Below are 57,671 nucleotides of genomic sequence, written 5' to 3' on the forward strand. Positions count from 1 at the left end.
ATTATGGTGGCGTCTGCCTCAATGCCCTATGCCGAGCGTATGCATGAAAATGCCTTCCATTATGTACTGCGGCATGGTATTTCAATTGCGGTGGCGCTAATTGCCGCCTATACCGTGTATAAAGTTCCCTTAAACCTCTGGTTCAATAACACCTTCTTTTTATGGATTATTACCATTGCCTTGCTGATTGCGGTACTGGTGGTCGGTACCGAAGTCAATGGTTCCAAACGCTGGATTCGGGTGGCCGGGTTTACCTTGCAGGCTTCAGAAGTGGCCAAGGTGATGATGGCGATTTTTACCGCCGACTACGTGGTACGTCGCGCCGAAGAAGTGCGTAATAATATTAAAGGTCTGGTGAGGCTGGCGGTAATTATGGCAGCGACTGTGGGTCTGATTATGGCAGAACCGGATTTGGGTGCGACCGTGGTGATTGCGCTGACCATGCTTGGCGTGTTCTTCCTGGCCGGTGCACCGCTGATTCAGTTCGGGATTGCCTTGGGTGCGATGCTGGGTGCGTTTACCTTCTTGGTGGTGTTTGAACCCTATCGTTTTGAACGTTTAATGTCTTTCTCTAACCCGTGGAATGATCCGCTCGGGGCCGGTTATCAGCTGTCAAATGCCTTAATGGCTTTTGGCCGTGGTGAATGGGCCGGGGTGGGTTTGGGGCATAGTATCCAGAAAATGTCCTATCTGCCGGAAGCGCATACCGACTTTATGCTGGCCGTTTTAGGCGAAGAATTTGGCTTTTTTGGCATTCTGGTGGTGCTGAGCCTGTCTTTCACCATGCTGGTCTGCTGTATTCGCATTGGTCATCGTGCCTTGCGTAATCAGTACTTGCGTGCCGGTTATCTGGCCTATGGCATCAGCATCATCTTCCTGTTACAGATTCTGGTGAATGCCGGCATGAATATGGGCATGTTGCCGACCAAAGGATTGACCCTGCCATTTATCAGTTATGGGGGTTCATCGCTAATTATGTGTGCGGTGATGGTCAGTCTGATTTTAAAGATTGAAAGTACTACCCAGCAAACCAATCCAAGCCGTGAGGAATCAAGCTTCTAGATTGCTCTGCTGAAATGGATCTGGCTGAGCATGGTGCAACACCGTGCTTGGCATTTCTGTTTTACAGTTCAGACATTTGACAAAGCTACCTTTGGCTTTGGACAGCGGAATTAAAGGAATAAAAAATAAGGAAAAATAATTGCGCTGCTGCTTCAGTTCATAACTGGTGCGGGTACGACAGACCGGACAGACAAACTGGTTTTTCTCCAGCACTTTGGTTTTTGGACCAATCCCAAAAATAAAAAACATAGTAATCCCATTTTACAGTTATTTTTTTCTAGATTAGCGCAAATTGTGTAGTTATGCGTAGCTGCCCTGTAGCTGAGTTGTATGTGGAATGGCCTCAATTGACCACTGGGCAATGGCCTGCTGCAGCATACGTGCCGGGGTGTCTAAAACTACCGGGGGTTGGTGCAAAGCCGTGAGCGCCTTTTGTAATAGCAGAGGAGCCTGATTTAAATCCAGCGGCTGGGCCAGGTTCTGCTTGGAGAGTTTTTGCCCCTGATCATTCATGGCCAGCGGCAAATGCAGATAGCGCAGTTCCGGATAGCCCAGCACCCGCCCAAGCCAGATCTGTCGTTCGGTATTGTCCAAGAGGTCTGCGCCGCGGACGACATCGGTAATGCCTTGCAGATAGTCATCGACCACCACGGCCAGCTGATAGTTAATAATCCCGTCACGGCGTTTTAAGACAAAATCACCCAGATCTTGTTGCAGGTTGGAGCAATGTCGGCCCTGCAAGCGGTCTTCAAAGCAAATGTCTATATCGGTCACTTTCAGGCGGATGGCCTGCTGTGCAAAGGAGAGTTGCAGATTGCGGCAGGTGCCAGCATAAATATGATTGGAACCGAGCATTTTACGCGTGCACTGACAGGCATAGACCCAGCCTTGCTCGGCGAGTTGCTCAAGAACGTCTTCGTAAATGGCCAAACGGTCTTTTTGAAACAGAATCTCGCCATCCGGCTCGAACTGAAAGGCATCTAGAGAACGCAGGATATGCGCTTCACTGCCGGGATAAATACGGGGAATGTCGGTGTCTTCAATACGGACCAGCCAGCGCCCATGCTGGGCCTTGGCGTCACAATAACTGGCCACCGCAGTAATGAGGGAACCAAAATGCAAAGGGCCGGTTGGCGATGGCGCAAACCGGCCCACGTAATTCTCTTCAGCTTTCCCTCCCTTTATCAAAGGGAGGGGCAGGGAGGGATTACGAATAGACATGCTTAACCGTTATTTTGCTTCTCTTTGATTTCTGCCAAAGTTTTGCAGTCAATACACAAAGTCGCAGTTGGACGCGCTTCTAAACGGCGTAAACCAATTTCGATTCCGCAGGTTTCACAGAAACCGTAGTCATCGTTTTTAATGGCTTCAATGGATTGTTCAATTTTACGGATCAGTTTGCGTTCACGGTCACGGGTACGTAACTCGATAGCAAACTCTTCTTCCTGAGTGGCGCGGTCGTTTACGTCAGGCAATGCAGTATTTTCATCTTGCATTGTGTTTAGCGTACGATCAACTTCAGACATCAGCTCGGCTTTCCAGGCCAAGAGAATCTGACGGAAGTGCTCAAGCTGGCCCTCAGACATATATTCTTCATTTTTTTTCGGCTGATAAGGCTCAATACCAAATAAGCTAGCAGTAGAACCACCTTCTGACGCCTTTGGCTTTGTCTTACGCACGCGCTTTGTAGATTTTTCCTCTACAACATCTGTTTGTTCGTCCAAGACTTGATTTTGGTTGTCATTCGCCATGTAGGGCATTCCTCATCATATACGTATTATCTATACGCAAAAAATATGGTGATATGCAAGTGTTTTTATCCACTCCCAAGGAGAAGATTATCCCTTCGGGGGTCGTCATCATATAGACTTTTTATGTATATTGATAGTCTTTGATGTTTGGATTTCGTCGTATCACGTTTTCCTTCGCAGCCATAACTTAAAGCAAAAAGATTAAAATGAAAAGTTAATAACCTGAAATTTCATTATTTATTTGACCGACTAAATTTTCAACACGATGTACCTGTGTGTCGAACTCGCCATTGTCCTTTAAATGCAAGACCCGATAGCCCGGTGCTTCCTGTCCCAGGGCAAAATCATCACTGTGCGGTTTAAACTGCACTGAAGTCGAAGGTGTTGAATAAAAAGGAATATTGTTCCAGATGTTCAGCGAATCCTGATGCACGTGACCAAATAAAACCGCTTTAATATTCTGATGCTTGGCCATCACTTCAGTCAGATCTGCGGTATTTTTCAGTTTGTGCTGATCGACCCAATGCGACTGCATGGCAAAAGGATGATGATGACAGGCCAGAATCACATGCTGGCTGGCATGTTCGGTTAACAGCTGGTCCAGTTGCGCGAGCTGGGAGGGTTCAATCCGGCCATCAATCTGATTCTTGACCGCACTGTTCAGCAGCATGATGGTCCAGCGACCCAAATGAATGGCATGTACCCGGTTTTGCTGCTGGTGAAACGGAAAATACTCCACCTCATCATGATTGCCCGGAATCTGATAAAACGGAATATTTAGGCGGTGCATAAATGCCAGATAGCGCGCATAGGTCGCCGGCACTGGCACCTGTGCCAGATCCCCGGTATGAACAATGGCATCCAGCTCAGGATAACGTTGCTGAATATCACGCATGATGCCATGAAAGCTGTGTTCCGGATTCATCTGCACAAATTTAAGGTCTTCCTGATCCATTAAATGTGTGTCTGAAATCTGGACGATGGTCCAGCTTTGTGTATTTTTGCTTATAAAAGTCATGCCTGGCCCCTTAGACATTCCTTATGGTTTAATTTGTTGTTGTAACCATTGCAGGGCGATGATCAGCGGCGCATTCCTGAGCCGACCATTGGCCAATAAGATGGGTAAGTGCTCATATTCAAAAATATGCAATTGAATATTTTCGCCTTCCTCACTGAGACCAAACACACCGCCTTGTTCCGGCAAATTTACTTTCGCACTATATAAATGAAAGATTTCCGCACAAGCCCCTGCAGAAGGATAGAAGGTAAACAGATGCTGCAGTTCTTCAACTTCGCAGCCTGATTCTTCTAGGGTTTCACGGCGAATGCAGCTTTCCGGTGATTCATCACCATCGAGTACGCCCGCAATGACTTCAAGTTGCCAGGGAGAATCCTGATCATCCATTGCCCCAATACGAAATTGTTCTATTAATGCAAATTTATGTTTTTTTTCATCATATAACAATACACCGGCTGCCTCCGGGCGTTGAATCAACTCCCGATGAATGACCGGTGTATAGTGGTTTTGATTAAACAGGCGATGGCTCAGACTGACTTTTTCAACCTGAATAAAGCCACGAAACAAGAATTCACGCTGTTGAATGCGCAGTTCATTTCGACCATAGGTCGCCTGTTTAAGTATTTCCATAAAACATCATACGGATGAAGAACATCAGTTTTCATCCTAACTGAGATTAAATGGAACACAAACTCTTTTTCGATAGTTTAGACGTCGTGGTACAATTTTTGACCAGTCTGCTGATAGGTCTCCTTCATGGCTTTGAGACCTTCCGCAACCTCTGTATCACTTTGCATGGCTTCTTTAGCAAGATTCTGATTTTGCGCATAATCTCTCACATTTTGGGTGATTTTCATGGAGCAGAATTTCGGTCCACACATCGAACAGAAGTGCGCTGATTTGTGTGCTTCTTTCGGCAAGGTTTCATCATGCATACTGCGCGCCGTATCCGGGTCCAGACTCAGGTTAAACTGATCTTCCCAGCGGAATTCAAAGCGGGCTTTGGACAGGGCATTGTCACGCGCCTGCGCACCCGGATGACCTTTGGCCAGATCGGCGGCATGTGCAGCAATCTTGTAGGTGATAATACCGTCTTTAACATCTTTCTTGTTCGGCAGACCTAAATGCTCTTTTGGCGTCACGTAGCACAGCATGGCCGTGCCATACCAGCCAATCATAGCGGCCCCAATGGCCGAGGTAATATGGTCATAGCCCGGTGCAATATCGGTGGTTAGCGGACCAAGGGTATAGAACGGCGCCTCTTTGCAGACTTCCAGTTGCAGATCCATATTTTCCTTGATCATATGCATTGGCACATGACCCGGGCCTTCAATCATCACCTGTACATCATGTTCCCATGCGCGATGCGTTAACTCGCCCAGGGTACGAAGTTCGCTGAATTGTGCTTCATCATTGGCATCCTGAATACAGCCCGGACGCAGGCCATCGCCCAGACTGAATGACACGTCATAGGCTTTCATGATTTCACAGATTTCATCGAAGTGGGTGTACAGGAAGTTTTCTTCATGATGCGCCAGACACCACTGCGCCATGATTGAACCGCCACGTGACACAATACCGGTGAGACGGTTGGCGGTCAGCGGTACATAACGCAGCAGTACCCCGGCATGAATGGTGAAGTAATCCACACCTTGTTCGGCCTGTTCAATCAGGGTGTCTTTAAAGATTTCCCAGGTCAGGTCTTCTGCCACGCCGTTGACTTTTTCCAGGGCCTGATAAATGGGCACGGTACCAATTGGCACGGGTGAGTTACGGATAATCCATTCGCGGGTTTCATGAATATTTTTCCCGGTCGATAAATCCATGATGGTGTCGGCGCCCCAGCGGGTGGCCCAGGTCATTTTTGCCACTTCTTCGGCAATGTCAGAACCCAGTGCCGAGTTACCAATATTGGCATTAATTTTCACCAGGAAATTACGGCCAATAATCATTGGCTCAATTTCAGGGTGGTTAATGTTGGCGGGAATAATGGCGCGGCCGGCAGCGACTTCCTGACGTACAAATTCCGGGGTAATTTCACGCAGGTTTTGTGCGCCAAAGTTTTGTCCCGGATGCTGGCGCATATCGACGCCTTGCTGTTGGCGCAGGTTTTCACGGATAGCGATGTATTCCATTTCCGGGGTAATAATGCCCTGTTTGGCATAATGCATTTGGGTCACGTTATGCCCGCGTTTGGCCCGACGCGGTTTCTGGATATGGGCAAAACGGATGTCGGCGGTGCGGATATCGCGCAGGCGTTCCTGACCGAATTTAGAACTGAGCTGATCCAGAATTTCAGTATCGTTACGCTCTTCAATCCAGCGTTCACGCACATTCGGTAAACCCTGGTTCAGATCAATATTGACTTCCGGGTCGGTGTAAACGCCAGAGGTGTCATAGACCATTACCGGCGGATTGTGTTCACCGCCTAAACTGGTTGGGGTTTCAGTCAGTTCAATCTGGCGCATCGGGACACGGATATCCTCACGTGAGCCCTGAATATAGACTTTGCTCGAAGCGGGTAAAATACGGGTGAGGTCTTTGGCATCTTGCTCGTGTTGAGCAGAAATGGCCTCAGAAGAAAGATTCGTTAATTGGTTCATACCATGATCCTTATGAAGAGCATCAACGAATCAAGCACGACCAAAACGAAACGGATTTATCCTGAATAATAAATCGAAACTTAAGGTTTAGTTGCGCTTGATTCCTACGCAGGTGTTAACCTGATCAGGTTCAACGGTACTTGTGCTTAATCATCTATACGGTTAGACAATTACACAATCTCAGCGAGGATTTACTCGCGCTCCGTCAAGCTGCTTAAATCTTAACAGGTTGGCTTAAAAAGGCCAGTGATAAAACTGCCAAATTGGTGGGTGGCTTAGTTATTCTGATAAGGCATACAGACCGCATCGCTAAAACAGTCACGGGTCGGACTTAAGCCGTTTAGCGGTAAATCCAGATAATGGGACAGCTGCTTTAGCGCCAGGGTGTTGGCACGTTCATTGTTTTGTTCTTGTGCGGTCAGGCTGACTGGAATACGGTTACGCCGTTCCTGTGGCGACATCTGTACAAAGCTGCGGAATTTACGCGCCTGATCTGCCAGTCGCGACTGCTCCAGCTTGGCCAGCTTTTCAATTTCATACCAGACACTGGGTTGAATCGCATATTCTGCTTCATAGCTGTCTGAAACCGGGGTATTTAAGGTGCCTTTAAACAGGAACATACGATAGACCTGATCCAGATAACGCGCATCGCGGATATAACTGCTGTCAGGATAGTTTTTGACATAATCTTCCCAGAACAGGGCGCGACGCACCACTTCCTGGGCATCAATGGTCAGGCCGCCATCACGAATCGGACGTTGCATATTCTGTTCGGCCAGATTTTCAATAAAAATCCGTTCGGCATCGGGCAGATAAGGCGCAAAAATACGAGCCAGGTACTGCGGATTACGCCGATAGACCAGTTGCCCTTCACCGGCATCATACAGGTCGACATAGGCCTGACCTTTGTGTTTCAGCAGATACTGGTCGCGTAAGGCAAACTGTTCGAAATGGCTTTGCTGAATGGTGGGATGCTGGGCCAGATCAAAGGCATACTGATCAAAAGCGGTCTGCTGCTGGGCGGTACGTTCGACTTTCAGAAAATTCTGGTACATCTGGGCAGACAGTTCCAGCAGATGCTGCTGGTCGGGGAAATCCATTAGTGGCAAACAGACTTTTAAATCCTGGTTAATCTGTTCCAGGGCAAAGGTGGTGCGCTGCTGGTTAATCTCGCGCATTTCCTGTTCAATGCCGCGGCAGATCGACTTTAAATCGACCGCCTGTTCAGCCACAGCCTGCTTCGGCTTCTGTTCAATGACCACAGGGGGTTCTGGCCTTTGACACGCGGTCAAAACCATTGCAGAACATAAACTGAGCAGTAAAGTACGCCAGCGGGGAGAAATAAGCTTCACGATAACCCAATTAAAAAAAGCAGCAAAAAACAACAAGTGCGGAATGTATGGCGCTATTGTAACCAGCTTCGGGCCGGCGAATTGTAGCGTTGTGCTGAAGTTTGGTTACATGGCTGTGAGTGCGCTCTTGGCTCAACTCAACTGGACAGCTTGCTGCTCGGGTTAAAGCGGTAAAATATAAAAAAATAATCAAAAACATACGAAAAAAATGCGATAAATCGCTACTATGGAGCAAATTGAGTCAATGCTTGACTGAGACATGGCCATTTTGGCGAGATGAGTTAAACGAATAAAATGAAGAAAAAAATATGTATATTGGGCCTGCTGTTGTTTAGCCCTTGGACGCAAGCCTTGGATCTGGTCGAGGCCTATGAGCGTGCCAAAGCCACCGATCCGAACTGGCAGGCCAATCTGCTGCAATATGAAGCCGATCAACTGAATTTAGGCATTGCCAAAGGCAATTTGCTGCCGACCGTGACTGTGTCTGGCAATATCACCCGGCGCAGTCAGGACGCCAATGCTGCGACAATTCCAGGTTTTCCAGTCAGCTCTGAAAGCCTGTCGCCTTCAGCAACCACCACCCGTCAGGTGAGTGTCACTGCACGCCAGCCTTTATTCCGCTGGGATGCCTGGGAAGGCCTAAAACAGGTCAAAACCTCACTCAGTCTCAGTGAAGTCACCTTAAGACTGCAAAAGCAGGAGCATATCTTAAATGTGGCCGAGGCCTACTTTAATGTGCTACGTCAGCAGTCTTTAACCACCGCCTATTTACAGGAAGAGCAGGCGCTGCTGGAACAGCTGAACATGATGAATGCCAAGCTGCGTGAAGGACTGGTTGCGCGCAGTGATGTCAGCGAAGCCGAGGCGCAATATCAAAATGCCAAGGCCAACCGGATTGCCACTCATGTTCAGCTGGTGCTGGCACAGGAACAACTGGCACAGCTGATCGGGCCATATCGTGAAAATCTGGCGGTACTGCGAGATGACTTTCAGTTCCAAAAGCCTTATCCGGCCAGTTTAGAAGCATGGACCGAGCTGGCACAAAGTCAGAACCTGTCCATTTTGCAGGCCCGCTTGCAGCAGCGTTATGCCGAAGACCAGAAACGGGTGGAGCAGGCCGCGCGTTATCCGCAAATTGAAGCGGTCGGTACTTATGGCTATAACAAGCAGACGCCACAAAGCCTGATTTCTCAGGATGGTCAGTTTGATCAGGTCGGCATTGAAATGAACTGGAATGTGTTTACCGGCGGCCGTACCCAGCGCAATATCCAGAAAGCAGCAGTGAATGTCGATAAAGCCGAAGCCGAGCTGGATGCGGCCATCCGTAAAGCCAATACCGATGTAAAAAGTGCCTATTTGCAGGTGGAAACCGATCAATCCAAGTTACAGGCACGACAGGCGGCCATGCAATCGGCGCAACTGGTATCGCGCGCCTCCCGTGCCCAATATCATGAAGGCCTAAAAACCATGGTCGATGTCCTGCTGGCCCAGCGTAATGCTTTTTCGGCCAAGCAGGACTATTTGAATGCCAAATATGATTATCTGATTAATGTGCTGCGCCTCCGGGCATCGGTGGGGCAACTCAGTGAAAAAGATCTGGCCGAGATGAACTTGTGGTTAATAGAAAAACCTTAAATTTCAATAAAATAAAATGATGTAATCGGGCACTTGTTTAAATTGTCATAAAAGCTTAATGTTTAATATGATTTAATAATCAATGATCAAATAAGTCCGTTATTATTGCATTGGAGTACATCTCTTGAGTCCAAATAATCCTGTGTTAAATCACCATATTTCTTCTCAATTTAATGAAGATCTACAGGATGTCAATACAAAATTCATGACCATGGGTGGCTTGGTAGAGCAGCAGGTGGCCAATGCGATTCATGCATTGCTGGACACAGATGCCGCGATGGCAATAGAGGTGCAATTTCAGGACAATGCAGTGAACCGTCTGGAAACTGAAATTGATGAAGCATTAACCCTGATTTTGGCACGCCGTCATCCCGCTGCAATTGACCTGCGCATGGTGATTGCCATGAGCAAGGCCAATACCGACCTGGAACGTATTGGCGATGAAGCGGCCAAAATTGCCCGGATTGCACAAAGCCTATGTGAAGAAGGGGGCTCGCCGCGCGGTTATATGGAGACCCGTCATATTGGTAACCAGGTGCGAGTCATGATTCATGATGCGCTGGATGCTTTTGCCCGTTTAGATGTCGATCAGGCTTTACGTGTACTGCTGGCCGATGCCGATATCGACCGTGAATACCAGTCGGCCACCCGGACCTTAATGACCTATATGATTGAAGATCCGCGTCATATTTCCCGTGTCATCAATGTAATGTGGGTACTGCGTTCCCTAGAGCGGATTGGTGACCATGCGCGTAATATTTCCGAGCAAGTGATTTATATGGTCAAAGGTCTGGATGTGCGTCATACCAGCATGGAAGAAATTGAACAGAAAGTTCAAGAACGCTAAGTTTGAATACCAGAAACAGCCTGAAATAATTTCAGGCTTTTTTTATGGATTACGCATAAAATGGATAAAAAAAATCCCAGATTTTGGGGGAAATCTGAGATCGAAATCGGGGATATTTATATCTATTATAAGAGATGCTTCCATCTCCTTGATTGTTATTATAGGAAGATGATGCGCGGAAATCTTTAAGCTTATTGTAGTCTAATGTTGAGTTTTATGAACAAATGTATCGGCCAGTTACAATACCAATCGGTTAAATAGGTTAATTTTAATCTAAATTATAAACCCCTGATTTTGGTGAAGTAAAACTTTATAGTTGTCCAGATATACCTGTCAATTCAATAAAAACCAATCACCTTAAGCTCACTATAAACAGGGAGCTTGCGGCTGGAAAACAACAGAGTTCATCTACTTTTTCTGTGCCAAGCCTGAAATGGGTGAATGAAGAGGAATTCATTTTTTATCGATGAAATTTTTTTGGATTAAAGGCTAAAAGCATCTTCCGAGATAAAACCCTATGTGCAGTGGTTGATCTTGGGTTTGGATAGAGTAAAAGAAAAGCTCCATTTCTGGAGCCTTTCAAATTTAAGCCTACGCGCTTCGCTTGTCTTACGTAATTTTTACAACCGTGCATAAAAAAATCCCCAAAAAATGGAGATTCTTTTTGCATGAAAGTCTACGCGGACTTCGCCCTTGTCTTGCGTAAAACTTAAAGCAGCGCTTTCTTTTTTACTCGAAGCACAGCTTCTCGTCTTGCGGCGTGGCGGAGCAGTATCGAGTATAAAAAAGGAGCCTCTTCAGACTCCTTTGAGACATTTGAAACTACGCGCTTCGCTTGTCTTACGTAATTTTTACAACCGTGCATAAAAAAGAATCCCCAAAAATGGAGATTCTTTTTGCATGAAAGCCTACGCGGACTTCGTCCTTGTCTTGCGTAAAACTTAAAGCAGCGCTTTAAGTTTTACTCAGGCTTTAGCCCTTCGGCTTTTTCTAAGGTTTCGTCATTATTGAAGAATTTTTCGCGCTGTTCTTCCAGAAACTTTTTCGCATCTGCTTCAAACACATTTAAACGCTTTTCATTGATCAGCGTGGTCTGATGTTTCAGCCATTCGTTCCAGGCCTGTTTAGATACGGTATCAAATAATTCCTGACCTTTGGCACCCGGGAACGGGGCAAAGTCCAAGCCTTCCATTTCTTGTTGATACTTACGGCAAAATACTTGTCGAGACATATCCATACTCCGAATTTAAGATTAAGCGTAAAGTTGCTCTAAACGGGCGTGGGCGCGTTCAATCGCAGCAGCGACTTGTGCCGGAGCAGTCCCCCCAATATGGTTACGTGCATTCACTGAAGCTTCCAGAGTCAAGGCTTTTTCAAATACATCGGCCTGAATCAGGTCAGAGAACTGCTGCAGCTGTTCCAGGGTCAGTTCAGACAGGTCTTTGCCTTCCTGTACGCCCAGTGCGACCGCTTTACCAACAATTTCATGGGCATCACGGAAAGCAACGCCATTTTTCACCAGGTAATCCGCAAGGTCGGTTGCAGTAGAGAAACCACGCAGCGCCGCTTCACGCATTTCTGCAATGTTAGGCACCAATGCCGGAATCATGTCAGCAAACGCCATCAGTGAACCACGTACAGTATCAATTGCATCAAACAGAGGCTCTTTGTCTTCCTGGTTGTCTTTGTTATAGGCCAGTGGTTGACCTTTCATCAGGGTCAACAGGCTCATTAAATCACCATAAACACGGCCGGTTTTACCGCGAACCAGTTCAGGGACATCCGGGTTTTTCTTTTGCGGCATGATTGATGAGCCGGTACAGAAACGGTCAGGAATATTCACAAATTTAAACTGGGCTGAGGTCCACAGAATCAGTTCTTCCGACATACGCGACAGGTGCATCATAATCAGCGATGCAGCGGCGTTAAATTCAATCCCGAAATCACGGTCTGATACAGCATCTAACGAGTTTTCAGATACAGCTTCAAAGCCCAACAATTCTGCGGTAAAAGCACGGTCAATTGGGTAAGTGGTACCTGCCAAAGCAGCAGAACCCAAAGGCATACGATTAACACGTTTGCGGCAGTCAATTAAACGCTCAGAGTCACGTACCAACATTTCGAACCATGCCATAAGGTGATGACCAAAAGTCACAGGCTGTGCGGTTTGCAAATGGGTAAAACCAGGCATAATTGTATGCGTGTTTTTGGCTGCCAAGCTCAAAATGCCGTGTTGTAATTTTTTTAATAATTCTAAAATGGCATCAATTTCGTCACGGACATACAAACGAATATCGGTTGCCACTTGGTCGTTACGGCTACGACCAGTGTGTAATTTTTTACCTGTAATGCCAATACGCTGAGTAAGGCGCGATTCGATGTTCATGTGGACATCTTCAAGGTCAATACGCCATTCAAATTGACCTGCTTCAATTTCAGCCTGAATGGTATTTAAACCTTGGATAATATCGTCACGCTCTTCAGTCGTAAGTACGCCTACTTTGGCAAGCATCGTTGCATGCGCAATTGAGCCAGCAATATCTTGTTTATAAAAGCGTTGGTCAAATTGAACAGATGCTGTAAATTCAGCAACAAAAGCATCAGTCGCTTCAGAGAAACGACCGCCCCACATACCCGAAGTTTGGGCTTGTGACGGATTTGAGGAATTAGAAGATGTGGTCATATCGGCTCAATAGAATAAAAAGCAATAATTTGAAAACGAGTATAACAAATTCGGAATCACTTGCCGAAGGGCAGGTGAGATCATCTTTTGCAGATACGGCTGATGAAAAAAATTACAGTTATTTTTTTACGAAAATAGGGCGTTGGCAACATCTAATTGAATTATTTATTGCCAGCAATGTATTGGCCATGGTGCTGGCACTGGCTGAAGCGCAAGGCTGGCAGGCATTAACCGGTTCACGACTGCTGCAATATGTGCTGTACATTAACTGGGTGTTACTGGCCTTTACTGCCTTTATTGAATATTTTCAAAGACGTTTGGGTCGGATGAGTCTGGGCTTTTCGCTCGGTTTTGGTTTTTTATTGCTACAGCTGATTGTACTGGTGACTACTTTAAGCCTGAATCTGCTGACGCATTTTGGCCAGAATTTTCATCTGCGTGACTTGACTGCAGCCGAGCTGGGGGGCGGGCTGGATTTGCATTTAAGTTATGGTATCTTGCTGGGAGCATTCTGTTTTCGCTATTTATATTTGCGCGAACAGAATTATCTGCGCGAGCAAAGTGCTCTAAAGGCCAAGGTGCATGCCTTGCAAGCGCGTATCCATCCGCATTTTTTATTCAACAGTTTAAATAATGTCATTAGCCTGATTGCGATTGATCCTGAAAAAGCCGAGCAGATGCTGCTCAATCTGTCACGTCTGTTTCGTGCCAGTTTACAGGAAGTCAAGCTGGTCAAGCTGCAGGAAGAAGTTGAATTATGCCAGCGTTATCTGGAGATTGAGCAGATTCGTCTGGGTGAACGCTTGCAGGTGGAATGGAAAATTGAACAGCCGCAACTGCTCAGTCAGGTACAAATTCCCTTATTAACTTTACAACCTTTACTGGAAAATAGTATTTTTCATGGTGTTGAAAAAATATCCAGACCGAGTACCATTAGCGTATTGGTAGAAATTTTGGAAAATCAAGTCAATATCGTCATTACAAACCCTTACGTAAACGCTAAAATGAATTTACGACAAGGACATGGTATTGCAATTCAAAATGTGCAACAGCGTCTACGCGCCTTTTATGGAAGAAAGGTGGTCTTTCAAACGTATGCAGGGGAGGGCATGTATACCACCGTGGTACAGTATCCATATAAATAAAAAAAAATTCACGTTAAGCTATAAAAATAAATGATTTAACGTAAAGGAGGGATAAATGGATGTTCTGATCTGTGATGATGAACCTCTTGCAACTGAGCGTTTGGCCCGCTTGGTGACTCAACTTGGACATCAGGTGGTGGCAACCGCCAGTCATGGTGAGCAGGCCATTGAGCTAGCAGATGAACATCAGCCAGATGTCGTGTTATTAGATATTCAGATGCCAGAAATGGATGGACTAAGCTGCGCCCAGCATTTGCGCGAGCTTGACCCCATGCCGGCAATTGTCTTTTGTACCGCCTATGATGAGCATGCACTTGATGCATTTAAATCGCAGGCAGAAGGGTATTTATTAAAACCGGTCATGCAACAGGAATTGCAGCAGGTTTTAGATCACTTAACCAAACTCACGCAAGCCCAGCTGAGTCACATAAAACAAAAAGAAAATATGGAAGAATTGAATATAAAACGCCACCAGATCACGGCGAAAACTTATCGTGGTGTTGAACTGGTGCCTGTAGAAAATATTTATTATTTTTTAGCAGATCAAAAATATGTCACCGTGCGCCATAAAAATGGCAGCGTGCTGATTGACGAAACCTTAAAAGACCTGGAGCATGAATTTGCCGATCAGTTTATTCGGATTCATCGCAATGCACTGGTCTCGATTCATTATCTTGAAGGACTGGAAGTGATTAATACCGGTCAATATCAGGTGCGTTGTCGTGAACTGGAAGAACGTCTGGCAGTAAGCCGTCGTCATTTACCGACCTTAAGAGAACGTATTCAGAAACTGTAAGCACCGGCTGAAATGGCTTTTTCGCCATCTCAGGGTGCAAATTGACTTGCATTTTCAAGCGATCAGGTTAAGTTTAAGGGAATCCTTTTATTTGCTTTCACTGACATGATGAACACCCTGAAAATTGCAACTCGACAAAGCCCGCTGGCATTATGGCAGGCGGAATACATTCGTGCGCGTTTAGAAGCCTTACATGCCGGTCTAAACGTGGAGTTGGTCACCTTTGTGACCCAGGGTGATAAAATTCTCGATACCCCCTTAGCCAAAATTGGGGGCAAGGGACTGTTTGTCAAAGAATTAGAAGCAGCTTTGCTAGATGGTCGTGCTGACCTTGCTGTGCATTCCATGAAAGATGTGCCAATGGCGCTACCAGAAGGCTTAAGCCTGGCGGTGATTTGCGAGCGTGAAGATCCGCTGGATGCCTTTGTGTCCAATACTTATGCCAGCTTTCAGGACTTGCCGCAGGGTGCCAAAGTCGGAACGTCCAGTTTGCGCCGTAAATGCCAGATTTTAAAAGCACGCCCTGACCTGGAGATTATTGATTTGCGCGGTAACGTTGGTACCCGTCTGTCCAAGCTGGATGCAGGTCAATATGATGCGATTATTCTGGCCAGTGCCGGCCTGAAGCGTTTGGGCCTCAGTGAGCGGATTCGTCATACGCTCGCGCCTGAAGTGAGTTTGCCGGCCGTGGGTCAGGGCGCTTTGGGGCTGGAATGCCGGACTAATGATCAGGCCGTACTCGAGCTGATTTTGCCGTTGATGGATGATGAAACCAATGTCTGTGTACGCGCAGAACGTGCGTTTAATGCTTATTTGGAAGGCGGTTGCCAGGTGCCGATTGCCGGTTATGCCACTTTAAAAGATGGTCAGCTGTCGATGGAAGGCCGGGTGGGCAGTGTCGATGGCCAGACCTTGTTAAGCGCACAGCTTAGTGCCGCACCCGAGCAGGCCGAACAGCTGGGTGAGCAACTGGCACAGAACTTGTTGGCACAAGGGGCAGGTGAGCTGCTAAAAGCCTTATATTAAGATGCTGTTTATTAATACCCGTCCGGCCGATCGTGCCTGTGCCTTGTCACAGGCTTTAAGGCAACAGGCCTGGTCGGTGATTGAGCTGCCTCTGCTGGAATTACAGGCCTGTCCCTGGTCCGATGCATTGGCACAGCTGTACCAGCAATTACCACAGGCGCAGCGGATTGTGGTGGTCAGCCCGACCGCAGTACACATCGGGATAGAGTATCTGGCGAAAAGCGGTATTCATCTCGATCAATTACAACATTTACAGTGGATTGCGGTTGGTGAAAAAACGGCGCAGGTACTGGCAGAATACGGAATTTCGAGCGCCGTGCCGGAGGTTGAAACCTCGGAAGGCATGCTGGAACTGCCTTTATTAAAATCCCTGGCGGCCGGTTCGTGTATTGCCTTCTGGCGCGGTGAAGGTGGACGTCAGTTTATGATGGACAGCCTGCAACAGGCCGGAATGCAGATTCTGAATTTTATTTTATATCAGCGTCAGTGTCCGGCCGCGTCGATTCAGCAGATGCCCGCGCTATTGCCACAACTGCAGCAGCACCGGGACTATTGGATGCTGATTAGCAGTGAGGCCAGCTGGTTAAACTGGTTGCGGCTGAGTCAAGCACAAAAAGAATTATTGAACCGGGGACGTTATCTGGTGCTGGGTGACCGCCTGGAAGCGCTGTTGATGGATTATCAACAACAGCATCACACCCGTTTTCAACTGATCAAGTTGACGAATTTAAAAACAGAAACAATACTGCAGCAGATTGAGCTTAAATCAGGACACGCATGAAGAAGCTACTTATTTTATTATTGATCATCGGCTTGGCCTGGATGTTAAAGCTGAGCTATGACGTATTTAAAATAACGGCGCAGCAGTCCGAATTGTCTCAGAGTATGCATCAGGCGGAAAAAAGCCGCGCCAATCTCAATGACCAGCTAGTGGCTTTGCAGCGCCAGAGTAGCAATCCTTCACCGTCAGCATCTTCAAGTGCGCCTGCAACTAATACTACAGTGCAGATCAGCCAGACCACGATCACGCCGCAGCAGATGCTTCAACAGCAGCTGGAACTGATCGAATTTGCCTTAAAGCAGGCGCAATATCCGTATGCACTGGAAAAGTTGGCAGTACTGGATGTTCAGCTGAATCAGTGGGCTTTGTCACCGGCCTTGGCCGAAAGCCTGCATCAAACCCTGAGCAAAGACCGGCAGCTGATCCAGCAATTTGCGGCACAGCGCAGTGCCCAGCAGCAGCAGGTCACTCAGGCTCTACAGCAGCTGGATCAGCTGTTGCGTCAGGAAATCCAGCAGCCACAACTGCAGCCGGCGCAAGAGGCCAATCCGGCCTTCTGGCATAAGTGGTTGAAACTGGAAGCCGTCGAGCAGCCAGCGACTGTACTTAGTCAGCGTCAATTGCTGTTAAAAGAAGCGCAGTTGCGTTTATTACTGGCACGTCAGTTATTAGGACAAGGCCAATATCTGAATTATCAGCAGGAGCTGACTGAAATTTTTCATCTGTTACAGCTGCTGCCGGATCGGGGGGCGCAGCAGTTAAGCGCTGAATTGGCGGAAATTCAGAGCCTGACCGTGATTCCTGTGCCGGTGCTGACCAGCCGCACCTTATTGGATGAATGATCATGAAGCAGATTGTTCTGGCCTATGTTTTGGTCACGTTAGTGCTGGTGGCCTTGCTCAGTGTATTCAGTTATGGCTATGGCGCGGGCTATGTTTACCTGTATTGGCGTGACTGGCAGCTACAGACCAATATCTGGGTGCTTTTAATTTTATTGATGCTGATCAGTCTGGTGGTGCAGCTGATCTGGGCGATGCTAAAGCGTTATTTAAGCCGTGAACAGCGTAAGCAGGCAGCGGTGTTTGATTTCCAGCATTTACATCCTTATGAGCAAATGGCAGTAATCTGGCTGCTGGATGCCGCGCGTGAGCAGGACGCCTTTATCCGTCAGGTATTTAACCAGTCTGGTTTATTAAAAGCCGTGATTCATTCACGCCTGTCGCTGATGCAGCAGGATTATCCGGTGGCCTTGCAGATGTTAAACCAGAGTAATGCCATGGCCTTTGAGCTGGCCGAGTTGCAGCGTATTGAAATTTATCTGGCGCAGCAGCAACCGGAAAAAGCCCTGACCCATCTGGAATTTTTAAATGGCCATCAACTGTCGCCGTGGCTCAAAGATGTCAAACAGGCCTATGAACAGCGCTTAACCGCACTGTGGGGGGAGTTTGCACTGCAATATCCGTGGTTATATTTGCGTGCGACTCAATATGGGCATTTAGGGTTGGACAGCAAGCAGTTATGGCTTGAGCAAATCTTGCAGCATTTTGAGCAGGCCACACCGGAAGCATTGCAGGATTTAAAACAGCGTTATTGCAATCTGTCCGGGCAGATATTTACCCAGCCGTATGCGATTAAAGTGCTGTGGTTAAAAGTGCTGGTACGCTTAAGCGATATGGGAGAGCAGCAGGATCATCTGGCGGTGCATTTACTGTCTGAACAGTTTCATCAGGATGTGTTCTATTTATGGTTCCAGCAGCAGCTGTTAAAACCGGTACCGGATTATCTCAAGATTGAAGATTATCTGAATCAGTGGGAACAGCAATATCCTGCTTTACCGGTATTGAGTTTTGCCAAATGGCATATATTGGAAGCTACCGGTCGTCATGACGATGCAGCACAGCTTCTAGATTTATATCCGGAACATATTTTAATGAACTATTTAAGAATTAAATCAGCATTAAAAGATCAACCACATTTACAGCAGCAGTTAAATCTGGTGTTTGAAAATAATAGTCATTTCATGAAAATTAAAATCTAGGTAAAGTCGCATGCAATTAACCGATTATCCAGTAATTCATCAACAAGTGGTGGCATGGGGCGATATGGATGCGCTTGGTCATGTCAATAATGTGATGTATTACCGCTATATTGAAAGTGCCCGCATTCATTATATGGATCAGATCAGAATGATGCAGCAATCCTTTTCGACGGTAGTGGCATCAAATCAGTGCAAATATATGCGTCCGGTATTTTATCCGGATACCTTAAAAATAGGTGTGCGGGTTGAGGAAATCCGAAATAGTGCTTTTCGCATGCATTATCTATTATGGAGCGAGCAGCAGCAGGCTGTAGTCGCGAGTGCAGAAGCCATCATGGTTTGTGTTAATTCTGAAAGTATGCAGAAAATGCCATTACCCGAGTCGATTCGGCAGCGTATTTTGGCTTTGGAAAATAGTGTGGGGCATTATCTGGATTAATTCTAATCCCGAATAAATAGATTATTTATCTCTGTTAATAATTGTTTTTCATTTCAAATAATGATTGAAACTTAATTCAGATAAAAATATGATGTATTAATGCAATTGAAGTAAATTAATATAAAAGCATACTTGTGGAGTAAATATGATGCCCGATATTAGTAATTTGTCTGTAGAACAATTAAAGCGCTTGCAGGAAGAAGCGGAAGCATTAATTGCATCGAAAAAGGACCAAGCAGTTGAAGATGCATATAATCAGATTTTGGCAATTGCTGAAAATGCGGGTTTAAGCATTGAACAGATTCTTGAGTTTGGTGCGTCTAAACGTAAAAAGAATGTACGTAAATCGGTAGAGCCGCGTTATCGTAATAAAGCCAATGCCAATGAAACCTGGACAGGTCGTGGTAAGCAACCGCGCTGGTTAGTGGCAGAACTGGAAAAAGGTGCCAAGCTTGAAGACTTCTTGATCTAAACTTCATCAGATTGTCATCTAAGCGCACTAGAGTGTCGAAACCAAGCAGAACTGCTTGGTTTTTTTATGTGTATCCGTTGGTGTTGTAAAAAAAGTGTGCATAATGTGTGCATGAAAATAACAATTTGTTCATGAATGCATTAGATAGGTTGGTCGTGGTGGAATGATAAAGAAACCGAGATACATCACGTGGTGGATTTTCGCCATCATTGCTTTTTTAATTTTTGTGTTATTACAGATTCCTGCAGCTTGGTTAATTTCAAAGTTTTATAAAAACAATCAGAGTTTACATAATGTCAGTGGTAACATCTGGCAGGGGCAGGCAGATTGGCACAAGGGACAGTTGCGTGGCAGCTTAAGCTGGAATACGCGTCCTTTAGACCTGTTATTGCTGAAAGTGGCAGCCGATGTTGAAATCCATAGTGGTCATACCGAATTAAAAGGCGTGATGGGTTACCGTTTTGGGACCTTCATGCTGAACGCTGTACATGGCCGTGTTGCGCCAGAAACTCTAAAAACCCTGGTCGACTGGCAATGGCCGACCAATCCGATTCAATTGCAAAATATCGATCTGAACTATAACAAGCAGCAAGGGTTTGCCCAGGCACAAGGCCAGCTGAACTGGGCCGGCGGGGAGCTGGTGTATCAGTTTGCCCAGCGTCAAGAGCGCATGACCGTGCCCACGCTGAAAGGCACGCTGTCGGATGAAAGCGGAAAACTGAAAATTGATGTGCGTGATGCACGTGACCAGAAAATGATAAACCTGAGTCTGGATCAGGAGATGATGCTGGATGTGCAGCTGACCCAGCGTTTATTGATGCATGTTCCTTCTTATGAAGGCAAGGCTGGTGCTGATACCTATGTAATCAGTACCCGCCAGCCGCTATTCAAGGGAGGCTTCTGATGCAGAAAATCTGGGAACAGCTGCAGACTCTCCAGCTGAAACAGGCCGATCGTGTCGCACCGTTATTGCTGGCGCTGCTGATTCTGTATTTATGCTGGAAGCTGGCCAGTCTGTTCTGGCTATTACTGGCGCCGCCTCAAGCGATGCAACTGGATCGGGTCGAACTGGGTTCGCAGCAGCTGCGTGTACCGAATATCAGCAGTTTTGCCTTGTTTCATGAAGCGAGCCAGCGTACGCAGGCCGAAGACAATCTGAACCTTCAATTACAAGGCGTGATGGTCGGTTATCCCAACCAGTTTTCTTCTGCCGTGCTCAAAGTCAATGAGGTGGCAGAGCGCTATCGCGTCGGCGATGTGATTGAAGGCAGTGGTTATCAGTTGGCTGAAGTGTACTGGGATCGGGTGATTTTGCGTCATAGCAGTGGCGCCACCCGTGAGATAGAGTTTAAAGGCATTGAAAACGGGCTGAATCAGCCGATTGTGCCGACACAAACCCCAGCTACGCCCAACAGAAATCCGGCACCGGCAACAACTGCGCAAAATGCGATTGGTCAGGCGGTGCAAAAGATTCAGCAAGACCGGGAACGCTATTTACAGGATATGGGTGTAAATAGTGGTAATGGTCAGGGTTATGAAATTACCGCACGGACACCGGCGGCACTCAGAAACAGATTGGGATTACAACCAGGCGACCGGATTTTATCCTTAAATGGTCAGACTGTCGGACAAGGGCAAAATGAAGCCCAATTGCTGGAACAGGCAAGACAGGACGGTCAGGTCAGACTGGAAGTTCAGCGTGGTGACCAGGTCATCACGGTACAACAAGATTTTAAGTGACGGATTTGTCACCTTATAGGGTTAGGAAACACGGTAGATTATGGCTTTATTAAATCATGAGCGTCCGCTTTGGGCATTGGTGGTCGGCGCACCTCTGGTGGCTATGGTAAGTACGGCGAGCTATGCACAAACCTGGAAAATTAATTTACGTGATGCTGACCTGACTGCATTTATTAATGAAGTGGCCGATATTACCGGCAAGAACTTCGCGGTTGATCCACGGGTGCGCGGCAATGTTACGGTCATTTCCAACAAGCCGTTGAACCGCAATGAAGTCTATGACCTGTTTCTGGGCGTGCTCAATGTTAATGGGGTAGTGGCTATTCCCTCGGGTAATACCATCAAGCTGGTGCCAGATAACAATGTCAAAAGCTCCGGAATTCCGTTTGATGCACGCCAGAATGCGCGCGGCGACCAGATTGTGACCCGGGTCATCTGGCTGGAAAATACCAATGCCAATGACATGATTCCGGCTTTACGGCCTTTAATGCCGCAATTTGCCCATCTGTCTGCGGTGGCCGGCACCAATGCCCTGATTGTTTCGGACCGGGCCAGCAATATCTATCAGCTGGAAAATATCATCCGTAATTTGGATGGCACCGGCCAAAATGATATTGAAGCCATTTCGCTACAGTCCAGTCAGGCCGAAGAAGTGATCGGGCTATTGGAGTCAATGAGTTCGACCGGTAATGCCAAAGATCTCAAAGGCTCGCGGGTGCGAATTGTGGCGGATAACCGGACCAATCGCATTATCATTAAAGGCGATACCGCCACCCGCAAGCGTATCCGCCAGATGATTGAAATGATGGATGTGCCGGCGGCTGACCGTCTCGGTGGCTTAAAAGTCTTTCGCTTAAAATATGCCAGTGCGCAAAGCCTGGCGGAAATTCTGCAAGGGCTAGTATCGGGGCAGGCGGTCAGCAGTTCATCTTCCAATACGAAAAACAGCAGTAATAATAGCGTTAGCAATCTGGTCAATAACAGCAGTAACAGCACATCCAGCAATAGCACGGGCAGTACCTCGCCAAGTATTACCCTGAATAACGGTTTTGATCAGCAGAGCCAGATCACCAGCTTTAATGGCAATGGCGTCAGTATTATTGCCGATAGTAGCCAGAACGCCCTGGTGGTCAAAGCCGATCCACAGCTGATGCGCGAAATTGAATCTGCGATTCAACAGTTGGATACACGCCGTCAGCAGGTGCTGATTGAAGCCGCGATTATAGAAGTAGAAGGAACAGATGCGGACCAGCTAGGTGTGCAATGGGCTTTGGGTGATATCAGCAGCGGAATTGGCTTAATTAACTTCGATAAGTTTGGTACTAGTCTGAGAAATATTGCCGCCGGTTATTTAACTGGAGGTGCAGCGGGTGCTGGTGGCGCGATTGGCGCGGGTACCTCACTGGTGCTGGGGGATTATCAAGAAGGTAGTGATGGTTCACGCCGTTTGTATGGTGCGCTGATTCAAGCTTTAAAAGAAACCACCAAATCCAATCTGCTATCGACCCCATCCATTGTCACCATGGACAATGAAGAAGCCTATATTGTGGTTGGTGAGAACGTGCCGTTTGTCACCGGTTCGGTCAGTACAGGAAATGGTACCGTCAATCCCTATACCACCATTGAACGTAAAGACGTCGGGGTTACCCTGAAAGTGGTGCCGCATATTGGCGAAAATGGCACAGTGCGTCTGGAAGTGGAACAGGAAGTCTCTGGGGTCAATCGAGATCGTGGACAAGCACAGGATTTGGTGACCAGCAAGCGTGCAATTAAAACTTCGATTCTGGCCGAACATGGGCAAACCATCGTACTCGGTGGCTTAATCTCGGATAATACTACGTATGGACGTCAGGCTGTTCCAGGTCTGGGAGCGATTCCAGGTATAGGACGCTTATTTCGCGCTGAAGGTAAGTCTAATCAGAAACGTAACTTATTGATCTTTATCCATCCAACGATTGTGGGGGATAAAAATGAAGTGCGTAAACTGACGCAGCAACGTTATGGTCAACTCTATAGCCTGCAATTGGCACTCGATTCAGACGGTAGTTTTGCCAAACTGCCGGAGCGGGTGGAAGATATCTATCAGCAGCGGGTGCCGGTGTCTAAAACTCCCCTAAATCAAACCCGTTATCAGCAGGTGCCATCCGCGACCCCTGCAGCACAGTCGGGGGCGGCTGTAGTAACCACACCCGTTGCGGTAGAGCCGGCGCTGCAGCGTCAGACCTTAAGCCCGCAAGTCAGCAAAACCACCAATACCACCACCACGACCACCTTAAGACCGCGCTCTTAACAGAGCGGACATGGAATCTGGTTTTGAGCATGTTATGATGGGCAAAAATTTAAAGAGAAGTTCGCTATGACTTGGAAATTACAAGCAATTACGGGTGAATTTACCGGGCAGGAAATTAGTGTTGATCGTGACATGCTGGTGGGGCGTCATCAGGAAGCTGATGTGGTGCTGCAGTCGGCTGAAGTATCACGCAAACATGCTGCGTTGTTACTGAAAGCTGAAGACCTGTGGGTACAAGACTTAAATTCATCCAATGGCACCTTTGTGAATGACCTGCGGATTGAGCAGGAAACTCCGTTGCATGAAGGTGATATTGTCCAGTTTGCCAGCTTTAAATTTTCAGTCCTGGCACCAGCCAAACCGGAACTGTTGGCAGATGAGCCGCTTGCGCCTGCAGGCACCGAAGTAGAACAGATTCCTGAGCTGGATGTGGTGGAAACCGCTACTGCAGCCGAGCCGACAGAAACTGTAGCAGTGAAAACGCCGGCACAGCAGATGAATGATCAGGGTATGCCTGAGCTGAAAGAGCGTGATGCATCGGTACAATTGACACGTGATGGCATGCCAACCAATGTCGGTGTACCAAAACCGGCCCCAATTCCTGAAGGGACCGATTTAAGCGCGGCCACCCCAGAGCCACAACCGGTACCGGTTGAGCAGCCTGTATCACGCGTTGAGCAGGAAAAAGAGCAGCAGAAAAATGCCTCTGTCGGCCTGATGACCATTATTGTGCTGGTGATCCTGGCAATTATTGCCTGGCTGTTGTTTAAATAAACCGCGACACAGCATACAATCGAGGCATGCTTTGGCATGCCTTTATTTTTTGAGAGGACCAAAATGTCTGTGGCCAAACTTGACACCCGTGAGCTGATTTTATTTGACCTGGACGGCACGCTGGTCGATTCAGCCACCGATCTGTATCGTGCCATGAATATGAGCCTGAATGCCTTGCAGCTGCCCATGGTCACCGAAGCACAGGTACGCACCTGGATTGGCAAAGGCACCTCGGTATTTTGTCACAGCACCTTGCTGCATTTAACCGGAGAGGTGCATCCCGATCAGCATCAGCAGCTGCTGGAAACTTTCCTAGGAATTTACAATGCCGATCCTTGTCTGGATACCCAGCCTTTTGCCGGAATTCTGGAGTTTCTGGAATGGGGCAAACAGCAGCAGAAAAAAATGATCTGTGTCACCAACAAGCCCGAGCTGCCATCACGCGCCATTTTAGATGCACTGGACATGAGCCATTATTTTGTTGATGTGATTGGTGGTGATCGGTTTAGCGAACGTAAACCGCATCCACGCCAGTTATTGCACTGTGTTGAGACCTTTGGGGTAGAAAAATCCCAAGTGTTGATGATTGGCGACTCTTCCAATGATGTGGAAGCCGCACGTCGTGCCGGTATTGATTGTATTGTGGTCAGCTATGGCTATAATCATGGCGAGAGTATTTATGATTGTCAGCCGCAGCAAGTAGTGGATAATCTGACAGAATTATTAGCTTCCTAATGTAAGAATAGATGTAAAAGGACACCGCAATGAGTGATTGTGTAGTTTTTCGATGGCGTCACTAAGTCAGCACCTACCAGCAACCTTCCTATGACCCCGCGAAAATGAAAGAGATTCAACATGACCACTCAAGCCCAATATCAACAACTGCAAGCTGCCGGCTATAACCTGATTCCTGTCTACCGTCAGCGTCTGGCCGATACCGAAACCCCATTGTCTGTGTTTGCGCGTTTAAAAGAGCATGAACAGGCCTATCTGTTTGAATCTGTCGAAGGCGGTGAAAACTGGGCGCGCTATTCGATTATTGGTCTGGGCGAGTCGACCGTATTTTCTTGCAATGAAGGGCAGTTGACCATTCAGCAGACCAATGGCGAACTGCTACAGCAGCCGTGTAGTGATCCTTTCCAGTTTATCCGTGATTTCCAGGCCCAGTTTAAAGTGCCAACACAGGCCGATTTACCGGCGTTGCCAAGCTTTACTGGTGGACTGGTCGGTTACTTTGGCTATGACGCGGTGCGTTATATCGAACCGCGCCTGAACAATATTCCAGATGCTGATCCGGTGGGCCTGCCGGATATCTGGATGATGCTGTCTAAAACCGTAATCGTATTTGACAACTTAAAAGATACCTTATTCCTGATTGTGCATGCCGATAGCAAGGATGCTGATGCCTATCAGAAAGCGCAGGCGCAACTGGATGCGCTGGAGCAGTTGCTGGCGACACCGGTGAACTTGCAGGCGCAAACCCATACGGCACCGCATTTTGAATCTTTAACCGGTCACGACAACTTTATTGCCTCGGTTGAGAAAGTCAAAGAATACATCCGTGCTGGTGATGTCATGCAAGTGGTGCCGGGGCATCGTATGGTGTCTGACTTTGATGGTGAGCCGTTACAGGTCTATCGCGCTTTACGTCACCTTAATCCATCACCATATCTGTTCCTGGTGCAAGGGCGCACCTTGGACAATGACACCCCATTCCATATTGTTGGGTCATCGCCGGAAATTCTGTCACGTCTGGAAAATGGTATTGCCACCGTGCGTCCACTCGCTGGCACACGTCCACGTGGTAAAACCAAAGAAGAAGATCTGGCCTTGGAAAAAGATTTACTTTCTGATGAAAAAGAGATTGCTGAGCATTTAATGCTGATTGACTTGGGTCGTAATGATGTTGGTCGCGTCTCAAAAATTGGCAAAGTGCAGGTGACTGATCAAATGGTGATCGAACGTTATTCGCATGTCATGCATATTGTGTCCAATGTGCAGGGTGAAGTGCGTGATGATGTTGATGCCTTGGATGTTTTTAAGGCAACTTTCCCGGCAGGCACACTTTCTGGGGCACCAAAAATCCGTGCCATGGAAATTATTGACGAAGTTGAGCCAGTAAAACGTGGAATTTTTGGTGGTGCTGTTGGTTATTTAGGCTGGCATGGCGAAATGGACATGTCGATTGCGATTCGGACCTGCGTTATTCGTGAAAATAAGGTCTATGTTCAGGCTGGCGCAGGCCTTGTTGCCGACTCAAATCCTGAATCTGAGTGGAATGAAACCCAAATAAAAGCTCGCGCAGTGATCAAAGCGGTTGAATTATCGTCAAACGGATTGATTTTGTGAGTTTTTGACGGTTTTTTTAAAAAAAACACTTGCACGGATTTCAAGTTTTGCTAAACTGCACACCGTTCCGATACGAAACGTACGAAACACTAAGAAACGCCGGCATAGCTCAGTTGGTAGAGCAACTGACTTGTAATCAGTAGGTCCACAGTTCGAATCCGTGTGCCGGCACCATCTTAGAGAATTCGAGATGTGAAGTAAAGAACGAGCACTGCAATAAGTGTGATATTGGTGGGATTCCCGAGCGGTCAAAGGGAGCAGACTGTAACTCTGCCGCGTAAGCTTCGAAGGTTCGAATCCTTCTCCCACCACCATTAACTTCGAATGAAGTGGTACATTACCAACAATGTGCGGGAGTAGCTCAGTTGGTAGAGCGGCAGCCTTCCAAGCTGCATGTCGCGAGTTCGATCCTCGTCTCCCGCTCCATCATCGAAGATGATCGCTCTTATAGCTCAGTGGTAGAGCACTCCCTTGGTAAGGGAGAGGTCTCGAGTTCAAATCTCGATAAGAGCTCCAGATACAGTTTAGCAACTTGGTTGCATGAGATTTAAAGAAAGCAGGCTATTTAGTCTGCTTTTTAAGTATTAGGTGTCTAGTTTTTTAGGCGATATGTCGAGGCTGGGTATTACTCAGATTGTGTTCGACGTAAACGAGGAAAATAAACATGGCTAAGGCTAAGTTTGAACGTAATAAGCCACACGTTAACGTGGGCACAATCGGTCACGTTGACCATGGTAAAACAACTTTAACAGCTGCAATTGCAACTGTATGTGCGAAGAAATTCGGTGGTGAAGCGAAAGATTACGCTGCAATCGACTCTGCTCCAGAAGAAAAAGCACGTGGTATTACAATTAACACTTCTCACGTAGAATACGATTCTCCAACTCGTCACTACGCTCACGTTGACTGCCCGGGTCACGCCGACTATGTTAAAAACATGATCACTGGTGCTGCTCAGATGGACGGTGCGATCCTTGTTTGTTCAGCGACTGATGGTCCAATGCCACAAACTCGTGAACACATCCTTCTTTCTCGTCAGGTAGGTGTACCTTACATCATCGTATTCTTAAACAAATGCGATATCGTAGACGACGAAGAGTTAATCGAATTAGTTGAAATGGAAGTTCGTGAACTTCTTTCTACTTACGACTTCCCAGGCGACGACACTCCAGTAATCCGTGGTTCTGCTCTTGCAGCACTTAACGGTGAATCAGGTCAATATGGCGAAGACGCTGTTGTTGCTCTTGTTGAAGCACTTGACTCTTACATTCCAGAGCCAGTACGTGCAATCGATCAAGCATTCTTGATGCCAATCGAAGACGTATTCTCTATTTCTGGTCGTGGTACAGTTGTAACTGGCCGTGTAGAAACTGGTATCGTTAAAGTTGGTGAAGAAGTTGAAATCGTGGGTATCAAAGATACAGCGAAAACAACTGTTACTGGCGTTGAAATGTTCCGTAAGCTTCTTGACGAAGGTCGTGCTGGCGAGAACTGTGGTGTTCTTCTACGTGGTACTAAGCGTGAAGAAGTTCAACGTGGTCAAGTACTTGCTAAACCAGGTTCAATCAAGCCGCACACTAAATTCGACGCAGAAGTATACGTACTTTCTAAAGACGAAGGTGGCCGTCACACTCCATTCTTAAATGGTTACCGTCCACAGTTCTACTTCCGTACTACGGACGTAACTGGTGCGATCCAGCTGAAAGAAGGCGTTGAAATGGTTATGCCAGGCGACAACGTTGAAATGTCAGTAGAATTAATCCACCCAATCGCAATGGACGCTGGTTTACGCTTCGCGATCCGTGAAGGTGGTCGTACTGTAGGTGCGGGTGTAGTTGCTAAAGTAACTGCATAATTATAAAATAAGTTTCACAAGCCGAAGTTTGCGGATTTCGGCTTGTTCTACAGGCCAGTAGTTCAATTGGTAGAGCGTCGGTCTCCAAAACCGAATGTTGGGGGTTCGAGTCCCTCCTGGCCTGCCATTTTTCAAAAAAAGCTTGATGCTGGCAAAACTGGTCATATAATAAGTCGCGAATCCTACGACGAGTACAAAAATGTCGAATGATAAATCGCGTGACGCATTAAGCGAAGCGCCAATTCCTCAAAGAAATAATCCTGCTGAAGTTGTAAATTCGGGTTCTCCATTAGACTACGTGTTGTGGATTATCGCCTTGATTTTATTCATTGCGGCAACCATGGTGAATCAGCATCTACCAGCGTACTGGGCACCGGCAAATGATATTTGGGTGCGCGTTGGGGTAATTTTGGCTTGTATCGTAGTGGCTTTAGGTTTATTATACGCCACCCATCAAGGCAAAGGCTTTGTTCGTTTATTGAAAGATTCACGAATCGAGCTGCGTCGAGTGACTTGGCCAACCAAGCAAGAGACAGTGACTACATCTTGGCACGTACTTGCAGTTGTAGTTGTAGCATCCATTTTATTGTGGTGTTTTGACTACGTTTTAGGTTGGGCAATTAAATTTATTATCGGGTAAGAGAGCTATGAAACGTTGGTACATTATTCATGCCTATTCTGGTTATGAAAAACAAGTGATGCGTTCGCTTAATGATCGAATCCAGCGTAGCGCTGTTGCCGATAGCTTTGGTGAAGTCCTGGTTCCTACCGAAGAAGTGGTAGAAATGAAGGATGGTAAGAAACGTAAATCTGAGCGTAAATTCTTTCCGGGCTATGTGCTAGTCGAAATGGAAATGAATGATGATACTTGGCACATTGTAAAAGAATGTCCAAAAGTATTAGGTTTTATTGGTGGTACACCGGAAAAACCTGCGCCAATTACGCAGCGTGAAGCTGATGCAATTCTTGCACGTGTACGCAATACTGGTGAAGCACCTCGTCCGAAGACGATGTTTGAACCAGGCGAAGAATTACTGGTAATTGACGGTCCATTCACCGACTTTAAAGGCGTGGTGGAAGAAGTCCTTTACGACAAGTCACGTTTAACGTTGACGATTAATGTATTCAATCGACCAACACAGGTTGAGCTGGAATTTCGCCAAGTCGAAAAATCAGTTTAATTCACTGCTGGTTGAAAACGCCCGATTTGTTATGGATCGGGCATTGTTGTTGTAACGGTATCGTTACTTAGAAATCATTGGGGAGCCTAGCGGCGTTTGTACCCAGAGGTAATTGAAAATGGCTAAGAAGATTGACGGCTATATCAAGCTGCAAGTTCCAGCTGGTAAAGCAAATCCATCTCCACCAATTGGTCCTGCACTGGGTCAACGTGGTGTTAACATCATGGCATTCTGTAAAGAATTCAATGCTGCGACACAAAAAGTTGAAGCTGGTCTTCCAATTCCAGTAGTGATCACTGTGTACAACGACAAGTCGTTCACATTCATCATGAAAACTCCACCTGCTGCTATTCTGCTTAAGAAAGCTGCTGGTATCCAGAAGGGTTCAGCTGTACCAAACAAAACTAAAGTTGGTAAGTTGACTCGTGCTCAGTTAGAAGAGATCGCGACTACGAAAGAACCAGACTTAACTGGTGCTGACTTAGACGCGCGTGTACGTACCATCGCTGGTTCTGCACGTTCTATGGGCTTGGAAGTGGAGCTATAAGACATGGCAAAGTTAACTAAACGTCAAAAAGCCATTGCTGCTGCTGTAGAAGCAAACAAAGTTTATACTTTGGAAGAAGCAGTACAAGTTCTTAACAGCCTTCCTGCAGCTAAATTCAAAGAATCTTTGGATGTATCTGTAAACCTAGGTGTTGACCCTCGTAAATCTGACCAGGTTGTTCGTGGCGCGACTACACTTCCTGCAGGTACAGGTAAAACTGTACGTGTAGCTGTGTTTGCTCAAGGCGCTGCTGCTGAAGCTGCTAAAGCTGAAGGCGCGGACGTAGTTGGTTTTGATGACCTGGCTGAAAGCATCCAAGCGGGTAACCTTGACTTTGACGTGGTAATTGCTGCTCCAGATGCAATGCGCGTTGTAGGTAAATTAGGTACAATCCTTGGTCCACGTGGCTTAATGCCAAACCCTAAAGTGGGTACGGTTACTCCTGACGTAGCAACTGCAGTTAAAAATGCAAAAGCTGGTCAAGCACGTTACCGTGTAGACAAAGCGGGTATCATCCACGCTGCGATCGGTCAAGTAGGTTTCACTGCTGAAGCTGTTCGTCAAAACGTTGAAGCTCTTGTAGCTGACCTGAAGAAAGCAAAACCTGCGACTTCTAAAGGTGTATACATCAAAAAGATCACTCTAAGCTCAACTATGGGTCCTGGTCTGACTGTTGATGTAAACAACGTTTCTAACTAAGTTTAACTTAGACAGAATTTTAAAGTCCTGAGTGAAATTTAAAGCACTGCTTTAAATTTCATGCAAGAGAGGGTATAAGCTTCACTCGAAGCATAGCTTCTCGTCTTGCGGATCGGCAAAGCGTTGCTTTGCTGATCGATCCTCAGGCGGACTTTGAATTGGTAAATGAGAATTTATCAGCGTCAAAGACCTCAGGCGAGGGGAGTTTTATGCTCTTCTCTTAAAATCCCAGCCTGCGTAGACGCGGTGGTGTGATTTATTCCTCCTCCGCGTGTGAGTTCAGTGATGAATTCACGAATTGGGAGTGTATCCCTTGTGGGTACATAAATCACCGTTAGGAGGTTTTACAATGGCTCTTCTTATCGAAGACAAAAAACAGATCGTAGCAGAAGTAAACGAAGTTGCTTCTCGCGCGTTCTCTGCTGTTGTTGCTGACTATCAAGGTTTAACCGTTGAGCAATTAACTGCTTTACGTGTTGAAGCGCGTAAGCTTGGTGTTACGACTCGTATCGTGCGTAATACTTTGGCTAAGCGTGCATTCGAAGGTACTCAATTCGATATCTTGAATGCAACTCTTGTTGGTCCAACAATCTTAGCTTTCTCGACTTCTGAAGACGACATGGGTGCAGCTGCACGCTTGTTCGAAGATTTCGCTAAAACAAACAAAGCATTTGAACTTAAAGCTGCTGCATTTGACGGCAAGGTTTATCAAGGTGCTGAAGTTAGCGTGATTGCAAATCTTCCGAACCAAGAAAAAGCGCTTACTATGCTTGCAAACGTTCTTCAAGCTCCTATTTCGAAATTGGGTCGCCTTATTACAGCACTCAAAGAGAAAAACGAGTCAGAAGCAGCTTAAGCTTAAATCAATTTACACACCATTCAATTTCCATTTGGAGTTATTCTCATGGCTTTAACTAACGAAGAAATTTTAAACGCAGTTGCTGAAAAAACTGTTCTTGAACTTGTTGAACTGATCTCTGCTTTCGAAGAGAAATTCAACGTATCTGCTGCTGCTGTTGCAGTTGCTGCTGCTCCAGGCGCTGGCGCTGCTGCTGCTGAAGAGCAAACTGAATTCAACGTTGAGTTGACTTCTTTCGGTGCAAACAAAGTTGCAGTAATTAAAGCAGTTCGTGAAGCGACTGGCCTTGGTCTTAAAGAAGCGAAAGACATGGTTGAAGGTGCTCCAGCAGTACTTAAAGAAGGCGTTTCTAAAGAAGAAGGCGAAGAGCTTAAGAAGAAACTTGAAGAAGCTGGTGCTACAGTTACACTTAAGTAATAGCTTAAGCGGAGTCGATTTTTTTATAATCGACTCCAAAAAATGGCTGATGGCTCTTGGGTCATCAGCCTTTTTGCGTTACAATAATCGGCTCGATTTTTGTTTGCATGATATAAATTTCATACAAATTAAAAATAAAGATAACAATCAAACGCTTACCAATATTTTTCAATGTTAAAAAATATTGTTAAGCGTTTTAATACCACTAAAAATTGCAGCATTTGTAAAGAGTGGTGGCCATATCGGCCTGCGTAATTCCTTCTGAGCCCGTTCTGCAGGCGGGCTTGGTTTACTTTCCGAGGACTCCAGATGGCATACTCATATACCGAAAAGAAACGGATCCGTAAGAATTTTGGTAAATTGCCCCAAGTCATGGAAGCACCGTACCTGTTGGCGATTCAAGTCGACTCGTACCGTACTTTCTTGCAAGATGGCAAATCTCCAAAAAACCGCGAAGATATCGGTCTCCAAGCCGCATTTCGTTCAGTTTTTCCTATAGAAAGTTATTCTGGCAATGCTGCTTTAGAATTTGTTGAGTATAGTCTTGGTAAACCAGAGTTTGATGTGCGCGAATGTATTCTTCGCGGCTCAACTTATGCGGCACCAATGCGCGTTAAAATTCGTTTGATCTTGAAAGATCGTGAAACGAAATCAATCAAAGACGTACGTGAACAAGAAGTCTATATGGGCGAAATGCCATTGATGACGGATAACGGTACTTTTGTGATCAACGGTACCGAGCGTGTAATCGTATCGCAATTACACCGTTCACCAGGCGTATTCTTTGACCATGACAAAGGTAAGACTCACTCAAGCGGTAAAGTGCTGTATTCAGCGCGTATTATTCCTTACCGTGGTTCATGGTTAGACTTTGAATTTGATGCCAAAGATTTAGTCTATGTACGTATCGACCGTCGTCGTAAATTACTGGCGACTGTGGTTCTGCGTGCCCTGAACTATAACAACGAACAGATTCTTGACCTGTTCTACGAAAAAGTTCCTGTTTACCTGGATATGGGTAGCTATCAGATCGACTTGATTCCAGAACGTCTGCGTGGCGAAATGGCACAATTCGATATCACTGATGCTGATGGTAAAGTCATTGTTGAACAAGGTAAGCGTATCAACGCACGTCATGTTCGTCAAATGGAAGCCTCTGGTCTGACCAAACTGTCAGTGCCGGATGAATACCTGTATGAGCGCATTACTGCCGAAGACATCGTGCTGAAAGATGGCGATGTGATTCCGGCCAACACACTGTTAAGCCATGAAGTGATGGTGAAGCTGGCTGAAGGCGGCGTGAAGCAGTTCAATATCCTGTTCACCAACGACATCGACTGCGGTTCATTCATTGCAGATACGCTACGTGCCGATACGACTACTGGTCGTGAAGAAGCACTGGTTGAAATCTACAAAGTGATGCGTCCAGGCGAGCCACCAACCAAAGAAGCAGCTGAGAACCTGTTTAACAACCTGTTCTTCTCTTCTGAGCGTTATGACCTGTCACCAGTCGGCCGTATGAAGTTCAACCGTCGTCTGGGTCGTCCTTATGAAGTCGGTACTGACCAGAAGTCGCGCGAAGTTGAAGGCATCCTGTCCAACGAAGACATCACGGATGTACTGAAAACATTGGTTGAAATCCGTAACGGTAAAGGTGAAGTCGACGATATCGACCACTTGGGTAACCGTCGTGTTCGTTCAGTGGGTGAAATGACTGAAAACCAATTCCGTGTCGGTCTGGTTCGTGTAGAGCGTGCGGTTAAAGAACGTCTATCACAAGCTGAAACTGATAACCTGTCTCCGCAAGATTTAATCAATGCGAAGCCAGTGGCTGCTGCAATCAAGGAATTCTTTGGTTCAAGCCAGTTATCTCAGTTCATGGACCAGAACAACCCATTGTCTGAAATCACCCACAAACGTCGTGTATCGGCGCTTGGTCCAGGTGGTTTGACCCGTGAACGTGCAGGCTTCGAAGTGCGTGACGTACACCAGACTCACTATGGTCGTGTATGTCCAATTGAAACGCCTGAAGGTCCAAACATTGGTTTGATCAACTCGCTATCTGTTTACGCGAAAGCCAACAGCTTCGGTTTCTTGGAAACGCCATACCGTAAAGTGGTTGATGGTCGTGTAACAGACGAAGTTGAATATCTGTCTGCGATTGAAGAAGTAGGGACTGTGATTGCACAGGCCGACTCGGTTGTAGATCAGGACGGTAACCTGACTGAAGAATTCGTTTCTGTACGTCACCACGGTGAATTCGTACGTATGTCACCTGAAAAAGTGACCCATATGGACGTATCTGCTCAGCAGGTGGTTTCTGTTGCAGCATCGCTGATTCCATTCCTTGAACACGATGACGCCAACCGTGCATTGATGGGTTCCAACATGCAACGTCAGGCCGTACCTACATTAATCGCGGACAAACCGCTGGTTGGTACCGGTATGGAAGCCAACGTGGCACGTGACTCAGGTGTGTGTGTGGTTGCAGGCCGTGGTGGTGTGATCGAGTTTGTTGATGCATCACGTATCGTAATTCGCGTCAATGAAGATGAAATGATCGCGGGTGAAGCAGGTGTAGATATCTACAACCTGATCAAATACACGCGTTCAAACCAGAACACCTGTATCAACCAGAACGTTGTGGTACGTTTAGGCGATAAAGTTGCACGTGGTGACATCCTGGCGGATGGTCCATCGACAGATGGCGGTGAACTGGCGCTGGGTCAAAACATGCGCGTGGCGTTCATGACCTGGAATGGTTACAACTATGAAGACTCGATCTTGCTTTCTGAGCGTGTGCTTCAAGAAGACCGTTTAACGTCGATTCACATTCAGGAACTGTCATGTGTTGCACGTGATACCAAACTGGGTGCTGAAGAAATCACGGCTGATATTCCAAACGTCGGTGAAGCTGCGCTGTCTAAACTGGACGAATCAGGTATTGTTTACATCGGTGCAGAAGTGACTGCCGGTGACATCCTGGTGGGTAAAGTAACACCAAAAGGTGAAACTCAGTTGACGCCTGAAGAAAAACTGCTTCGTGCCATCTTCGGTGAAAAAGCAGCGGACGTAAAAGACTCCTCTTTACGTGTTCCATCGGGCACCAAAGGTACAGTCATCGACGTTCAGGTCTTTACCCGTGATGGTCTGGAAAAAGACGAACGTGCACTGGCGATTGAGAAAGCGCAGCTTGATGCATACCGTAAAGACTTGAAAGAAGAATACAAAATCTTCGAAGAAGCAGCACGTGAACGTATTGTTCGTCTGTTAAAAGGTCAGGAATCGAATGGCGGTGGCGGCACTAAACGTGGCGACAAACTGTCTGAAGATATGCTGTCTGGTCTTGAACTGGTTGATCTGCTTGAAATCCAGCCAAGTGACGAAGCGATTGCGGAACGTTTAACGCAAATTCAAACCTTCCTGAAAGAGAAGAGCTTTGAAATTGACGAGAAATTCGCTGAGAAGAAACGCAAACTGTCTACAGGTGACGAACTGACCACTGGCGTACTGAAAGTGGTTAAAGTTTACCTTGCAGTGAAACGTCGTATCCAGCCGGGTGATAAGATGGCGGGTCGTCACGGTAACAAGGGTGTTGTATCCAACATTCTGCCGGTTGAAGACATGCCACACGATGCCAACGGTGTGCCGGTAGACGTGGTACTGAACCCGCTGGGTGTACCATCGCGTATGAACGTGGGTCAGATTCTGGAAACGCACTTGGGTATGGCAGCCAAAGGTCTGGGTGATCAGATCGACAAGATGCTGAAAGAACAGCGCACCATTCTTGAACTGCGTGAATTCTTGGACAAGATTTACAACAAGGTGGGCGGCGAGCAAGAAGATCTTGACAGCCTGACGGATGATGAAATCTTGGCGCTTTCTGGCAACCTGCGTGCCGGTGTTCCATTGGCAACACCTGTATTTGACGGTGCTGAAGAAGGTCAGATCAAAGACTTGCTTGAACTTGCGGGTCTGTCACGTACCGGTCAAACCGTATTGTATGATGGCCGTACGGGTGAGCGTTTCGACCGTCCAGTTACTGTCGGTTACATGTACATGCTGAAACTGAACCACTTGGTTGATGACAAGATGCATGCGCGTTCAACTGGTTCTTACTCATTAGTAACACAGCAGCCGCTGGGTGGTAAGGCACAATTCGGTGGTCAGCGTTTCGGTGAGATGGAAGTCTGGGCACTGGAAGCATACGGTGCAGCTTATACGCTTCAAGAAATGCTCACTGTGAAGTCGGATGACGTTGAAGGCCGTACCCGCATCTATAAGAACATTGTAGATGGTAACCATTATATGGATCCGGGTATGCCTGAATCGTTCAACGTATTGACCAAAGAGATCCGTTCTTTAGGTATCAACATTGAACTGAAAAATGGTGACTAAGAATCTCCATTAAATCTCCCTAAATCCCTCTTTGTAAAAGAGGGACTTTTCCCCCTTTGAAAAAGGGGGATTAAGGGGGATTAAAATTCAGTTAAAAAACAATATTTGTGACCCAGTCGGAAAGTGAAAATCTTACCGGCACACGGAGAAAAAAATTGAAAGACTTGCTCGATATCATGCGCAAAAAGACGGACTCAGACGGTCATGCTCCTGTAGAGTTTGACCGCATCCGTATTGGTCTTGCGTCACCAGAAATGATTAAGTCGTGGTCTCATGGTGAAGTTAAAAAGCCTGAAACCATTAACTACCGTACCTTCAAACCAGAACGTGACGGTTTGTTCTGTGCCAAAATCTTTGGTCCAGTCAAAGATTACGAATGCTTGTGTGGTAAATACAAGCGTATGAAATACAAAGGCGTCATCTGTGAAAAATGTGGCGTTGAAGTAACAACTGCAAAAGTTCGTCGTGAACGTATGGGTCACATTGAGCTTGCTTCTCCAGTAGCACACATCTGGTTCTTAAAATCACTGCCGAGCCGTATCGGTCTGTTATTAGACATGACCTTACGTGATATCGAACGTGTTCTGTATTTCGAATCTTATGTAGTGACTGACCCAGGTATGACTCCATTTGAGAAATACCAGCTTCTGAACGATGAAGAATACTTCAATGCGTTGGAAGAGCACGGTGATGAATTCACAGCGAAAATGGGTGCAGAAGCAGTTCAGGACCTGTTAAAAGACATCGATCTTGAAAACGAAATCTCACGCCTGCGTGAAGAAATTCCACAAACAACCTCTGAGACGAAACTGAAAAAAGCGTCTAAGCGTTTGAAATTGATGGAAGCGTTCAAAGAGTCGAACAACAAGCCAGAATGGATGGTGATGAATGTACTGCCAGTACTTCCGCCAGACCTTCGTCCGCTGGTTCCGCTTGAAGGTGGCCGTTTCGCAACGTCTGACCTGAACGACCTTTACCGTCGTGTGATTAACCGTAACAACCGTTTGAAGCGTCTTCTTGACCTTGCAGCGCCAGACATCATCGTACGTAACGAAAAACGTATGTTACAAGAGTCTGTAGATGCATTGCTTGATAACGGTCGTCGTGGTCGTGCAATTACCGGTTCGAACAAACGTCCGCTGAAATCTTTGGCCGATATGATCAAAGGTAAGCAAGGTCGTTTCCGTCAGAACTTGTTGGGTAAACGTGTTGACTATTCAGGCCGTTCGGTGATTACCGTAGGTCCTACTTTACGTTTGCACCAATGTGGTCTTCCGAAGAAAATGGCGCTGGAACTGTTCAAGCCGTTCATCTTTGCGAAACTGCAAGCCTCTGGTCAAGCCACTACCATTAAAGCTGCGAAGAAAATGGTTGAGCGCGAGACGCCAGAAGTTTGGGATGTTCTTGCATCTGTGATCCGTCAGCATCCAGTGATGTTGAACCGTGCGCCAACCCTTCACCGTTTGGGTCTGCAAGCGTTTGAACCGATCCTGATTGAAGGTAAAGCGATCCGTCTGCACCCGCTCGTTTGTGCTGCGTTTAACGCCGACTTCGACGGTGACCAGATGGCGGTACACGTACCATTAACACTTGAAGCGCAATTAGAAGCGCGTGCGTTAATGATGTCGACCAACAACATTCTGTCTCCAGCCAACGGTGAGCCAATCATCGTACCGTCTCAGGACGTGGTCTTGGGTCTTTACTACATCACCCGTGATGCGGTAAATGCCAAAGGTGAAGGCATGGTGTTCGCGGATACGCATGAAGTTAACCGTGCCCTTGCAACCGGTCAGGTTGATTTGCATGCTCGCGTAAAAGCGCGTGTATACCAAACTGTCATCAATGACAACGGTGAGCGTGAGCAACAAACTATTGTTGTAGACACCACACCAGGTCGCTGCCTGCTTTGGGAAGTTGTGCCAGAAGGTTTAAGCTTCGAGCAAATTAACGTTGAGATGACCAAGAAAAACATCTCCAAGTTAATCAACTCTTGCTATCGTAAACTGGGTCTGAAAGACACGGTCATCTTTGCTGACCAATTAATGTACTTGGGCTTCCGTCAAGCGACGCGTTCAGGTGTATCGGTTGGTATGGAAGATATGGTTATTCCACCAAGCAAACAGGCGATCATTGACAAGGCAGAAGCTGAAGTTCGTGAAATCGAACAACAGTTCGAACAAGGTTTCGTAACGGCCGGTGAACGTTATAACAAAGTCGTCGATATCTGGGCACGTACCAATGACCAGGTAGCGAAAGCGATGATGGACAACTTGTCTTTCACCACTGTGAAAAACAAACAGGGTGAAGACGAGAAGCAGAAATCATTCAACTCGATCTACATGATGTCGGATTCTGGTGCCCGTGGTTCGGCAGCTCAGATTCGTCAGCTTGCAGGTATGCGTGGTCTGATGGCGAAGCCGGATGGCTCGATCATTGAAACGCCAATTAAGGCGAACTTCCGTGAAGGTTTGACCGTACTTCAGTACTTCATTTCAACGCACGGTGCGCGTAAAGGTTTGGCCGATACTGCACTGAAAACTGCGAACTCGGGTTACCTGACGCGTCGTCTGGTTGACGTTGCGCAAGACTTGGTGATCACTGAGCCAGATTGTGGCACCATGGCTGGTCTGGTGATGACACCATTTATTCAGGGCGGTGACGTGATCGAGAACCTAGGTACGCGAGTACTGGGTCGTGTGGTTGCTGAAGACGTGAAGAAAGCCGGTTCAGATGAAGTGATCCTGCCACGTAACACCTTAATTGACGAAAAACTTGCCAACTTCCTGGAAGAGCAAGGTGTCGACGAAGTGAAAGTACGTTCAGTAGTATCATGTGAATCGACCTTCGGTGTGTGTGCGAAATGTTATGGTCGTGACCTTGCACGCGGTCACTTGGTGAACCCAGGTGAATCTGTGGGTGTTATGGCGGCACAATCAATTGGTGAGCCAGGTACACAGTTAACCATGCGTACCTTCCACGTGGGTGGTGCGGCAAGCCGAACTTCGGCTGCCAACAGTGTTCAAGTACGAAACAAAGGTACCGTACGTTTCCACAACGTGAAAACTGTACAACATGCCAAAGGTCACCTGGTATCGACCTCTCGTTCAGGTGAAATTGGTATTGCAGATGACTTAGGTCGTGAGCGCGAGCGCTATAAACTGCCTTACGGTGCGTCAATCTTGCTGAAAGATGGCGAAGCGGTAGAAGCAGGTGGTATCGTGGCGACTTGGGATCCGCATACCCATCCACTGGTAACTGAAGTTGCAGGTAAAGTACGTTTCAGCCAGATCGCTGATGGTGTCACTGTAACCTCGAAAACGGATGATGCAACCGGTATGACCACAATCGAAATCTTGCCAGTGACTTCACGTCCTGCGTCAGGTAAAGATTTACGTCCTGCTGTTGTGTTAGACACCGTGGACGGTGGTGAACAGTTCTACTTCCTGCCACAAAACACTATTCTTTCGGTTCGCGATGGCGAAACCATTGGTGTCGGTGACGTTATTGGTCGTGTACCACAAGAATCTTCACGTACCCGTGATATTACCGGTGGTCTGCCGCGTGTTGCTGACTTGTTCGAAGCACGTAAACCAAAAGAGCATGCGATTTTGGCAGAAGTGTCAGGTATCGTGAGCTTCGGTAAAGAGACCAAAGGTAAGAACCGTCTGGTGATTACCCCGGATGATGGTTCAGAGATCTACGAAGAGCTGATTCCGAAATGGCGTACTATTAACGTGTTCGAAGGTGAGCATGTGAACCGTGGTGAAACCATTTCTGATGGTCCACAAAACCCGCATGATATCTTACGTCTGAAAGGTGAAGTGGCGTTGACCAACTACATCGTGAACGAAGTTCAGGACGTTTACCGTCTGCAAGGTGTAAAAATCAACGACAAGCATATTGAAGTCATCGTACGTCAAATGCTGCGTAAAGTTGAAATCACTGACGGTGGTGATACCAGCTTCATCAAAGGCGAACAGGTGGATTACATCCGCGTGGTTCAAGAAAACCAGGCTGTACTTGCACAGAACAAGTTCCCAGCGAAGTTTGATCGCCAGTTGATGGGTATTACCAAAGCATCGCTGTCGACGGATTCGTTCATCTCTGCTGCATCGTTCCAGGAAACCACACGTGTGTTAACTGAAGCGGCTGTAACCGGTAAAGAAGATGATCTACGTGGTCTGAAAGAAAACGTCGTTGTTGGTCGTCTGATCCCAGCGGGTACAGGTTTGGCTTACCACTTAGAGCGTCGTCGTCAGGAAGCAGAAGCTGCAGAATTTGAACTGCAAAATGACTTCTCTGATGTAGACCAAGCATTAAGTCAGGCATTTAACCAGGAATTCTAAGCTGGTGAAATGACAACCAAGAGACGCCTTCGGGCGTCTTTTTTTATGCCTGAAAAAAGGGTATCGCGCTGTACTTTGGCGTTAGATGGGCCGGGTTGCTGCTGCAAAGCGGGTGTTTTTACATAAATCCTCTATTGGTTACCAAGTTGGTAACATATTGCTCAGATTCGACCCATCAATATCGAATAAGCTAAAGCTATGACCAAAACAGGGGAAGAGCGATCATGAAAAAAGTTATCGGTGTTATGGCAGCCGCCACCTTATCTACCTTTATGCTGGCCGGCTGTGAAAGTATGTCTCCAAATGAACAGCGTATTGGTGCAGCGGCCTTAGGTGGTGCAATTGGTGGTGGTGTCGGTGGTAATGTCGGCGGTACTGCAGGTGCAGCCATTGGTGGTGGTGCCGGTGCAGCAGTGGGTAGTAAAACCCAGGATGGTTCAAACCGTAACGCGACCTATAGTGGTGTCGGCGGTGCAATTGGTTCTGCGGTAGGTAAAAGCATCTTCGGTGGTAGTACTGGTGCAGCGATTGGTGGTGCGATTGGTGGCGGTGCAGGTGCCGCGATTGAGCAGAACCGCTAAGTCTGGTTTAGACGATCTCACATAAAAAAAGCGCTTAAAGATAAGCGCTTTTTTATTTAGCCGGCAGCATGCGGCTTTTTGCGGCGGATGTATACCGTCTTTTCTACCTCCGCAATACGTACGCCGGCTTCATCAAAAATATTCAGGCGGTAGTTACGATATACCGGTGCATAATTCTCGGCCAGTTCCCGAATGGTAGCGACCTCCATGGCATTGAGGCGGATATCGGCATAGACCATACTGCGACCGGGCGCTAGAAAGCGGATGGTCGCGGCCTTATCCCAGACAATATATTTTGAGCCAAGATGATGCATCAACAGCAGCATATAAAACGGATCGACCATGGCATACAGGCTACCGCCAAAATGCACCCCAACAATATTCTGGTTTTTACGCGTCAGTGGCATTTTGACACGAATGTGGTAATTGGCCAGATCCATTTTCTCGACCGCAATACCGGCGCCGCGATAGGGGGCATAGCGATTGATCAGGAATTTGGACAGGGTCGGAATTGTCTGTAGTTTTTTTAAAAGGCTCATAAGGGTCAATTATTTTTATTGCACTGATCTGCATACTAGAACAGAAACCGGCAGGTGGCATTGATTTGATTGACTGCACTTGCCAATAAACAGCCAATACAAGAAATCACCCATAAACAGAACAGGATGTCATCATGCACGCTCATACGCAGTGGATTCATACCTCAGACCAGCAGCGCCTGTATGTCAAAAGCTGGGGCAAGCCGGACAATCCGGCGCTGGTACTGGTTCATGGTTATCCCGACAATCAGGAAGTCTGGGAAGCTGTTATTACCCAGCTGATTCAGGATTTTTATATTGTGACCTATGATGTGCGTGGGGCCGGTCAGTCTTCCATTCCGAAGCATATTCATGATTATCGGCTGGCACGCCTGTCTGAAGATTTACTGACTGTGGTGGATGCAGTGCTGCCCAACCGGCCATTTCATCTGGCTGCGCATGATTGGGGTTCAATTCAGTCCTGGGAGTCGGTGACCGATGCCCGGTTTCGCCAGCGGATTCTTTCTTACAGCAGCATTTCCGGGCCTTGTCTGGACCATGCTGCATTCTGGATGCGTGCCCAGTTACAGCAGGGTAAGACTAAATTCTTAAAACAGCTGGGCAAGTCCTGGTATATCGCTGTGTTTCAATTGCCCTTACTGGCACCGACGGTGTGGCAATACATGAGTGCAGAGCGCTGGGGCAAAATGCTACAGCAGCTGGAGCAAAGCTCGGGTCTGGCCTTAAACCCGAATATCCAGCAGGATGGTCAATATGGCGTCAATCTGTATCGGGCCAATTTTATCCCGCGTTTGCTCAAACCACGTCAGCGTGTGGCGATTTGTCCGGTACAGGCCGTGGTACTGACCGAAGACCGCTTTGTCAGTCCGGAGCTGATTGATGAAGTGCCGAACTGGGCAGCAGACTTCCAGCGAGTGGAGATTGCGGCCAATCACTGGGCAATTTTAAGCCAGCCGGAGCGGATTGCTCAACATCTTCGGGATTTTGCATTTTCAAAATCAGGTAGTTAATTTGACTGTTACTGGCAAGGTCAAGACAAATATCGGACAGCGCAACAACAGCAGCTAAATAGCGATCAATCTCTGATAAAATAGCGTTTTTTCTCGATCCGTCTTTTCTTATGTTTGCAATTCTTGCCGCCATCGCAGTCATGTTCGGGCTGTCGTTGGCACGTGTTCCTGTTGTTTTTGCACTGGTCATTGGTGCCGTTACGGGTGGTTTGCTGGCTGGTTTGGGCCTGCAAGGTACTTTAGAGGCGTTTAATAATGGCCTGGGCGGTGGTGCTAAAATTGCTTTGGCCTACGGTATTTTAGGTGCTTTTGCACTGGCTCTGGCGCGTTCAGGTTTACCTGATTTATTGGCCTATAAAATGATTCACACCTTAAAGGGTGAGGCCGATCTGAAAGCGCAAAACCGGGTCAAATACTTTATTTTCCTGGTGGTGGCCATTGCCGCGGTATTCTCCCAGAACGTGATTCCGGTACATATTGCCTTTATTCCGGTGCTGATTCCGCCATTGTTGATGGTATTTAACCACCTGAAACTGGACCGTCGTCTGGTGGCCTGTTTATTGACCTTTGGTCTGGTGGCCACCTATATGCTGGTGCCGGTCGGATTTGGCGCCATCTTCCTGAATGATATTCTGGGCCATAATATTAATACCTTTGGCAAGCCGTATGGATTTGAGATCAGCTATGACCAGATTCCAACAGCGATGGCCATTCCGGTATTCGGGATGTTTGTCGGTTTGCTGATCGCGGTGTTTTTCTCATACCGTAAGCCACGTGAATATAAAGACGTGCATATTGAAGAGCAGCAAAGCATTTCGGCTGAAATGGGTGTGGCGCAAAAATCAGGTCAACCTGAAGTGGCGACGTTCACCATCTGGATGGCAGTCATTGCGATTCTGGTAACCCTTGGCGTGCAGCTGTATTCAGATTCGATGATTCTGGCCGGTCTGGTTGGTGTAGCGATTCTGAGCTGTGCCGGGATCTTTAAGTGGAAAGAAGCGGACGATGTCATTATTACCGGTATGCGGATGATGGCACTGGTTGGCTTTATTATGATTGCTGCGCAAGGTTTTGCTGCCGTGATTGAGGCAACAGGACAGGTTCCTGCGCTGGTTGAAGCCTCGGTTGACTGGATTGGTAATAGCCAGGCACTTGCAGCCTTTTTAATGTTGTTGATTGGTTTGCTGATTACTCTGGGTATTGGTTCATCATTCTCTACCATTCCGATTCTGGCGATTATTTATGTACCGCTCTGTATTCAATTTGGTTTTAGTCCGGCTGCCACCATCGCCATTATTGGTACTGCGGCTGCGCTGGGAGATGCCGGTTCACCTGCTTCGGATTCGACTTTGGGGCCAACTTCTGGCCTGAATATGGATGGTCAGCATGACCATATGAAAGACAGTGTGGTACCGACCTTTATTCACTTTAATATCCCGCTGATGATTTTTGGCTGGATTGCCGCCATGGTGCTTTAACCTGAAATATCCCGGGAATAAAATCCCGGGATTTTTTTTGAATCATAGATGTATTTATAATAAATCTTATAATCATTCTGATAATCTAATAATAGATGTATTTAAAATATATATTATAGAGCGTTTAAAATAAACCTGAGTATTTTAATCTGAATATTATTATTTAATCTTGATAAAGCAGGTTGGTATTTAAAACCAAGTTGTGTGGTTGGTTAAAATAAATTAATTTAATAATCAATGGCTTGAAAATAATATAAAATTATTATATCGGATAAGTATTGCATATTAATTTCTAACGTGTTTATTATTAATTAATGTTTAATTTTTAAATAAATAATCTTCCAGTGGGGTATTAAAATGTTAAAGCAAATTACACTCGTTGCATTAATGGGTCTTTCTGCTTCTGCGATGGCAGGCCAATGGCAAGTCAAGCTGGGCGGTTCGGTTGTAGCACCTACAGGCGATTATAATCTCGGCGGCGCAACAGTTGAGGCAGATCATGAATATGCATTTACCCCGTCAGTTGAATATTTCTTTAATGACAATATTTCGACAGAACTGCTTTTAGCTGCACCAATTAACCATGATGTTCAGTTAGCGGGTACAGATGTGGTACGTATTAAACATTTACCACCAACGCTGACGGCAAAATACCATTTTAAAAACAATACCGGTTTTAGACCGTACATTGGTGTCGGTGGTACCGCGTTTGTAGCATGGGATGAAGAAACAAAAGGTGCGCTAACTGGTTTAGATGTAAAAGTAAAAGAAGATTTTGGTTTTGCCGGCCAGATTGGTTTTAACTTCCAGCCTGCAGATGCCAAAAACTGGGGCGTATTCTTTGATGCACGTTATGCACAAATCAGCCCAGAAGTTCAAATTGAAGGTCTAGAAAGCTTCGATTTAGATATCGATCCAATGGTGTACACCATCGGTTATAGCTACAAATTCTAATTATAAAAAAGTACCAATAATAAAATTCAGCGTAGCCCCATCCTGGTGATGGGGCCTTTTTATTGCAAAATGATAACAATAGAACAAAATCGGAATATTGAGTTAAGTATTCGTTTTCATTTAATTTGTAGTGAATGAAATGAAAGAAATGAAAAAGTGAGAAGATCAAATATGAATAGAAATACAACCTTTGCCTTGGTCTTCGCCAGTTTGATCAGCCTGCCTGCCGCTGCAGCCAGCTTTAATTGTGAACGTGCTCAAACCCCAACCGAACATGCCATTTGTGAACATCGTAATGTTAATGATGCCGATGTGAAGATGGCCACCACCTATAAAATTATTAACCGTCTGGTACCGATGGGGACACGTTCGGCTATACGGGATGAACAGGTGCGCTGGCTGGCCCTGCGTGACCGCTGTGGCCAGTCGGTTGAATGTCTGACCCAAGTTTACCAGATGCGTCAGCAAAAGCTGGAGCAGTATATGCAGCGGGTCTATCAGCAGGGCCCATTTTAATATTTTTTTGTTTTCCTATTGAAAAATCGTCGCCTCACTCCAATTCATAAGGCATTCCAATACAACAATGCTGTCAATTTAAGGAGTGATGAATGAGCGAACAAAGCGCACAAAAACACAGTTTCCAGGCTGAAGTGGCTCAGCTTTTACATTTGGTGACGCATTCTCTTTATTCCAACCCTGAAATTTTTCTGCGTGAACTGATTTCTAACGCCTCTGATGCCTGCGATAAATTGCGTTTTGAAGGCATCAACCATCCTGAATATTATGAAAATGATCCGGACCTGCGCGTGCGTGTGCGTCTGGATGCAGAGAACAATACCCTGACCATTTCCGATAACGGTATTGGTTTAAGCCAGCAGGAAGCGATTGATAACCTGGGGACCATTGCCAAATCCGGCACCAAAGACTTTATGTCCAAGCTGACCGGTGATCAAAAAGCCGATGCCCAGCTGATTGGCCAGTTTGGGGTGGGTTTCTACTCTGGCTTTATTGTGGCCGATAAAATTACCGTAGAATCACGCCGTGCCGGTCTGGACGCATCGGAAGGTGTACGCTGGATCAGCGGTGGCACCGGTGAATTTGAAGTCGAGCAAATCAACAAGGAAGGTCGTGGCACCGACATCATCCTGCATTTACGTGAAGATGCGTTGGACTATCTGCAAAGCTATAAAGTGAAGCAGATTATCAATAAATATTCTGATCACATCAGCCTGCCCATTCAAATGCAAAAAGAAGTCTGGCAGGAAGAGGAAGTAGCGGAAGGTGAACAGCCAAAAGGCGGCCAGTATGTGAAAACTGATGAATGGGAAGCGATTAACTCGGCCAGTGCTTTATGGACCCGCAGTAAAAACGAGATTAGCGAAGAACAGTATATCGAGTTTTATAAAAACCTGAGCCATGATTTTGAAGCGCCGCTGGCCTGGTCGCATAACCGTGTCGAAGGCAGCACCGAATATACCCAGTTGCTGTATATTCCACCAAAAGCACCACATGATATTTTTACCCGCGAAGCCAAAGCTGGCATCAAGCTGTATGTCAAACGCGTGTTTATTATGGATGATGCTGACAACCTGATTCCAAACTATTTGCGCTTTGTACAGGGTGTGGTGGATAGCGCCGATTTACCGCTGAACGTCAGCCGTGAACTGCTACAGGAAAGCCGCGATGTGAAAACCATACGTGAAGGTAACGCACGCCGTGTGCTGACCATGCTGGATGGTCTGGCCAAATCTGAAGATGAAAAAGACCAGAACAACTTCAAGACTTTCTATCGTGAATTTGGTTCGGTCTTAAAAGAAGGCCTGGGCGAAGACTTTGGTAACCGTGAGCGTATCCTGAAATTATTACGCTATGCGACCTCCACCCAGGATGAGGTCAGTACTTCACTGGCAGATTACAAAGCGCGGATGCAGGACGGCCAGAAAGCCATTTACTATGTAACCGCAGATAGCCTGACCGCGGCCAAGAACTCGCCGCAGCTGGAGCTGTTCAAGAAAAAAGGCATTGAAGTCCTGCTGATGACTGAACGTGTTGATGAATGGGCCATGAACTTCGTACATGAGTTTGATGGTACACCGCTGCAAAACGTGTCTAAAGGTGCGGTCGATTTGGGCGATCTGCAAGATGCTGAAGAGAAGAAGGCACTGGAACAGGCGGCAGAGCAGTTTAAGCCAGTGGTGGAGCAGCTGTCTGAATCGCTGAAAGATAAAACCAAAGAAGTGCGCGTGACCACACGATTGGTTGATTCTCCGGCCTGTCTGGTTACGGCTGACGGGGAATTGTCGCCACAGCTGATCCGGATGCTGAAAGATGCCGGTCAGCCGGTGCCAGAAATGAAACCGATTCTGGAAATTAACCCGCAGCATCCACTGGTGCAAAAACTGCAAGGTTCGGCTCAGTTTGATGATCTGGCCAATGTGATTTTTGATCAGGCCCTGATTGCAGAAGGGGGACTGCCAGAAAATCCGGCAGAGTACCTGAAACGCATCAACAGTCTGCTCTTAAAATAAGCCTATTAAAAAAACCTCCTGCGGGAGGTTTTTTAATGCACGATTATATTGTTGACGGCTTTAGAACAGGGCTTCTAAACGCAGCAAGACACTCGGGAAATGGCTGCGGTCTTCACGGTCATCATTATAGTAATTCAGGTCGCCCTGCACAAAAAACCATTCACGCAAGAACGGCTGACGCCAGGACACAAATGGTCCCCAGCTGTTCAGGCGTAAATCATCATTATGATAATAACCGCCGGTGTAGAGCCCGTAGTTAAAACGGTTGCCGTGGAAGAACTGGTGCTGTCTAAAGCTGTAGTTGTCCCATCTGAGGTCATCATCCTGTTCATCGGCATAGGTCAGGCTAAACTGGTTGCTTAAAAACGGATGATCGGGCCGGGCATGAATAAGTTCCAGGTTGGTTCTTAAATAGTTTTCACTGTCGAGGCCGTAACGGTAAATCTGCTCGGCATGAAAGGAAAAGTCATTGACCAGTTCCCAGTCCTTGGCAATTTTTAAACGGGCATAAATATCATCACCGGAACGCACCCCGAGGTCGGCATCAGTTTCAAAGGGTAAGCGTTCAGTGAAGTCAGACCAGCGTAAGGCCAGGGAGCTGTTGTCTTCACGCGCCCGTCGACCATCCAGGGTTTTGTCCGGGCTGTTGCTGGGGTTTTCATTGGTAATGGCAACACTGTTTTGCAGTTCGTTATCCAGTGAGTCATCACCAAAGACCAGACTTAATTTGCGTTCCAGCGTCGGCAGTTTAATCCGGCCACGTACCCGCGGTTTAATATCGTAGTCATCATATTTGTTCCAGCGACTGTCGACCAGAATACGCAAGGTCGCAGAGGCCGGTTCCTCCGGGCTAGTTTCTCCAAACCAGTTATCAATTTTATGTGCGGTATTGTCTGCCCAGTGGCGAATCTGTTTCTGGCGCCGGTCTACCCAGCTTTGTTCTTCGGTTTCATGCGTGGGCGGCACAGTCGGTTCATTCGACTGTTCCGGCAAAATGGTCGGGGTGGCATCAATCAGCCGCGGCAGGGTATAGAAAAAACCATTACCCGCCTCAGTTTCGGGCACCAGTGGCACCTCATAACCTGGTGGTGCGGTCTGCGGTTCTGTCTCCAGGTTGGTATTGTTGTCTGCAACCGTATATCCACTGCCTAACAGGCAAAATAATAATAATGATGGCGCTATAAAATGTACTTTTCTTGGCATTATTTACTGATCTTTAAGCTCTTTTTGCTAGTGTTGAAAATCTTCAGGCGAAAAGCAAGATGCAGCTACAAAAACATAAACATTAACTGGCGGTGAGCCGTTGAATGGCCTGAACCAGACGTAAAGGGTCGACCGGCGCAGGCAGGTGATTCAAGACTTTTTGAATGATTTGCCAGCTCACGCCCTGCTGACGATCGAGCAGAATATAGGGATAGGCCGGTTCGGTACGCGCCAGTTGTAAACGCTGCTGGCCATGAATCAGGCGAATTTTTTGTCGCTCTTTTAATAAAATCAGCGGGGTGGCCAGCGTGGCTGCTGTTTCCTCAAACTGGATAAATTTCTGGGTATGAATCAGGTGCAGCGGAATAAACGGATAATAATCTTCTTTGTGCCAGATCATCTGCTCGGCATGTTGATAGCACTGAAACAGACTGTCCAGCGCAAACAGCTGGCTTTCCAGTACAGCGCTGTCTATTTCACGAATTGCGGCAATTTCATGTTCATGCTGCTGGCTAAAGGCGTGGGCAAAACGGGTGGCTTGCATGGCATCCAAGGCGCCAAACAAGACCAGATATTTAATAAAACGACCTTGGGCATTGATCTGCTCGGCCACATAACCGGGGCGCTTGAGCAGAGCTGCTTGCTCTGCATCATGAACCAGCACATCGGCATACTGCATCACTTCAGGCCGGGCTGGTAAAAATACCCGGCACAGTTTTTCCGCCGGCAGATGGTCCAGGGGTAATTCGGAAATCGGGCAGCTGAGCTGATTGAGCAGCAGATGACGGGCGCTAGACTCTGCTTCGGGTACGGAATCTGCTTGCTGTTCAGGCTGAACAGGTGCGGCTTTGGTAGGCTTGAACTGCTGAGCTGCTGCTTCAGGTTCTATCGCTACAGATGAACGTGCTGCGACGGTATGCTGAAAGGCCTGCGTTGCGGCATAGTTTTGCTGGTTAAGTAATTCCAGATCGGTGTGCAGACTGCGATACTGATGCTGCTGTTGCAACATCCAGCGATAGACCTGTTCCAGATTGCCCCAGTCACTGAGCAGGGCAGTACGTGCGGGTGCCGGAATCAGCCAGATTTGCCAGCCGGAGGCGGGCTGATACAAGATGGCCCAACCTGAATCGGGCTGGGCATATAAGGCCTGTTCTAGCGCCTCGACCTGCTGAAACACGCCCCGAAAAGAACGTGCATAAATGGTGTCACGCGCAAATTCTTCGGCAGAACGTTCCGGCTGCACCTGTGTCTTATAGGCCAGAATCTGCTTTTTAAACAGAGGCTGGTCGCATTCAACAAAAATACTTTTAATCCGGCTTTTGGCCTTGGCGGTTTCATACAGACTCAAGGAACGGCGCTCCAGCGCGCCCGTTAGGTCGTGCAGTTCTTTAATCAGCCGGGATTTTTCTAAAGTATTCATGGTGGAAACTTAAACCAGTTGTTGTGCTTTTTCCAGATAACTGGCCAGGACAATATTCAGGGCCAGTTCAACCAATTTGTATTCGGCAGAATGCGGCTGTGAATAATGTTCCGCCAGCGCCACCAGATTTTCTACATTAATCTCTTGTGGAGAAATTTTTCTCTGAATCAGGGCTTGAAGTTCGTGCATTGCTCTCTCATCAACCTGGACTTAAATAATTGTTTTGGATCACTTTGATTATAGGTATTTCACTAAAAATTACATGAAAAAAAATGTCAGCTTTTGTGGATTTTTAGGCATTTATGACAGAAATTGGGATTTCAATATAAGAAATATTAAAAAATTTTTTAGATAAATTTCAGTTAAATCAGAGAATAAACAGATCATGCTGCCGAATTGACAAAAAATGTCAGTCTCAAATTGTCCGGTCGGATCAGGTGCAAGGCACAGAATGGCCCCAAACTGCAATAAAAAAAGCAGACCTGAGGTCTGCTTGTATTTAAAGAAGTGCTTAAGCTTCTTTGTTCTGTTCAGCGCTTGCAGGCTGATCATTGCTCACGGTTTCAGTGTGGGCTTTTTCAGTCGGGAAGCTTGGTACATAAACCATTTCTGCTGATACATTGGCTGCATACAGGGTGACCATAAACAGGCCAAGCGCTTTTAAAACGTTCATCAATCTTACCTTCACAAAAAAAGGATGACTTGGGAGAAAAGTCATCGTGGGAGAGTGTATTCAAACAACGGCTATGATAGCGCGTTGTGATTGAGAGAAAATGATCATATCGGCAAGTTTAAGACTTTTTGTTAAAAAATAACATTTAAAAACAATAAATTAGAATAATTGCTCTAATCATTTAGCTACAAGATTTAAATTAATGATGATTTTTACAAGAACGAGATCATCCTGTTTTAAGATGAAAAAATCTCCAGATTTTTTGCCCCATCCACGCGTCATCTCTGTACAAATCCCTTGATCTGTATAGAGATGTAAGTTTTTGACGCGGTATGGTTAAGCGCTCTTTTATTGTCTATTTTTTATTCTAAGATGAACGTTTATACCAACACTGAGGGATCAATCATGGCGATTGCAAAAGTAGTAGAAGTGAATGCCAGCAGTAATAAAAGTTTTGAAGATGCCATTCAAAGCGGCATTGCCAAAGTCGGTGAAACAGTCAAAAACCTGCAGGGTGCCTGGATTAATGAACAGAAAGTGGTGATTAAGGACAATAAGATTACCGAGTATCGGGTTAATTTAAAAATCAGTTTCCTGGTGGAATAAAGTACATAGAAAAAAATCCCCGTAAGGGGATTTTTTATGGCAGCGATGCTTAAGGATGTAACTACTTATTGTTCCGGTACATCGCACTGGTCATCCTGACATTGCGCGCCGTTGTCTGCAGGTGTTTCCAAAGCTTTTTTCAGCACCTGTTCAAACACTTCCCGTGGCTGGGCACCGGCTAAAGCAACGCGCTGGTCAAATACAAAAAAGGGTACGCCCGTCACTTTAAGCTGATCACGTGCTACATCCTGATCAAATTTCACAAAATCGGCATAGGCATCGGAATCGAGCACATCATCGACTTCCACCGGGTTTAAACCGATACGTGCAGCGACATCTTCCAGCGTTTCGCGTTCGCCAATGGCCAGACCTTGGGTCATATAGCTGTAGAAAAAAGCCTCTTTGGCTTCATTGCCCAAGCCTTTGCTTTGCGCCAGATGAATCAGACGGTGGGCATTCAAGGTATTGCCGGAATTGGCCTGTTCCCAGTTAAACTGGATGCCTTCTTCAGCAGCCATGCTGGCAATATTGCGCTGCATGTCTTCTACTTCTGCCAAGGTACGGCCATATTTTTGTGCCAGACGTTCAGAGTTGGAAATTTCCTGACGTTCCGGTGCCTCCGGGTCAAGCTGGAAGCTGTGCCAGTGCACCTCAAGTTCTACGCCGACCTGTGCTGCCGCGGCTTCAAGACGTTTTTTGCCGATATAACAGAAAGGGCAGACCACATCGGACCAGATATCTACACGCATGAATATTCTCTTTGCATTGTTTTCAACTATTGATGGGGATGATTTGCCTGAATTAAAGCCGAGATGGGTACTTTGCCGCCAGCAAACCGTATTTTTCATCCTCATCACTTTATATTTTTTGAAAATAAGCTAAACGATAAAAAATTAGCTGAATAAAATAAATCACTTAAGTCATTTTTATTGTTTGATCTTTTGTGTGCTTTGTTGAATAATTTTGTCTAAAAAACAGGCGATACAACAACAAAGCGTTATGATAACGAGAAATACAACAAGAGGACAGGATATGCGACGTATAGTGTGGATCATCGTCCTCGTGACCTGTGCCGTGTTTGGATTGATGTTTTATCAATATCAGGCACAACAAAAAGAACTGACCCAATTACACGAATATCAGAACGTACTGTATGACAAGGCCGAGCAGATTTATGTACAGGCGCAGGATTGGTCGACCCCGATTCAGGTTGATCCGTCCGATCCGCGTTTAAGCGGTGATTATGCCCTGATGGCTGAATTTGTGATTAGCCATCTGGTGCAAAGTGCCGAAGCGCGTAACAGCTATTTACGCGAACTGAAAGCGTTGCAATGGGATCAGTTTCTGGATATTAAACGCCTGAATGAAGATAAAAAACAGGACTATGCCGAAACCGAAGCCATGCTGTCACAGGTCAAGGCTATGATGGAGCTATATCAGGAGCATCTGACTGAACATGAAGCACAGGCGCTGGCCCAAATTGAAGAATTACCGATTAAATCGCATCTACGCCGTCAGTTAAGTGAATCTCTGCTGGAAAGCCGCCAGAATGATGAAGGCACAGTGCTGTTTGAGCTGGAAAAACAGAGCCTGAGTCAGGCCTATGTGCTGCTTGGGATTCTAAAAAATAATCGCTGGGAAATGAAAAACAACCTGTTTATGTTCTATGAAGATGCAGGCCTGAAACAGTTTAATCAGGCCTATCAGGACATGCTCAAGCTGAATCAGCAAATGCAGGAGATTACCCAGGCGCATCAGCAGGCATTGGCTGAAAAACTGTAAGTAACAGCTCAACTTCTTGCACCTGTTTTAAGCCAAAGCTTAATACTGCCCCAACACCGTCATGGGGCAGTATCGGCAGATGCAAGGTGCATTCTTAATGATCACCTGGCCACAGGCTCAGGACATATTTTAGTGCTGCTGCTGGCCGCGATGGCTGTGAAAATGCACTGTGAGTGTACAGCCTCTAGCGCTTTTTAAGGGTGTGGATGGCTACGAGTTATATACATGGACAGCATCGTGCGTGATCCATTTAAAAAGAGGAAAAGAATAAAATTATGAATGAAAAAATATTGGTATAAGTAATTGATAAAATTCTAAAATTTAAGAAATTATCTTTCTATTCTTTCTTGTTTTTAACTAGTTCATCTCCTCCTCATGTTGGTGCCGATTTACCAGCAAAATCCGGCAGATTTTTTAAAATGGCATAGTAATTGCTCCAATCCCGCAGGAATAGCGCTTGTCTGCAACATGCAGGCAAGGGCCAGTATATTTTTAAAAGATGGCTTCAGAGAAAAGCATCACTGAGCTGCGGCGTGGGGCTACACATGACAACGAGCAAACAGAATATTTCGCCCGAAGATGAATTTTTAGGGACAGGAAAAAGCCTGACTTATGGCTTACAGCATGTATTAACCATGTATGGCGGTATTGTGGCACCGCCATTAATTGTCGGCACAGCGGCCGGTTTAACTGCTGCGCAAATCGGGATCTTGATTACTGCTTCATTATTTATGGGTGGACTGGCGACTTTGTTACAGACCTTGGGGGTGAAATATTTCGGGGCACGCTTGCCACTGGTGCAAGGCGTGTCCTTTGCCGGCGTGGCCACCATGGTCGGTATTGCCACCACGGGTGGCGGTTTTAATGCCATTCTGGGCGCGGTGATTGCCTCCTCCTTAATCGGGTTATTGCTGACGCCGTTTTTTGCCAAGATTATCCGTTTCTTTCCACCGGTGGTGACTGGCTGTGTGATTACCATCATCGGCCTGTCTTTATTGCCGGTGGCCGTGCGCTGGATTATGGGTGGTAATAGCAATGCACCTGACTGGGGTTCTATGCAGAATATTGGTCTGGCCGCCATGACCTTGGGGATTTTGCTGCTTTTAAGCCGTTTTGGTTCTGAAACCATTCGCCGTACCGGAATTTTACTGGCAATTCTGATCGGTTCGATTCTGGCCTATGCGCTGGGTTTTGGAGATTTTTCCAAAGTGGGTGAGGGCGCCTGGTTTGCCTTTCCTGACTTTTTGGCTTTTGGTGCACCGACTTTTCACCTGTCCGCAATTCTGTCCATGACCATTGTGATGGTGGTGGTGTTAACTGAAACCACGGCCGATATTATTGCGGTGGGAGATATTGTCGGTGCCAAAGTCGATGACAAGCGTATTGCCAATGGCTTGCGCGCCGATATGATTTCCTCAGCAGTAGCGCCCTTCTTTGGCACCTTTATGCAAAGTGCCTTTGCCCAGAACGTGGGACTGGTGGCGATTACCGGTGTGAAAAGCCGCTTTGTGGTAGCTGCCGGTGGCCTGATTCTGGTGATTTTGGGCCTGCTACCGATTATGGGCCGTATTATTGCTTCCATTCCTACGCCGGTATTAGGCGGCGCTGGTCTGGTCCTATTTGGTACAGTGGCGGCCAGCGGAATTCGTACTTTATCTAAACTGGACTATAGCGATCAGAAAAACCTGATTATTGTCGCGACGTCTCTGGCTGCCGGGATGATTCCAATTATTGATCATTCTTTCTATGCCCAGTTTCCAACCTGGTTTAAAACCCTGTTCCATTCGGGCATTAGCTCGACCTGTGTGATGGCGATTTTCCTGAATATCCTGTTTAACCATCTTCATTTTGGTAAAAAGACAACGGTTGAGCCAGTGTTAACCACAGTGGCCAAGCCGGAACATTAAGGCGATGAGCTGAAGCTTGCTTCAGTCGTGATTGAGATGCAATTTAAAAATGCCCGATGTAGCACATGGGGCGTTTTGTTTTGAATAATTTTCGCGAAAATAAAAAATCCCCGCCGAAGCGAGGATTTTTTGATCGAAGTATTTAAGAATTAAACACGTTCGATAATGGTCGCGATACCTTGACCCAGACCAATACACATGGTCGCAAGACCGATTTGAGTATCTTGCTGCTCCATTACATTTAGCAGGGTAGTCGTGATACGTGCACCAGAACAACCCAATGGGTGACCCAACGCAATCGCACCACCGTTCAGGTTCACGATGTCCTGTTTTTCATACAGACCTAAGCCTTTCAGAACAGACAGACCTTGTGCAGCGAACGCTTCGTTCAGCTCAACGGTCTGCATGTCTTCAATTTTCAGGCCAGCACGTTTAAGCGCTTTCTGAGTTGCTGGTACAGGACCATAACCCATGATCGCAGCGTCACAGCCTGCAACCGCCATAGAACGGATCACTGCACGTGGTTTTAGACCAAGCGCCTGAGCACGTTCAGCAGACATCAGCAGCATTGCAGATGCACCGTCAGACAGCGCAGAAGAAGTCGCAGCAGTTACCGAACCACCTTTAGGGTCGAATACTGGTTTCAGTGCTTTGAACGCTTCCAGGTTCGCATCTGGACGGATTACTTCGTCGATGTCGCACAGTTTTCTAAAGCCGTTCGCATCATGACCTTCGATCCCGATGATTTCGTTCTTGAAACGGCCTTCCTGAGTTGCAGCCCAAGCACGGCGGTGAGATTCAACACCGAACGCATCTTGTTCTTCACGGGTAATGCCATTCATGCGACCTAACATTTCAGCAGTTAAGCCCATCATGTTAGATGCTTTTGCATAGTGTTTAGATGCTTCTGGGTTCAGGTCGATGCCGTGCATCATGCCAACGTGACCCATGTGTTCTACACCACCGATGATGAAGATATCACCCTGGCCAGTTGCGATTTGCGCAGCTGCGGTGTGGATTGCCTGCATAGAAGAACCACACAGACGGTTTACCGTTTGACCTGCAACAGTTTTAGGAAGATCCGCCAGCAACGCGATGTTACGCGCGATGTTCATGCCTTGTTCAAGCGTCTGGTTGACACAACCCCAGATCACGTCTTCAACTTCGTTGACATCGAATTGGTTACGAGCAACCAGCGCACGTACCAGTTCAGCAGAAAGGCTGTCAGCACGTACATTGCGGAACATACCATTTTTGGATTTACCCATTGCTGAACGTACGCCATCAACGATGACAACGTCACGTGGATTTAAAGTAGCCATTCACGTTGCTCCTTAACCGTAGAATTTTTTATTGTTAGCAGCCATGTCGCGCAGAGATTGCGGCGCTTCATAAGCTTTCCCTAAATGTGCGTACTTGTCGCAAAGCGCAACGTACTCAGCTACACCAGTTTGGTCGATGTAACGGCATGGGCCACCACGGAATGGAGGGAAGCCTACACCCATGATCATTGCCATGTCTGCTTCAGCAGGTGTTGCAACGATGTTGTCTTCCAGACAACGAACAGTTTCGTTACAGAATGCCAGCATCATGCGGTCAATGATCTCTTGCGGATCAAATTCACGTTTTTCAGCGGTTGCAACAGAAGCCACAAGTTCGTAAGCAGTTGGGTCAACCTGTTTCGCTTTCTTGCCTTTCTTGTCCAGTTCGTACTTGTAGAAACCAACGTCGTTTTTCTGACCTAGACGTTTGTTTTCGTACATCACCTGGATTGAACCTTTGAAGTCTGGCTTCATACGGTCCGGGAAGCCTTCCGCCATGACTTCTGCACCGTGAACGCCAGTGTCGATACCAACCACGTCCATCAGGTAAGCAGGGCCCATAGGC

General features: G+C 46.7%; 51 protein-coding genes, 5 tRNA genes, 1 pseudogene and 1 riboswitch (2 of these 58 cut by a window edge). Of the genes and pseudogenes, 40 read left to right on the forward strand and 17 right to left on the reverse strand.

Features of this window, described 5'->3' with window-relative positions; all coding sequences use genetic code 11:
- On the forward strand, positions 1–1,062 hold the 3' portion of the coding sequence (ftsW, locus tag FTU54_RS04225) for a putative lipid II flippase FtsW (RefSeq protein ID WP_168382006.1). It extends 135 nt beyond the left edge of the window; the window shows 1,062 of its 1,197 coding nt (coding positions 136–1,197); its start codon lies beyond the left edge, outside the window; its stop codon occupies positions 1,060–1,062.
- On the opposite strand, the gene FTU54_RS04230 is transcribed toward ftsW, so the two are convergent.
- The 7 genes from FTU54_RS04230 to FTU54_RS04260 form a co-directional block, all read right to left on the reverse strand.
- Positions 1,051–1,311: a zinc-ribbon domain-containing protein gene (locus FTU54_RS04230; RefSeq protein ID WP_005181597.1), complete on the reverse strand. Its 261-nt coding sequence runs from the start codon at positions 1,309–1,311 to the stop codon at positions 1,051–1,053. The two genes, ftsW and FTU54_RS04230, sit on opposite strands and share 12 nt — an antisense overlap.
- Positions 1,312–1,362: 51 nt before the next feature.
- Positions 1,363–2,283, reverse strand: coding sequence for a tRNA glutamyl-Q(34) synthetase GluQRS (gene gluQRS, locus FTU54_RS04235; RefSeq protein WP_180074531.1), 921 nt, complete (start codon positions 2,281–2,283; stop codon positions 1,363–1,365).
- Between the two features lie 2 nt (positions 2,284–2,285).
- A complete protein-coding gene (dksA, locus tag FTU54_RS04240) occupies positions 2,286–2,813 on the reverse strand; it encodes an RNA polymerase-binding protein DksA (RefSeq protein ID WP_016659695.1) in 528 nt (175 codons plus the stop codon).
- A gap of 214 nt (positions 2,814–3,027) precedes the next feature.
- A complete protein-coding gene (locus FTU54_RS04245) occupies positions 3,028–3,831 on the reverse strand; it encodes a metallophosphoesterase (RefSeq protein ID WP_180046573.1) in 804 nt (267 codons plus the stop codon).
- 21 nt (positions 3,832–3,852) lie between these two features.
- A complete protein-coding gene (locus FTU54_RS04250) occupies positions 3,853–4,461 on the reverse strand; it encodes an NUDIX domain-containing protein (RefSeq protein WP_005181612.1) in 609 nt (202 codons plus the stop codon).
- 77 nt (positions 4,462–4,538) lie between these two features.
- On the reverse strand, positions 4,539–6,434 hold the full coding sequence (gene thiC, locus FTU54_RS04255) for a phosphomethylpyrimidine synthase ThiC (RefSeq protein WP_005181616.1): 1,896 nt from the start codon (positions 6,432–6,434) through the stop codon (positions 4,539–4,541).
- Positions 6,435–6,518: 84 nt separating this feature from the next.
- A riboswitch (TPP riboswitch) is annotated at positions 6,519–6,649 on the reverse strand.
- A 60-nt stretch (positions 6,650–6,709) separates the two neighbouring features.
- On the reverse strand, positions 6,710–7,732 hold the full coding sequence (locus FTU54_RS04260; RefSeq protein ID WP_042119428.1) for a hypothetical protein: 1,023 nt from the start codon (positions 7,730–7,732) through the stop codon (positions 6,710–6,712).
- A 348-nt stretch (positions 7,733–8,080) separates the two neighbouring features.
- On the opposite strand from FTU54_RS04260, the gene FTU54_RS04265 reads away from it, so the two are divergent.
- Together FTU54_RS04265 and phoU are read left to right on the forward strand one after the other, a co-directional pair.
- Complete coding sequence (locus tag FTU54_RS04265; RefSeq protein ID WP_168399148.1) at positions 8,081–9,421, forward strand: TolC family outer membrane protein; 1,341 nt, start codon at positions 8,081–8,083, stop codon at positions 9,419–9,421.
- A 124-nt stretch (positions 9,422–9,545) separates the two neighbouring features.
- The gene (gene phoU / locus FTU54_RS04270) at positions 9,546–10,268 is read left to right on the forward strand and encodes a phosphate signaling complex protein PhoU (protein WP_005181619.1); all 723 of its coding nucleotides are present in this window, start codon (positions 9,546–9,548) and stop codon (positions 10,266–10,268) included.
- A gap of 961 nt (positions 10,269–11,229) precedes the next feature.
- Here phoU and FTU54_RS04275 read toward each other — a convergent pair.
- Positions 11,230–11,499, reverse strand: coding sequence for an oxidative damage protection protein (locus FTU54_RS04275; RefSeq protein WP_005181625.1), 270 nt, complete (start codon positions 11,497–11,499; stop codon positions 11,230–11,232).
- A 21-nt stretch (positions 11,500–11,520) separates the two neighbouring features.
- Positions 11,521–12,951: an argininosuccinate lyase gene (argH, locus tag FTU54_RS04280; RefSeq protein ID WP_180046577.1), complete on the reverse strand. Its 1,431-nt coding sequence runs from the start codon at positions 12,949–12,951 to the stop codon at positions 11,521–11,523.
- Between argH and FTU54_RS04285 the strand changes: the two genes are divergently transcribed.
- The 29 genes from FTU54_RS04285 (at position 12,942) to FTU54_RS04425 (ending at position 41,684) form a co-directional block, all read left to right on the forward strand.
- Complete coding sequence (locus FTU54_RS04285) at positions 12,942–14,096, forward strand: sensor histidine kinase (protein WP_180046579.1); 1,155 nt, start codon at positions 12,942–12,944, stop codon at positions 14,094–14,096. The two genes, argH and FTU54_RS04285, sit on opposite strands and share 10 nt — an antisense overlap.
- 55 nt (positions 14,097–14,151) lie before the next feature.
- The gene (locus FTU54_RS04290; protein ID WP_005181633.1) at positions 14,152–14,892 is read left to right on the forward strand and encodes a LytTR family DNA-binding domain-containing protein; all 741 of its coding nucleotides are present in this window, start codon (positions 14,152–14,154) and stop codon (positions 14,890–14,892) included.
- Positions 14,893–15,000: 108 nt separating this feature from the next.
- A complete protein-coding gene (gene hemC, locus FTU54_RS04295) occupies positions 15,001–15,918 on the forward strand; it encodes a hydroxymethylbilane synthase (protein ID WP_160243710.1) in 918 nt (305 codons plus the stop codon).
- Position 15,919: 1 nt separating this feature from the next.
- A complete protein-coding gene (locus tag FTU54_RS04300; RefSeq protein WP_180046581.1) occupies positions 15,920–16,699 on the forward strand; it encodes a uroporphyrinogen-III synthase in 780 nt (259 codons plus the stop codon).
- Positions 16,696–17,541, forward strand: coding sequence for a hypothetical protein (locus FTU54_RS04305; protein WP_180046583.1), 846 nt, complete (start codon positions 16,696–16,698; stop codon positions 17,539–17,541). The genes FTU54_RS04300 and FTU54_RS04305 overlap by 4 nt, the downstream gene beginning before the upstream one ends.
- A gap of 2 nt (positions 17,542–17,543) precedes the next feature.
- Entirely contained in the window at positions 17,544–18,737 is a 1,194-nt protein-coding gene (locus tag FTU54_RS04310; RefSeq protein ID WP_180046585.1) for a heme biosynthesis protein HemY, read from the forward strand.
- 10 nt (positions 18,738–18,747) lie between these two features.
- Positions 18,748–19,176 carry a thioesterase family protein gene (locus tag FTU54_RS04315; RefSeq protein WP_016659684.1) on the forward strand — a complete coding sequence of 143 codons (429 nt, stop codon included), beginning with the start codon at positions 18,748–18,750 and terminating at the stop codon, positions 19,174–19,176.
- 145 nt (positions 19,177–19,321) lie between these two features.
- Positions 19,322–19,648 carry an H-NS family nucleoid-associated regulatory protein gene (locus FTU54_RS04320; protein ID WP_005181647.1) on the forward strand — a complete coding sequence of 109 codons (327 nt, stop codon included), beginning with the start codon at positions 19,322–19,324 and terminating at the stop codon, positions 19,646–19,648.
- A gap of 163 nt (positions 19,649–19,811) precedes the next feature.
- The gene (gspN, locus tag FTU54_RS04325) at positions 19,812–20,552 is read left to right on the forward strand and encodes a type II secretion system protein N (protein ID WP_005181650.1); all 741 of its coding nucleotides are present in this window, start codon (positions 19,812–19,814) and stop codon (positions 20,550–20,552) included.
- Positions 20,552–21,388 carry a type II secretion system protein N gene (locus FTU54_RS04330; RefSeq protein ID WP_168369794.1) on the forward strand — a complete coding sequence of 279 codons (837 nt, stop codon included), beginning with the start codon at positions 20,552–20,554 and terminating at the stop codon, positions 21,386–21,388. The genes gspN and FTU54_RS04330 overlap by 1 nt, the downstream gene beginning before the upstream one ends.
- Positions 21,389–21,428: 40 nt before the next feature.
- Positions 21,429–23,678, forward strand: a complete 2,250-nt coding sequence (gene gspD, locus FTU54_RS04335; RefSeq protein WP_180046587.1) for a type II secretion system secretin GspD — start codon at positions 21,429–21,431, stop codon at positions 23,676–23,678.
- Between the two features lie 66 nt (positions 23,679–23,744).
- A complete protein-coding gene (locus FTU54_RS04340; RefSeq protein ID WP_005181667.1) occupies positions 23,745–24,452 on the forward strand; it encodes an FHA domain-containing protein in 708 nt (235 codons plus the stop codon).
- Positions 24,453–24,515: 63 nt separating this feature from the next.
- Positions 24,516–25,187 carry a phosphoglycolate phosphatase gene (gene gph, locus FTU54_RS04345; RefSeq protein ID WP_005181670.1) on the forward strand — a complete coding sequence of 224 codons (672 nt, stop codon included), beginning with the start codon at positions 24,516–24,518 and terminating at the stop codon, positions 25,185–25,187.
- Between the two features lie 120 nt (positions 25,188–25,307).
- Positions 25,308–26,801: an anthranilate synthase component I gene (gene trpE, locus FTU54_RS04350; RefSeq protein WP_168382015.1), complete on the forward strand. Its 1,494-nt coding sequence runs from the start codon at positions 25,308–25,310 to the stop codon at positions 26,799–26,801.
- A 98-nt stretch (positions 26,802–26,899) separates the two neighbouring features.
- Positions 26,900–26,975 (forward strand) — tRNA-Thr (locus FTU54_RS04355).
- Positions 26,976–27,031: 56 nt separating this feature from the next.
- A tRNA-Tyr gene (locus FTU54_RS04360) sits at positions 27,032–27,115 on the forward strand.
- Positions 27,116–27,151: 36 nt separating this feature from the next.
- Positions 27,152–27,227 (forward strand) — tRNA-Gly (locus tag FTU54_RS04365).
- Positions 27,228–27,242: 15 nt separating this feature from the next.
- Positions 27,243–27,317: transfer RNA gene (locus FTU54_RS04370), tRNA-Thr, on the forward strand.
- Between the two features lie 148 nt (positions 27,318–27,465).
- A complete protein-coding gene (gene tuf / locus FTU54_RS04375; protein WP_104513317.1) occupies positions 27,466–28,656 on the forward strand; it encodes an elongation factor Tu in 1,191 nt (396 codons plus the stop codon).
- Positions 28,657–28,707: 51 nt separating this feature from the next.
- Positions 28,708–28,783: transfer RNA gene (locus tag FTU54_RS04380), tRNA-Trp, on the forward strand.
- Positions 28,784–28,855: 72 nt separating this feature from the next.
- The gene (gene secE / locus FTU54_RS04385) at positions 28,856–29,296 is read left to right on the forward strand and encodes a preprotein translocase subunit SecE (RefSeq protein ID WP_005181678.1); all 441 of its coding nucleotides are present in this window, start codon (positions 28,856–28,858) and stop codon (positions 29,294–29,296) included.
- Between the two features lie 7 nt (positions 29,297–29,303).
- Positions 29,304–29,837, forward strand: a complete 534-nt coding sequence (gene nusG, locus FTU54_RS04390; protein ID WP_005181681.1) for a transcription termination/antitermination protein NusG — start codon at positions 29,304–29,306, stop codon at positions 29,835–29,837.
- 118 nt (positions 29,838–29,955) lie between these two features.
- Positions 29,956–30,384 (forward strand): 50S ribosomal protein L11, encoded by a 429-nt coding sequence (rplK, locus tag FTU54_RS04395; protein ID WP_004868049.1) that lies wholly within the window; start codon positions 29,956–29,958, stop codon positions 30,382–30,384.
- A gap of 3 nt (positions 30,385–30,387) precedes the next feature.
- The gene (rplA, locus tag FTU54_RS04400; protein WP_005181684.1) at positions 30,388–31,083 is read left to right on the forward strand and encodes a 50S ribosomal protein L1; all 696 of its coding nucleotides are present in this window, start codon (positions 30,388–30,390) and stop codon (positions 31,081–31,083) included.
- Between the two features lie 349 nt (positions 31,084–31,432).
- Positions 31,433–31,939 carry a 50S ribosomal protein L10 gene (gene rplJ / locus FTU54_RS04405; RefSeq protein ID WP_075167586.1) on the forward strand — a complete coding sequence of 169 codons (507 nt, stop codon included), beginning with the start codon at positions 31,433–31,435 and terminating at the stop codon, positions 31,937–31,939.
- 48 nt (positions 31,940–31,987) lie between these two features.
- The gene (gene rplL / locus FTU54_RS04410; RefSeq protein ID WP_004774018.1) at positions 31,988–32,359 is read left to right on the forward strand and encodes a 50S ribosomal protein L7/L12; all 372 of its coding nucleotides are present in this window, start codon (positions 31,988–31,990) and stop codon (positions 32,357–32,359) included.
- Between the two features lie 309 nt (positions 32,360–32,668).
- Positions 32,669–36,757: a DNA-directed RNA polymerase subunit beta gene (rpoB, locus tag FTU54_RS04415; RefSeq protein WP_180046154.1), complete on the forward strand. Its 4,089-nt coding sequence runs from the start codon at positions 32,669–32,671 to the stop codon at positions 36,755–36,757.
- A gap of 155 nt (positions 36,758–36,912) precedes the next feature.
- Entirely contained in the window at positions 36,913–41,103 is a 4,191-nt protein-coding gene (rpoC, locus tag FTU54_RS04420; RefSeq protein ID WP_005181690.1) for a DNA-directed RNA polymerase subunit beta', read from the forward strand.
- 224 nt (positions 41,104–41,327) lie between these two features.
- Positions 41,328–41,684, forward strand: a complete 357-nt coding sequence (locus tag FTU54_RS04425; protein WP_005181692.1) for a hypothetical protein — start codon at positions 41,328–41,330, stop codon at positions 41,682–41,684.
- A gap of 56 nt (positions 41,685–41,740) precedes the next feature.
- Here the strand turns inward: FTU54_RS04425 and FTU54_RS04430 are convergent, their stop codons facing one another.
- Positions 41,741–42,223, reverse strand: coding sequence for a DUF4442 domain-containing protein (locus FTU54_RS04430; RefSeq protein WP_005181693.1), 483 nt, complete (start codon positions 42,221–42,223; stop codon positions 41,741–41,743).
- A gap of 134 nt (positions 42,224–42,357) precedes the next feature.
- Between FTU54_RS04430 and FTU54_RS04435 the strand changes: the two genes are divergently transcribed.
- The 5 genes from FTU54_RS04435 (at position 42,358) to htpG (ending at position 48,193) form a co-directional block, all read left to right on the forward strand.
- Positions 42,358–43,233, forward strand: coding sequence for an alpha/beta fold hydrolase (locus tag FTU54_RS04435; RefSeq protein WP_168383607.1), 876 nt, complete (start codon positions 42,358–42,360; stop codon positions 43,231–43,233).
- A gap of 110 nt (positions 43,234–43,343) precedes the next feature.
- Complete coding sequence (locus FTU54_RS04440; RefSeq protein ID WP_016659676.1) at positions 43,344–44,711, forward strand: Na+/H+ antiporter family protein; 1,368 nt, start codon at positions 43,344–43,346, stop codon at positions 44,709–44,711.
- Between the two features lie 357 nt (positions 44,712–45,068).
- Positions 45,069–45,665 (forward strand): OmpW family protein, encoded by a 597-nt coding sequence (locus FTU54_RS04445; protein ID WP_180074532.1) that lies wholly within the window; start codon positions 45,069–45,071, stop codon positions 45,663–45,665.
- Between the two features lie 171 nt (positions 45,666–45,836).
- Positions 45,837–46,181, forward strand: coding sequence for a lysozyme inhibitor LprI family protein (locus FTU54_RS04450; RefSeq protein WP_016659674.1), 345 nt, complete (start codon positions 45,837–45,839; stop codon positions 46,179–46,181).
- Between the two features lie 92 nt (positions 46,182–46,273).
- Positions 46,274–48,193, forward strand: coding sequence for a molecular chaperone HtpG (gene htpG, locus FTU54_RS04455; RefSeq protein WP_005181707.1), 1,920 nt, complete (start codon positions 46,274–46,276; stop codon positions 48,191–48,193).
- Between the two features lie 60 nt (positions 48,194–48,253).
- On the opposite strand, the pseudogene FTU54_RS04460 reads toward htpG, so the two are convergent.
- From FTU54_RS04460 to FTU54_RS04475, 4 genes and pseudogenes are all read right to left on the reverse strand, one after another.
- A pseudogene (locus FTU54_RS04460) lies at positions 48,254–49,216 on the reverse strand (hypothetical protein); the annotation flags it as partial.
- A 262-nt stretch (positions 49,217–49,478) separates the two neighbouring features.
- The gene (locus FTU54_RS04465; RefSeq protein ID WP_180046148.1) at positions 49,479–50,816 is read right to left on the reverse strand and encodes a hypothetical protein; all 1,338 of its coding nucleotides are present in this window, start codon (positions 50,814–50,816) and stop codon (positions 49,479–49,481) included.
- A 9-nt stretch (positions 50,817–50,825) separates the two neighbouring features.
- A complete protein-coding gene (locus FTU54_RS04470) occupies positions 50,826–51,005 on the reverse strand; it encodes a hypothetical protein (protein ID WP_005181710.1) in 180 nt (59 codons plus the stop codon).
- Positions 51,006–51,327: 322 nt separating this feature from the next.
- A complete protein-coding gene (locus FTU54_RS04475; protein ID WP_168369786.1) occupies positions 51,328–51,489 on the reverse strand; it encodes a hypothetical protein in 162 nt (53 codons plus the stop codon).
- Positions 51,490–51,894: 405 nt separating this feature from the next.
- On the opposite strand from FTU54_RS04475, the gene FTU54_RS04480 reads away from it, so the two are divergent.
- Positions 51,895–52,095, forward strand: a complete 201-nt coding sequence (locus FTU54_RS04480; protein WP_005181715.1) for a dodecin family protein — start codon at positions 51,895–51,897, stop codon at positions 52,093–52,095.
- A 65-nt stretch (positions 52,096–52,160) separates the two neighbouring features.
- Here the strand turns inward: FTU54_RS04480 and FTU54_RS04485 are convergent, their stop codons facing one another.
- Positions 52,161–52,844, reverse strand: coding sequence for a DsbA family oxidoreductase (locus tag FTU54_RS04485; RefSeq protein WP_075175020.1), 684 nt, complete (start codon positions 52,842–52,844; stop codon positions 52,161–52,163).
- Between the two features lie 283 nt (positions 52,845–53,127).
- On the opposite strand from FTU54_RS04485, the gene FTU54_RS04490 reads away from it, so the two are divergent.
- Positions 53,128–53,877: a hypothetical protein gene (locus FTU54_RS04490; protein ID WP_104471815.1), complete on the forward strand. Its 750-nt coding sequence runs from the start codon at positions 53,128–53,130 to the stop codon at positions 53,875–53,877.
- A gap of 545 nt (positions 53,878–54,422) precedes the next feature.
- Complete coding sequence (locus FTU54_RS04495) at positions 54,423–55,784, forward strand: nucleobase:cation symporter-2 family protein (protein WP_180046147.1); 1,362 nt, start codon at positions 54,423–54,425, stop codon at positions 55,782–55,784.
- A 149-nt stretch (positions 55,785–55,933) separates the two neighbouring features.
- On the opposite strand, the gene fadA is transcribed toward FTU54_RS04495, so the two are convergent.
- A complete protein-coding gene (gene fadA, locus FTU54_RS04500) occupies positions 55,934–57,106 on the reverse strand; it encodes an acetyl-CoA C-acyltransferase FadA (protein ID WP_034588021.1) in 1,173 nt (390 codons plus the stop codon).
- A 12-nt stretch (positions 57,107–57,118) separates the two neighbouring features.
- Positions 57,119–57,671: the end of a fatty acid oxidation complex subunit alpha FadB gene (fadB, locus tag FTU54_RS04505; protein ID WP_180046145.1), read on the reverse strand. Its footprint extends 1,601 nt past the window's final position; 553 of the gene's 2,154 nt are visible here — the last part of the coding sequence; its start codon lies beyond the right edge, outside the window; it ends in the stop codon at positions 57,119–57,121.

The organism is Acinetobacter sp. YH12116 (assembly GCF_013418895.1).
Lineage (GTDB): Bacteria > Pseudomonadota > Gammaproteobacteria > Pseudomonadales > Moraxellaceae > Acinetobacter > Acinetobacter indicus.

Excerpts from the sequence above, each read along its gene's own strand:
- FTU54_RS04230 (WP_005181597.1), bottom strand. The coding sequence starts at position 1,311 with ATGTTTTTTATTTTTGGGATTGGTCCAAAAACCAAAGTGCTGGAGAAA.
- gluQRS (WP_180074531.1), bottom strand. The coding sequence starts at position 2,283 with ATGTCTATTCGTAATCCCTCCCTGCCCCTCCCTTTGATAAAGGGAGGG.
- dksA (WP_016659695.1), bottom strand. The coding sequence starts at position 2,813 with ATGGCGAATGACAACCAAAATCAAGTCTTGGACGAACAAACAGATGTT.
- FTU54_RS04245 (WP_180046573.1), bottom strand. The coding sequence starts at position 3,831 with ATGACTTTTATAAGCAAAAATACACAAAGCTGGACCATCGTCCAGATT.
- FTU54_RS04250 (WP_005181612.1), bottom strand. The coding sequence starts at position 4,461 with ATGGAAATACTTAAACAGGCGACCTATGGTCGAAATGAACTGCGCATT.
- thiC (WP_005181616.1), bottom strand. The coding sequence starts at position 6,434 with ATGAACCAATTAACGAATCTTTCTTCTGAGGCCATTTCTGCTCAACAC.
- FTU54_RS04260 (WP_042119428.1), bottom strand. The coding sequence starts at position 7,732 with ATGGTTTTGACCGCGTGTCAAAGGCCAGAACCCCCTGTGGTCATTGAA.
- FTU54_RS04265 (WP_168399148.1), top strand. The coding sequence starts at position 8,081 with ATGAAGAAAAAAATATGTATATTGGGCCTGCTGTTGTTTAGCCCTTGG.
- FTU54_RS04275 (WP_005181625.1), bottom strand. The coding sequence starts at position 11,499 with ATGTCTCGACAAGTATTTTGCCGTAAGTATCAACAAGAAATGGAAGGC.
- FTU54_RS04285 (WP_180046579.1), top strand. The coding sequence starts at position 12,942 with ATGTGGTCATATCGGCTCAATAGAATAAAAAGCAATAATTTGAAAACG.
- argH (WP_180046577.1), bottom strand. The coding sequence starts at position 12,951 with ATGACCACATCTTCTAATTCCTCAAATCCGTCACAAGCCCAAACTTCG.
- FTU54_RS04290 (WP_005181633.1), top strand. The coding sequence starts at position 14,152 with ATGGATGTTCTGATCTGTGATGATGAACCTCTTGCAACTGAGCGTTTG.
- hemC (WP_160243710.1), top strand. The coding sequence starts at position 15,001 with ATGAACACCCTGAAAATTGCAACTCGACAAAGCCCGCTGGCATTATGG.
- FTU54_RS04300 (WP_180046581.1), top strand. The coding sequence starts at position 15,920 with ATGCTGTTTATTAATACCCGTCCGGCCGATCGTGCCTGTGCCTTGTCA.
- FTU54_RS04305 (WP_180046583.1), top strand. The coding sequence starts at position 16,696 with ATGAAGAAGCTACTTATTTTATTATTGATCATCGGCTTGGCCTGGATG.
- FTU54_RS04310 (WP_180046585.1), top strand. The coding sequence starts at position 17,544 with ATGAAGCAGATTGTTCTGGCCTATGTTTTGGTCACGTTAGTGCTGGTG.
- FTU54_RS04315 (WP_016659684.1), top strand. The coding sequence starts at position 18,748 with ATGCAATTAACCGATTATCCAGTAATTCATCAACAAGTGGTGGCATGG.
- FTU54_RS04320 (WP_005181647.1), top strand. The coding sequence starts at position 19,322 with ATGATGCCCGATATTAGTAATTTGTCTGTAGAACAATTAAAGCGCTTG.
- gspN (WP_005181650.1), top strand. The coding sequence starts at position 19,812 with ATGATAAAGAAACCGAGATACATCACGTGGTGGATTTTCGCCATCATT.
- FTU54_RS04330 (WP_168369794.1), top strand. The coding sequence starts at position 20,552 with ATGCAGAAAATCTGGGAACAGCTGCAGACTCTCCAGCTGAAACAGGCC.
- gspD (WP_180046587.1), top strand. The coding sequence starts at position 21,429 with ATGGCTTTATTAAATCATGAGCGTCCGCTTTGGGCATTGGTGGTCGGC.
- FTU54_RS04340 (WP_005181667.1), top strand. The coding sequence starts at position 23,745 with ATGACTTGGAAATTACAAGCAATTACGGGTGAATTTACCGGGCAGGAA.
- gph (WP_005181670.1), top strand. The coding sequence starts at position 24,516 with ATGTCTGTGGCCAAACTTGACACCCGTGAGCTGATTTTATTTGACCTG.
- trpE (WP_168382015.1), top strand. The coding sequence starts at position 25,308 with ATGACCACTCAAGCCCAATATCAACAACTGCAAGCTGCCGGCTATAAC.
- tuf (WP_104513317.1), top strand. The coding sequence starts at position 27,466 with ATGGCTAAGGCTAAGTTTGAACGTAATAAGCCACACGTTAACGTGGGC.
- secE (WP_005181678.1), top strand. The coding sequence starts at position 28,856 with ATGTCGAATGATAAATCGCGTGACGCATTAAGCGAAGCGCCAATTCCT.
- nusG (WP_005181681.1), top strand. The coding sequence starts at position 29,304 with ATGAAACGTTGGTACATTATTCATGCCTATTCTGGTTATGAAAAACAA.
- rplK (WP_004868049.1), top strand. The coding sequence starts at position 29,956 with ATGGCTAAGAAGATTGACGGCTATATCAAGCTGCAAGTTCCAGCTGGT.
- rplA (WP_005181684.1), top strand. The coding sequence starts at position 30,388 with ATGGCAAAGTTAACTAAACGTCAAAAAGCCATTGCTGCTGCTGTAGAA.
- rplJ (WP_075167586.1), top strand. The coding sequence starts at position 31,433 with ATGGCTCTTCTTATCGAAGACAAAAAACAGATCGTAGCAGAAGTAAAC.
- rplL (WP_004774018.1), top strand. The coding sequence starts at position 31,988 with ATGGCTTTAACTAACGAAGAAATTTTAAACGCAGTTGCTGAAAAAACT.
- rpoB (WP_180046154.1), top strand. The coding sequence starts at position 32,669 with ATGGCATACTCATATACCGAAAAGAAACGGATCCGTAAGAATTTTGGT.
- FTU54_RS04425 (WP_005181692.1), top strand. The coding sequence starts at position 41,328 with ATGAAAAAAGTTATCGGTGTTATGGCAGCCGCCACCTTATCTACCTTT.
- FTU54_RS04430 (WP_005181693.1), bottom strand. The coding sequence starts at position 42,223 with ATGAGCCTTTTAAAAAAACTACAGACAATTCCGACCCTGTCCAAATTC.
- FTU54_RS04435 (WP_168383607.1), top strand. The coding sequence starts at position 42,358 with ATGCACGCTCATACGCAGTGGATTCATACCTCAGACCAGCAGCGCCTG.
- FTU54_RS04440 (WP_016659676.1), top strand. The coding sequence starts at position 43,344 with ATGTTTGCAATTCTTGCCGCCATCGCAGTCATGTTCGGGCTGTCGTTG.
- FTU54_RS04445 (WP_180074532.1), top strand. The coding sequence starts at position 45,069 with ATGTTAAAGCAAATTACACTCGTTGCATTAATGGGTCTTTCTGCTTCT.
- FTU54_RS04450 (WP_016659674.1), top strand. The coding sequence starts at position 45,837 with ATGAATAGAAATACAACCTTTGCCTTGGTCTTCGCCAGTTTGATCAGC.
- htpG (WP_005181707.1), top strand. The coding sequence starts at position 46,274 with ATGAGCGAACAAAGCGCACAAAAACACAGTTTCCAGGCTGAAGTGGCT.
- FTU54_RS04465 (WP_180046148.1), bottom strand. The coding sequence starts at position 50,816 with ATGAATACTTTAGAAAAATCCCGGCTGATTAAAGAACTGCACGACCTA.
- FTU54_RS04470 (WP_005181710.1), bottom strand. The coding sequence starts at position 51,005 with ATGCACGAACTTCAAGCCCTGATTCAGAGAAAAATTTCTCCACAAGAG.
- FTU54_RS04475 (WP_168369786.1), bottom strand. The coding sequence starts at position 51,489 with ATGAACGTTTTAAAAGCGCTTGGCCTGTTTATGGTCACCCTGTATGCA.
- FTU54_RS04480 (WP_005181715.1), top strand. The coding sequence starts at position 51,895 with ATGGCGATTGCAAAAGTAGTAGAAGTGAATGCCAGCAGTAATAAAAGT.
- FTU54_RS04485 (WP_075175020.1), bottom strand. The coding sequence starts at position 52,844 with ATGCGTGTAGATATCTGGTCCGATGTGGTCTGCCCTTTCTGTTATATC.
- FTU54_RS04490 (WP_104471815.1), top strand. The coding sequence starts at position 53,128 with ATGCGACGTATAGTGTGGATCATCGTCCTCGTGACCTGTGCCGTGTTT.
- FTU54_RS04495 (WP_180046147.1), top strand. The coding sequence starts at position 54,423 with ATGACAACGAGCAAACAGAATATTTCGCCCGAAGATGAATTTTTAGGG.
- fadA (WP_034588021.1), bottom strand. The coding sequence starts at position 57,106 with ATGGCTACTTTAAATCCACGTGACGTTGTCATCGTTGATGGCGTACGT.